General features: G+C 70.3%; 55 protein-coding genes and 1 tRNA gene (1 of these 56 cut by a window edge). 32 read left to right on the top strand and 24 right to left on the bottom strand.

Annotated features, from left to right (window positions below):
* Nucleotides 1-20: the 3' end of a DNA polymerase III subunit alpha gene (gene dnaE / locus FHY02_RS04260; RefSeq protein WP_183920633.1), read on the top strand. 3,475 nt of this gene lie to the left of the window's left edge; 20 of the gene's 3,495 nt are visible here — the last part of the coding sequence; the start codon falls outside the window, past its left edge; the stop codon is at nt 18-20.
* On the opposite strand, the gene FHY02_RS04255 is transcribed toward dnaE, so the two are convergent.
* A complete protein-coding gene (locus FHY02_RS04255; protein WP_183920632.1) occupies nt 4-555 on the bottom strand; it encodes a TetR/AcrR family transcriptional regulator in 552 nt (183 codons plus the stop codon). The two genes, dnaE and FHY02_RS04255, sit on opposite strands and share 17 nt — an antisense overlap.
* A 57-nt stretch (nt 556-612) precedes the next feature.
* Here FHY02_RS04255 and FHY02_RS04250 point away from each other — a divergent pair, with 57 nt between their 5' ends.
* The gene (locus tag FHY02_RS04250) at nt 613-1,068 is read left to right on the top strand and encodes a monooxygenase family protein (RefSeq protein WP_183920631.1); all 456 of its coding nucleotides are present in this window, start codon (nt 613-615) and stop codon (nt 1,066-1,068) included.
* Between the two features lie 128 nt (nt 1,069-1,196).
* On the opposite strand, the gene FHY02_RS04245 is transcribed toward FHY02_RS04250, so the two are convergent.
* On the bottom strand, nt 1,197-2,279 hold the full coding sequence (locus tag FHY02_RS04245; protein ID WP_183920630.1) for a PA0069 family radical SAM protein: 1,083 nt from the start codon (nt 2,277-2,279) through the stop codon (nt 1,197-1,199).
* Between the two features lie 140 nt (nt 2,280-2,419).
* Between FHY02_RS04245 and FHY02_RS04240 the strand changes: the two genes are divergently transcribed.
* On the top strand, nt 2,420-2,833 hold the full coding sequence (locus FHY02_RS04240) for a YbjN domain-containing protein (protein ID WP_183920629.1): 414 nt from the start codon (nt 2,420-2,422) through the stop codon (nt 2,831-2,833).
* Nucleotides 2,834-2,916: 83 nt separating this feature from the next.
* Here FHY02_RS04240 and moaB read toward each other — a convergent pair whose 3' ends face one another.
* The 3 genes from moaB to FHY02_RS04225 are packed head-to-tail and all read right to left on the bottom strand — an operon-like array spanning nt 2,917 to nt 6,007.
* Nucleotides 2,917-3,444, bottom strand: coding sequence for a molybdenum cofactor biosynthesis protein B (moaB, locus tag FHY02_RS04235; protein ID WP_183920628.1), 528 nt, complete (start codon nt 3,442-3,444; stop codon nt 2,917-2,919).
* Nucleotides 3,441-5,270, bottom strand: a complete 1,830-nt coding sequence (locus FHY02_RS04230; protein ID WP_183920627.1) for a lytic transglycosylase domain-containing protein — start codon at nt 5,268-5,270, stop codon at nt 3,441-3,443. Before FHY02_RS04230 ends, moaB begins: the two co-directional genes overlap by 4 nt.
* Nucleotides 5,267-6,007, bottom strand: coding sequence for a uracil-DNA glycosylase family protein (locus tag FHY02_RS04225; protein WP_183920626.1), 741 nt, complete (start codon nt 6,005-6,007; stop codon nt 5,267-5,269). The genes FHY02_RS04230 and FHY02_RS04225 overlap by 4 nt, the downstream gene beginning before the upstream one ends.
* A gap of 129 nt (nt 6,008-6,136) precedes the next feature.
* On the opposite strand from FHY02_RS04225, the gene FHY02_RS04220 reads away from it, so the two are divergent.
* From FHY02_RS04220 to FHY02_RS04190, 7 genes are all read left to right on the top strand, one after another.
* Complete coding sequence (locus tag FHY02_RS04220; protein ID WP_409322212.1) at nt 6,137-7,795, top strand: electron transfer flavoprotein-ubiquinone oxidoreductase; 1,659 nt, start codon at nt 6,137-6,139, stop codon at nt 7,793-7,795.
* A 249-nt stretch (nt 7,796-8,044) separates the two neighbouring features.
* Nucleotides 8,045-9,679 carry a hypothetical protein gene (locus FHY02_RS04215; protein ID WP_260172603.1) on the top strand — a complete coding sequence of 545 codons (1,635 nt, stop codon included), beginning with the start codon at nt 8,045-8,047 and terminating at the stop codon, nt 9,677-9,679.
* Between the two features lie 5 nt (nt 9,680-9,684).
* Complete coding sequence (locus FHY02_RS04210; RefSeq protein WP_183920625.1) at nt 9,685-10,533, top strand: 4-(cytidine 5'-diphospho)-2-C-methyl-D-erythritol kinase; 849 nt, start codon at nt 9,685-9,687, stop codon at nt 10,531-10,533.
* Nucleotides 10,530-11,237: an enoyl-CoA hydratase/isomerase family protein gene (locus FHY02_RS04205; protein ID WP_183920624.1), complete on the top strand. Its 708-nt coding sequence runs from the start codon at nt 10,530-10,532 to the stop codon at nt 11,235-11,237. The genes FHY02_RS04210 and FHY02_RS04205 overlap by 4 nt, the downstream gene beginning before the upstream one ends.
* Before the next feature lie 104 nt (nt 11,238-11,341).
* On the top strand, nt 11,342-12,415 hold the full coding sequence (recA, locus tag FHY02_RS04200) for a recombinase RecA (protein WP_183920623.1): 1,074 nt from the start codon (nt 11,342-11,344) through the stop codon (nt 12,413-12,415).
* Between the two features lie 135 nt (nt 12,416-12,550).
* Nucleotides 12,551-13,420 carry a class I SAM-dependent methyltransferase gene (locus FHY02_RS04195; RefSeq protein ID WP_183920622.1) on the top strand — a complete coding sequence of 290 codons (870 nt, stop codon included), beginning with the start codon at nt 12,551-12,553 and terminating at the stop codon, nt 13,418-13,420.
* A complete protein-coding gene (locus FHY02_RS04190; RefSeq protein WP_183920621.1) occupies nt 13,417-14,070 on the top strand; it encodes a glutathione S-transferase family protein in 654 nt (217 codons plus the stop codon). The genes FHY02_RS04195 and FHY02_RS04190 overlap by 4 nt, the downstream gene beginning before the upstream one ends.
* Nucleotides 14,071-14,133: 63 nt before the next feature.
* Here the strand turns inward: FHY02_RS04190 and FHY02_RS04185 are convergent, their stop codons facing one another.
* Both FHY02_RS04185 and FHY02_RS04180 read right to left on the bottom strand, forming a co-directional pair.
* A complete protein-coding gene (locus FHY02_RS04185) occupies nt 14,134-16,869 on the bottom strand; it encodes a TonB-dependent receptor (protein WP_183920620.1) in 2,736 nt (911 codons plus the stop codon).
* Between the two features lie 45 nt (nt 16,870-16,914).
* Nucleotides 16,915-17,817 (bottom strand): LysR family transcriptional regulator, encoded by a 903-nt coding sequence (locus tag FHY02_RS04180; RefSeq protein ID WP_183920619.1) that lies wholly within the window; start codon nt 17,815-17,817, stop codon nt 16,915-16,917.
* 166 nt (nt 17,818-17,983) lie between these two features.
* Between FHY02_RS04180 and FHY02_RS04175 the strand changes: the two genes are divergently transcribed.
* Both FHY02_RS04175 and FHY02_RS04170 read left to right on the top strand, forming a co-directional pair.
* Nucleotides 17,984-19,153 carry an acyl-CoA dehydrogenase family protein gene (locus FHY02_RS04175; RefSeq protein ID WP_183920618.1) on the top strand — a complete coding sequence of 390 codons (1,170 nt, stop codon included), beginning with the start codon at nt 17,984-17,986 and terminating at the stop codon, nt 19,151-19,153.
* Nucleotides 19,150-20,751, top strand: a complete 1,602-nt coding sequence (locus tag FHY02_RS04170) for a carboxyl transferase domain-containing protein (RefSeq protein ID WP_183920617.1) — start codon at nt 19,150-19,152, stop codon at nt 20,749-20,751. Before FHY02_RS04175 ends, FHY02_RS04170 begins: the two co-directional genes overlap by 4 nt.
* Before the next feature lie 98 nt (nt 20,752-20,849).
* Here FHY02_RS04170 and FHY02_RS04165 read toward each other — a convergent pair whose 3' ends face one another.
* Complete coding sequence (locus tag FHY02_RS04165) at nt 20,850-21,176, bottom strand: GIY-YIG nuclease family protein (protein ID WP_183920616.1); 327 nt, start codon at nt 21,174-21,176, stop codon at nt 20,850-20,852.
* 115 nt (nt 21,177-21,291) lie between these two features.
* Here FHY02_RS04165 and FHY02_RS04160 point away from each other — a divergent pair, with 115 nt between their 5' ends.
* The 6 genes from FHY02_RS04160 (at nt 21,292) to FHY02_RS04135 (ending at nt 26,697) form a co-directional block, all read left to right on the top strand.
* Nucleotides 21,292-23,133, top strand: a complete 1,842-nt coding sequence (locus tag FHY02_RS04160) for a biotin carboxylase N-terminal domain-containing protein (RefSeq protein WP_183920615.1) — start codon at nt 21,292-21,294, stop codon at nt 23,131-23,133.
* Complete coding sequence (locus FHY02_RS04155) at nt 23,133-23,609, top strand: MaoC family dehydratase (protein ID WP_183920614.1); 477 nt, start codon at nt 23,133-23,135, stop codon at nt 23,607-23,609. The genes FHY02_RS04160 and FHY02_RS04155 overlap by 1 nt, the downstream gene beginning before the upstream one ends.
* Nucleotides 23,610-23,825: 216 nt before the next feature.
* On the top strand, nt 23,826-25,349 hold the full coding sequence (locus FHY02_RS04150; protein ID WP_183920613.1) for a murein L,D-transpeptidase: 1,524 nt from the start codon (nt 23,826-23,828) through the stop codon (nt 25,347-25,349).
* Between the two features lie 14 nt (nt 25,350-25,363).
* Nucleotides 25,364-25,651, top strand: coding sequence for a hypothetical protein (locus tag FHY02_RS04145; RefSeq protein ID WP_183921524.1), 288 nt, complete (start codon nt 25,364-25,366; stop codon nt 25,649-25,651).
* Between the two features lie 115 nt (nt 25,652-25,766).
* On the top strand, nt 25,767-26,243 hold the full coding sequence (locus FHY02_RS04140) for a GAF domain-containing protein (RefSeq protein WP_183920612.1): 477 nt from the start codon (nt 25,767-25,769) through the stop codon (nt 26,241-26,243).
* A gap of 88 nt (nt 26,244-26,331) precedes the next feature.
* Nucleotides 26,332-26,697, top strand: coding sequence for a two-component system response regulator (locus FHY02_RS04135; protein WP_183920611.1), 366 nt, complete (start codon nt 26,332-26,334; stop codon nt 26,695-26,697).
* Between the two features lie 87 nt (nt 26,698-26,784).
* On the opposite strand, the gene FHY02_RS04130 is transcribed toward FHY02_RS04135, so the two are convergent.
* The 7 genes from FHY02_RS04130 to FHY02_RS04100 form a co-directional block, all read right to left on the bottom strand.
* Complete coding sequence (locus FHY02_RS04130; RefSeq protein ID WP_311721337.1) at nt 26,785-28,281, bottom strand: DUF4403 family protein; 1,497 nt, start codon at nt 28,279-28,281, stop codon at nt 26,785-26,787.
* Between the two features lie 129 nt (nt 28,282-28,410).
* A complete protein-coding gene (locus tag FHY02_RS04125; protein WP_183920610.1) occupies nt 28,411-29,169 on the bottom strand; it encodes a phosphoadenylyl-sulfate reductase in 759 nt (252 codons plus the stop codon).
* Nucleotides 29,162-29,593 (bottom strand): DUF934 domain-containing protein, encoded by a 432-nt coding sequence (locus FHY02_RS04120; protein WP_183920609.1) that lies wholly within the window; start codon nt 29,591-29,593, stop codon nt 29,162-29,164. Before FHY02_RS04120 ends, FHY02_RS04125 begins: the two co-directional genes overlap by 8 nt.
* Nucleotides 29,594-29,617: 24 nt before the next feature.
* Complete coding sequence (locus tag FHY02_RS04115; protein WP_183920608.1) at nt 29,618-31,249, bottom strand: nitrite/sulfite reductase; 1,632 nt, start codon at nt 31,247-31,249, stop codon at nt 29,618-29,620.
* A 159-nt stretch (nt 31,250-31,408) separates the two neighbouring features.
* Entirely contained in the window at nt 31,409-31,705 is a 297-nt protein-coding gene (locus FHY02_RS04110; RefSeq protein WP_183920607.1) for a DUF2849 domain-containing protein, read from the bottom strand.
* A complete protein-coding gene (gene cobA, locus FHY02_RS04105) occupies nt 31,702-32,502 on the bottom strand; it encodes a uroporphyrinogen-III C-methyltransferase (protein ID WP_183920606.1) in 801 nt (266 codons plus the stop codon). Before cobA ends, FHY02_RS04110 begins: the two co-directional genes overlap by 4 nt.
* A gap of 97 nt (nt 32,503-32,599) precedes the next feature.
* Nucleotides 32,600-33,601, bottom strand: coding sequence for an alpha/beta hydrolase (locus FHY02_RS04100; RefSeq protein ID WP_183920605.1), 1,002 nt, complete (start codon nt 33,599-33,601; stop codon nt 32,600-32,602).
* A gap of 58 nt (nt 33,602-33,659) precedes the next feature.
* Between FHY02_RS04100 and FHY02_RS04095 the strand changes: the two genes are divergently transcribed.
* The 6 genes from FHY02_RS04095 (at nt 33,660) to FHY02_RS04070 (ending at nt 38,710) form a co-directional block, all read left to right on the top strand.
* Entirely contained in the window at nt 33,660-34,694 is a 1,035-nt protein-coding gene (locus tag FHY02_RS04095) for a histone deacetylase (protein ID WP_183920604.1), read from the top strand.
* Nucleotides 34,695-34,866: 172 nt separating this feature from the next.
* Complete coding sequence (purF, locus tag FHY02_RS04090; RefSeq protein ID WP_183920603.1) at nt 34,867-36,324, top strand: amidophosphoribosyltransferase; 1,458 nt, start codon at nt 34,867-34,869, stop codon at nt 36,322-36,324.
* A 5-nt stretch (nt 36,325-36,329) separates the two neighbouring features.
* The gene (locus tag FHY02_RS04085; protein ID WP_183920602.1) at nt 36,330-37,061 is read left to right on the top strand and encodes an SDR family NAD(P)-dependent oxidoreductase; all 732 of its coding nucleotides are present in this window, start codon (nt 36,330-36,332) and stop codon (nt 37,059-37,061) included.
* Nucleotides 37,062-37,234: 173 nt separating this feature from the next.
* A complete protein-coding gene (locus tag FHY02_RS04080; RefSeq protein WP_183920601.1) occupies nt 37,235-37,684 on the top strand; it encodes a PaaI family thioesterase in 450 nt (149 codons plus the stop codon).
* Nucleotides 37,681-38,064, top strand: coding sequence for a PaaI family thioesterase (locus FHY02_RS04075; protein ID WP_183920600.1), 384 nt, complete (start codon nt 37,681-37,683; stop codon nt 38,062-38,064). Before FHY02_RS04080 ends, FHY02_RS04075 begins: the two co-directional genes overlap by 4 nt.
* 7 nt (nt 38,065-38,071) lie before the next feature.
* Nucleotides 38,072-38,710 carry a trimeric intracellular cation channel family protein gene (locus FHY02_RS04070; protein ID WP_183920599.1) on the top strand — a complete coding sequence of 213 codons (639 nt, stop codon included), beginning with the start codon at nt 38,072-38,074 and terminating at the stop codon, nt 38,708-38,710.
* A 124-nt stretch (nt 38,711-38,834) separates the two neighbouring features.
* On the opposite strand, the gene FHY02_RS04065 is transcribed toward FHY02_RS04070, so the two are convergent.
* The 4 genes from FHY02_RS04065 to yajC all read right to left on the bottom strand — a co-directional run bounded on the left by FHY02_RS04065 (nt 38,835) and on the right by yajC (nt 42,207).
* The gene (locus FHY02_RS04065) at nt 38,835-39,221 is read right to left on the bottom strand and encodes an Mth938-like domain-containing protein (RefSeq protein ID WP_183920598.1); all 387 of its coding nucleotides are present in this window, start codon (nt 39,219-39,221) and stop codon (nt 38,835-38,837) included.
* Complete coding sequence (gene secF / locus FHY02_RS04060) at nt 39,221-40,192, bottom strand: protein translocase subunit SecF (RefSeq protein WP_183920597.1); 972 nt, start codon at nt 40,190-40,192, stop codon at nt 39,221-39,223. The genes FHY02_RS04065 and secF overlap by 1 nt, the downstream gene beginning before the upstream one ends.
* 73 nt (nt 40,193-40,265) lie before the next feature.
* On the bottom strand, nt 40,266-41,867 hold the full coding sequence (gene secD / locus FHY02_RS04055) for a protein translocase subunit SecD (protein ID WP_183920596.1): 1,602 nt from the start codon (nt 41,865-41,867) through the stop codon (nt 40,266-40,268).
* 1 nt (nt 41,868) lies between these two features.
* A complete protein-coding gene (yajC, locus tag FHY02_RS04050) occupies nt 41,869-42,207 on the bottom strand; it encodes a preprotein translocase subunit YajC (RefSeq protein WP_183920595.1) in 339 nt (112 codons plus the stop codon).
* A 181-nt stretch (nt 42,208-42,388) separates the two neighbouring features.
* Between yajC and FHY02_RS04045 the strand changes: the two genes are divergently transcribed.
* From FHY02_RS04045 to FHY02_RS04010, 8 genes are all read left to right on the top strand, one after another.
* Nucleotides 42,389-42,465 (top strand) — tRNA-Pro (locus FHY02_RS04045).
* Between the two features lie 106 nt (nt 42,466-42,571).
* Nucleotides 42,572-42,916: an ArsC family reductase gene (locus FHY02_RS04040; protein ID WP_183920594.1), complete on the top strand. Its 345-nt coding sequence runs from the start codon at nt 42,572-42,574 to the stop codon at nt 42,914-42,916.
* Nucleotides 42,917-42,921: 5 nt separating this feature from the next.
* A complete protein-coding gene (locus tag FHY02_RS04035) occupies nt 42,922-43,335 on the top strand; it encodes a hypothetical protein (protein ID WP_183920593.1) in 414 nt (137 codons plus the stop codon).
* Nucleotides 43,336-43,357: 22 nt separating this feature from the next.
* Nucleotides 43,358-44,236: a 3-methyl-2-oxobutanoate hydroxymethyltransferase gene (gene panB, locus FHY02_RS04030; RefSeq protein ID WP_183920592.1), complete on the top strand. Its 879-nt coding sequence runs from the start codon at nt 43,358-43,360 to the stop codon at nt 44,234-44,236.
* Nucleotides 44,237-44,324: 88 nt separating this feature from the next.
* On the top strand, nt 44,325-45,065 hold the full coding sequence (locus tag FHY02_RS04025; protein ID WP_183920591.1) for a tetratricopeptide repeat protein: 741 nt from the start codon (nt 44,325-44,327) through the stop codon (nt 45,063-45,065).
* Nucleotides 45,062-46,384, top strand: coding sequence for a PQQ-like beta-propeller repeat protein (locus FHY02_RS04020; RefSeq protein ID WP_183920590.1), 1,323 nt, complete (start codon nt 45,062-45,064; stop codon nt 46,382-46,384). The genes FHY02_RS04025 and FHY02_RS04020 overlap by 4 nt, the downstream gene beginning before the upstream one ends.
* A gap of 263 nt (nt 46,385-46,647) precedes the next feature.
* Nucleotides 46,648-48,012 (top strand): ribosome biogenesis GTPase Der, encoded by a 1,365-nt coding sequence (gene der / locus FHY02_RS04015; protein ID WP_183920589.1) that lies wholly within the window; start codon nt 46,648-46,650, stop codon nt 48,010-48,012.
* A 68-nt stretch (nt 48,013-48,080) separates the two neighbouring features.
* The gene (locus FHY02_RS04010; RefSeq protein ID WP_183920588.1) at nt 48,081-48,494 is read left to right on the top strand and encodes an Hpt domain-containing protein; all 414 of its coding nucleotides are present in this window, start codon (nt 48,081-48,083) and stop codon (nt 48,492-48,494) included.
* A 34-nt stretch (nt 48,495-48,528) separates the two neighbouring features.
* Here the strand turns inward: FHY02_RS04010 and FHY02_RS22840 are convergent, their stop codons facing one another.
* The 5 genes from FHY02_RS22840 to purL form a co-directional block, all read right to left on the bottom strand.
* Nucleotides 48,529-50,169: a methyl-accepting chemotaxis protein gene (locus FHY02_RS22840; protein WP_183920587.1), complete on the bottom strand. Its 1,641-nt coding sequence runs from the start codon at nt 50,167-50,169 to the stop codon at nt 48,529-48,531.
* A gap of 559 nt (nt 50,170-50,728) precedes the next feature.
* Nucleotides 50,729-51,244 (bottom strand): bacterioferritin, encoded by a 516-nt coding sequence (gene bfr, locus FHY02_RS04000; protein WP_183920586.1) that lies wholly within the window; start codon nt 51,242-51,244, stop codon nt 50,729-50,731.
* A gap of 99 nt (nt 51,245-51,343) precedes the next feature.
* A complete protein-coding gene (locus FHY02_RS22835; protein ID WP_132909171.1) occupies nt 51,344-51,514 on the bottom strand; it encodes a bacterioferritin-associated ferredoxin in 171 nt (56 codons plus the stop codon).
* 76 nt (nt 51,515-51,590) lie between these two features.
* Nucleotides 51,591-52,775, bottom strand: coding sequence for a DUF418 domain-containing protein (locus tag FHY02_RS03995; RefSeq protein ID WP_183920585.1), 1,185 nt, complete (start codon nt 52,773-52,775; stop codon nt 51,591-51,593).
* A gap of 255 nt (nt 52,776-53,030) precedes the next feature.
* Nucleotides 53,031-55,247, bottom strand: a complete 2,217-nt coding sequence (purL, locus tag FHY02_RS03990; RefSeq protein ID WP_183920584.1) for a phosphoribosylformylglycinamidine synthase subunit PurL — start codon at nt 55,245-55,247, stop codon at nt 53,031-53,033.
* Nucleotides 55,248-55,272: the final 25 nt, after the last annotated feature.

Genomic DNA, 55,272 nt, shown 5'->3' with positions numbered 1-55,272 from the left:
GGCTCAAGTCGGTCGGCTGATCCCGGCGACGTAGAGCGCGAGTACCGCGTGCACCTGGGGGGCGGGCGCGTCGACGCGCGAGTCGAGCGCGAGCGTGGCAAGGCCGTGGACGATCGCCCAGCAACCCAAGGTCGCGTCGGCGTCGTCCCTGCCTGTGATAGCGGCGACGCGATCGGCCAAGATGGCGAAGGCGGGAGCGTTCTCGCGTGTCTTCTCGAGGTCGCACGCGCTGTCCACCGGCCGCGCGAACATCAGCCGGAATAGCGCGGGGTGGGCGCGCGCGAACGCGACATAGCTGAGCCCCTGCGCGATCAGCCGCTCGGCATCGCTCCCCGCGGCATCCGCCGCGGCGAGGCGCGCGGCGAGCGTGGCGAAGCCGCGCTCGGCGACCGCGGCGAGCAGCGCGGCCTTGTCGGCGAAATGGCGATAGGGCGCCATCGCCGACACGCCAGCGGCCCGCGCCAGCGCGCGAATGCCGGGCTCGCTCTCGCCGGCTTCCAGCATCGCCTCGGCTTGGTCGAGCAGCTGATCGCGGAGGTGGGCGGGAACATTCATCGGTTTACACCGTACACGTAGCTGGCTATGTTTACGGTGTAAACGACGGAGGCGATGATGCAAGGGGAGGTAGCACGACGTGTGACGGTGAACGTGTCGGCCTGGCCCGACATGGTGATGGTGTTGCTCGGCTTCCGCGTCGGCGCGCTACGGGGGCTGCCATCCTTCCTGTCGATCGGTCGTGGGCTCGCCGCGATCCGGCGCTCGCCACCTGACGGGCTGCTCCACAGCGACGGCGGGCTCTACGCCTGGAACCATGTCGGCATCCGGCAATATTGGCGCGACCTGGAGAGCCTGGAGGCGTTCACCCGCTCCGAGCCGCATGGCGGTTGGTGGCGCGAGTTCCTGGCCGATCGTCACGGCAACGGCTTCTGGCACGAGGCTTACTCGGCGCGTGGCGGAATGGAGGCCATCTACGTCGACATGCCCGAGCCGCCGGGGCTCGGCGCCTTCGCCCCGCCGATGGCGGCGCAGGGGCGGATGCTGTCGAGCCGCGGGCGGTTGGGGCGGTAGGAGCCGCTGGCTGATCATCCGCTCTCCCTACCTGTCATCGCGGGCCTGGGTCCGAGATGACGAAGGATCCGAGGGCGACTGGCTATCGCTCCAACAAAGGCGTCACGGCGCGCTCAAGGAGAACAGCTTCAGAACAGCTCGCCCTGCGCCCCCGCCGGCGCACGGAAGAGGTCGCAGCGCAGGTCGAGCCGGCGCCGCTCGTCGCTGAAGCCGGCGCGCGCCCGCGCGATGCGGAAGCGGGTGCGCAGCAGCTCGGCCCAAGGGCCCTGGCCGCGCATGCGCTCGCCGAAGCGCGGCTCATTGTCCTTGCCGCCGCGCAGGCTCTGGATGATCGCCATCACCTTGGCGGCACGCTCGGGATAATGTTCGTCGAGCCAGGCGCGAAACAGCGGCGCCACCTCCCAGGGCAGCCGCACCGGTATGTACGAGACGCCCAGCGCGCCCGCCGCGGCACTGGCGGCGACGACCGCCTCCACCTCCTCGTCGGTGATCGCTGGGATGACTGGCGCCATGTTGACATAGGTCGGCACCCCCGCATCGCTGAGCCGCCGCACCGCGGCGAGCCGGCGCGCCGCGGCGGGCGCGCGCGGCTCGACCGTCATCGCCACGCGCGGGTCGAGCGAGGTGACCGAGATCGCCACCGCGACGAGCCCCTTGGCCGCCATCGGTGCGAGCAGGTCGAGGTCGCGCACGACCCGATCTGACTTGGTGGTGATCACAAGCGGGTGGTCGCAGGCGGCGAGCACCTCGATCACCTCGCGCGTGACCCGCCACTCGCGCTCGATCGGCTGATAGGGATCGGTGTTGGTGCCCATCGCGATCGGCGCGCAGCGATAGTCGCGCCGCCCGAGCTCGGCGCGGAGCAGTGCCGCGGCGTCGGGCTTGGCGAAGAGCCTGGTCTCGAAGTCGAGCCCGGGCGAAAGATCGTGGAAGGCGTGGCTCGGTCGGGCGAAGCAGTAGATGCAGCCGTGCTCGCAGCCGCGATAAGGGTTGATCGAGCGGTCGAACGGCACGTCGGGCGACTGGTTGCGTGTGATGATCGTGCGCGCGCGCTCGATCGTGACGGTGGTGCGTGCCGGGGCGGCGGCACCGTCGATCGTCCCGCGCGAATCGAGCCAGTCTCCGTCCTCCTCTGCCTGCGGCAGGTTGAAGCGCGTGCTCGCCGCGTTCAGTGTGGCGCCGCGGGCAGGTCTGGGCGGGCGATGAGCCATCGCGCCGGTCTACTCGACCGGATGGAACATAGCAAGAACTAACCCATCTTCAGTTCGGCGAGGAAAGCGTGGCTCGTTGTGGCGAGCCGGCCTTTGCGCGGTCGTTCCGTGGCGACATGATGGCCTATCCGCGAGGCGCTATGACGCTATTTCTCCCCTTCTTGTTCGCTGCCGCAGCGGCGGTCCCCTGTCCGCCCGAGAGCGTGTGCGCCGCGAACCCCGCCAGCGTCGTCACGGCGCTGTGGCGCGAGGGGTTCCAGGCGAAGACGGTCGCGGATGGTGAAGGCGACCCGATGATCGAGAGCGCGGCGTCGGCCTATCACTCCTCAATCGATTTCTACGGCTGCGAGGCGCATGCGAAGTGTAAGTCGCTGCGCTTCCACGCCGGGTTCGCTGGCGACCGCAGCGACGCGCTGGACGCGGTGAACCAGGGGAACGCCACCCATCGCTTCGCCGCTCTGTCGCTCGACAGCGACGACGAGCTGGTGCCGAGCTATGACGTCACGACAATCGGTGGGCTCCCTCCCGCCAATTTCGTCGAGATACTGGACTGATAGTCAACCGGACTGGGGGAACTCAGTGCCTTCTTGGAGGCGCATCCGGCCTCCGCCGAGCCACCGGTGCCGGCCACCGCCGTTCAGCGCTCCGTCAGTCGCGGCATCAGTTCGACGAAGTTGCAGGGGCGGTGGCGGATATCGAGCTGGCTGGCGAGGATGCCGTCCCACGCGTCCTTCACCGCACCGGTCGAGCCCGGCAGCGCGAAGATATAGGTGCCGCGCGCGACGCAGGCACAGGCGCGGCTCTGCACCGTCGAGGTGCCGATCGTCTGATAGCTCAGCCAGCGGAACAGCTCGCCGAAGCCGGGGATCATCTTGTCGGCGACCTGCTCGATCGCCTCGGGAGTGACGTCACGCCCGGTCACACCGGTACCGCCGGTGGTGATGACGCAGTCCACGCCCGCGTCGTCGATCCAGCGGTCGATCTGCGCCACGATCGAGTCGACGTCGTCGCGCAGGATCGCGCGTTCGGCGAGCACATGCCCCGCCTCGCTCAGCCGCGCCACCAGCGTGTCGCCCGAGCGGTCCTCCGCCAGTCCGCGGGTGTCGGAGACGGTGAGCACCGCGATGCGCACCGGCACGAAGGCGCGCGTGAGGTCGAGGCTCATCGCTCGGCGTGGGTCGTCGACTGCGCCGCGACGGTGCCGTTGATCGCGATCGCGGTGACCGGGGTCTGCGACGTCATCCGCACCGCGCTGTCGCCCGGCAGGCCGGGGAAACGCGGCCACATGCCCTGCGCCAGCGCGACGCGGCTGGGGCTCTTCGCCTTGCCGCCGAGCGACTCGTACATCCAGTAGTTGCGCAGCACCGTCACGACATAGCCGCGCGTCTCCCAATAAGGGATGCTCTCGATGTAGAGCAGCGGGTCGCCGCCGTCGCGCACCAGCGCGTTCCACTCGCCGACCGGCTTGGGGCCGGCGTTATAGGCGGCGATTACCTTGGGCAGCAGCCCGCCGGTGAGCCCCATGTCGCGCAGCTTCTCGATGTGTCGCTGGCCGATGTCGATGTTGGTCGAGGGGCGCGCCAGCGCGTCCTGGTCGATCGCGACGCCGCGCTCGCGCATATAGTCGGTCGCCGCGGCAGGCATGATCTGCATCAGCCCGAACGCGCCGGCGGGGCTGCGCACCTTGTTGCGGAAGCCCGATTCCTGGAGCGTGTGCGCGTAGACCAGCGCCTTGTCGATGCGCCAGCCGGTATCCGGCGTCCAGTTGGGCATCGGATAGCGCGTATCAGCCGCGGCGACCGCACCCTGCGGCATGTTGTGCGCTAGCCACACGGTGGTCGCAGGCAGGTCGAGCGTCTCGCTGATATGGACGAGACTGGCGAACTCGGACGGATCACCGATCCGCGCCTGCTGGCGCACCACCGCGTCGGCGCGCTCGCCCTCGCCCAGTTCGGCGAGCGCGGCGGCGACGCGGACGTTGGGACGGCGCTCGAGCCGCGCCCATTCCTCGCTCACCAGCTCGGGGCGGACCCGCTCCACCGGCAGCCCGAGCGCCTGGCGCGCGAGCAGCCCGTAGAAGGTCTCCTTATATTGCGCCGCGGTCTTCAGCCGGGACTCGACGCGATCGGGCCGGCCGCATGCCATGTCCGAGCGGGCCGCCCAGTAAAGCGCGGTCGCTCGCAGGTCGGTGTCGGTCGCGCGCGCGGCGACATTCTCGAAATCCACCTGCGTCGCGGCGCAGTCGTGCTGGCGCCACGCCGACAGCGCCTCGGTCCATCGGCCGTGGAGCGCCCAGTCACCGCTGCCCGCCGCGGCCTTCGCCGCCAGCGCGCGCGCCTGCGGGTCGAGCCCCTGGAGGAAATAGATCCAGGCCACCCGCGCCTGCCACTCGGTCTCCGCCTCGGGCGAGAGGCCGTCGGTCGACTCGAGTAGCGCCTGTGCCTCGGCGCCCATGTCGGCCTTCACATAGGGCTGCATGCGCTGCGCGAGGTCGGCGGCGACCTCGTCGCTGCGCGTGGCACGGGCGCGGACGCGCGCGGGCGCGCCATCCTGCCAGATCAGCCGCTGCGCGCTCGGCAGCATGGGCAGGTCGGTGAAGCCGCGGGCGCTCGCCAGCCGCATCAGCGCCTCGGCCTGCGGCAGCTCAGGCGCCTCGGCGATCAGCCGGGTCAGTGCCTCGTCGCTGACTCGCGGCGAGCCCTTGGCGAGCACCAGCTCGGCGCGCGCGTAAGCGTGGAGCGGCCCGCTCGCCATCGTGTCGAGCGTGATCTGCGCGTCGCTCCAGCGCGCGTCGCGGATCGCGGCGAAGACCGCGCGGTAGCCCGAGCGCTGCTCCGGGGTCAGCTGCGTCGGAATACCGGCGGTGCGAGCGGTCGCGACCGTCACCGGCGGCACGACCGGCGCGGGGGCGGGCGCCGCCGAGGCCATGACGGGCAGAGCGGCGGCGACGAGCGCGGCGGTGGCGGCCAGCGCGGCGCGGCGGGGGCTCATGACGCGATCTCCCCGGTGAGCATCAGCAGGTCCTTCCAAGTCTCGGCTTTGGCCGCGGGGCGATCCAGCAGGAAGCGAGGGTGATGGGTCGCCACGACGTGCGTGATCTTGCCCTGTTTATGGTTAATCGGGTGCGTACGTCCCCGCGCGTCGGCGACGCTCATCGCCAGCAGCGCACGGCTCGCCGCATCGCCCATCGCGAGCAGACGTTTCGGCGCCGCGAGCGCGACATGATGGCGCGCGATCTCGCCGAGCCGATCGGCGATGTCGCGCGGCACGCGGCCGGTCGTCGGGCGGCGCGTGCAGACGGAGGCGAGCGCGGTGTCCGCGCGCGAGCGCCCGATCGCGGCGAGCATCCGATCGAACAGACGCCCGGTCTCGCCCTCCAGCAGCGTCTCGCGGTCGTCGCGCTCGGGGCAGTCGACGAACACCATCAACTCGGCGTCGGCCGGCCCGGTCGCCGCGATCGCGACACCGCCCCAGCGCGCCTCGGGTGCGTCCTCGCCGAGCCGCCACGTCGCGAACGCCTCGCGCGTATCGGGCAGCGCGGCGGGGGTGGGTGAGGGGGCTCTCGCCGGCGCGACGGGCGCGAGCAGGGCGAGCGGCGCGGCGGTCTCGACCGCGGCGAGCCAGTCGAACGGCGCGTCCTCGACGAGCGTATCCACCCCCGCCTCGCGCCACCAATCGAGCGCGCTCGCCGCGAGCTTTGCCCAGTCGTGATTCTGATCCGCCCCCATCCGCGCATCATAGGATCGCGGTTGACGTGAGCGTCAACTTTCTGGCACCGCCGGCCCGATCAGCCGTTGCGACGATACGACGAGTGCCCGCGGTGAGGCGGCGCCGGGCGCTCCCGAGGAGAAGATGACGTGAGCGAACGCGAGTCCATGCCCTATGACGTGGTGATCGTCGGCGCCGGGCCGGCGGGCCTGTCGGCGGCGATCCGGCTCAAACAGGTCGCCGCGGAGAAGGGCGCGGAGATCTCTGTCTGCGTGCTCGAGAAGGGCTCGGAGGTCGGCGCACACATCCTCTCCGGCGCCGTCATCGACCCGCAGTCACTTGATGAGCTGTTGCCCGACTGGCGCGAGCAGGGCTGTCCGCTGGCCGAGGTGCCCGTTACCGAGAACCTCCACTGGGTGCTGACCAAGAAGGGCAGGCTCACCCTGCCGCATCTATGGACCCCACCGTTCCTCCACAACAAGGGCACCTATACCGGCTCGCTCGGCAATCTGTGCCGCTGGCTCGCGGGCAAGGCCGAGGAGCTGGGCGTCGAGATCTTCCCCGGCTTCGCCGCGGCCGAGATCCTGTTCCACGACGACGGCAGCGTGAAGGGTGTGGCCACCGGCGACATGGGCGTCGCGCGCGACGGCACGCACAAGCCCGATTATCAGCCTGGGCTCGAGCTGCACGCAAAATACACCTTTTTCTCAGAAGGTTGCCGCGGACACCTATCAAAGGAGCTGATGCGTCTCTTCGACCTGCTACGCGACTGCGACCCACAGGTCTATGGCCTCGGCGTCAAGGAATTGTGGGACATCGATCCCTCGCTGCACACGCCCGGCAAGGTGATCCACACGCAGGGCTGGCCGCTCAGCGAGAGCGGGTCGAACGGCGGCGGCTGGATCTATCATCAGGCCAACGGGCAGGTCAGCATCGGCTTCGTCACCTGGCTCAACTACAGCAACCCCTATGTCTCGCCGTTCCAGGAGATGCAGCGCTGGAAGACCCATCCAGCGGTGGCCGCGCTGCTCAAGGGCGGCAAGCGCGTCAGCTACGGCGCGCGCGCGATCAACGACGGCGGGCTGCAGTCCATTCCCAAGCTGGTCTTCCCCGGTGGTGCGCTGATCGGTGACAGCGCTGGCTTCCTCAACGTGCCGCGCATCAAGGGCACGCACACCGCGATGAAGAGCGCGATGCTCGCCGCCGAGGCGGCGGTCGACGCGATCGTCTCGCAGCGCACGAGTGACGAGCTGGTCGCCTACCCCGAGGCCTTCGAGCACAGCTGGGTCAAGAAGGAGCTGTCGATCGTCCGCAACGTCGTGCCGCTGGTGAAGCGCTTCGGCGACCTGATCGGCTCGGGGCTGGCGGGCGTGACGATGTGGCTGGAGTATCTCGGGCTGCGAATGCCCTTCACGCTGCACCACCACGCCGATCACGAGACCTTGTGGCGCAAGGACCTGGTCAAGAAGATCGACTATCCCAAGCCCGACGGCGTGCTGACCTTCGACCGGCTCTCCTCGGTGTTCCTGTCGAACACCAATCACGAGGAGGACCAGCCGGTCCACCTCACGCTCAAGGATCCGACCATCCCGGTCGCCTACGACCTGCCGCTCTACGACGAGCCGGCACAGCGCTATTGCCCGGCCGGCGTGTACGAGATCGTCGGCGAGGACGTCGGCGATCCGAAGTTCGTGATCAACGCGCAGAATTGCGTCCACTGCAAAACCTGCGACATCAAGGACCCGACGCAGAACATCAACTGGGTCGTGCCCGAGGGCGGCGGGGGACCGAACTACCCGAATATGTGAGGGTGGCGGGGATTTGGCATGGATGCGGACGCCTGCCTCACGACCGTCATCCCGGACTTGATCCGGGATCCCGCCTCACGCGAGAGCAACGCTTTCCGCATGTCCGGCTCGGTGGATGCCGTACCAAGTCCGGGGTGACGCGGTGGGAGAGGACGCCGCGATCTCGTCACCAAGTCGCCCTCCCCACCGTGCGCAATAAACCCGGCCAGCGGGGTTGACGCGACCGCGCCCGAGCCGCGACAGCGGGCCATGCGGTTCAGCCCTCCCGGTCTCGTCTCCGCCGCGCTGCTGGTGCTGCTCGCGCCGGGCGCCGCCGCGGCCGCGACCGGCGATCTCGGCGCCTACATGAAGGCGCGCGCCGCGGCGGCAGACGGCGAGGTCGCCGCCGCTACCAGCGACTATGCGCGCGCGCTCGCCGCCGCCCCCGACAATGCCGTGATCGCGGTGCGTGCCTATCGCGAGGCGGTGCGCGCGGGCGACCTCGTGCTCGCCGATCGCGCGGCGGCCTCGCTCGCCGATCAGGGCGTCGCGCCCGCCGATGCCGCCTTGCTGGCGCTCGCGCGCGCCGCGCGAACCGGTGACCGGGTCGCTGCCGGCGCCGCGATCGAGCGCCTGCGCGACGATCAGCTTCGCATCCTCGCCGCGCCGCTCGCCGCCTGGGCCGCGCTCGACGCCGGCGGCGACCCGTTCGCGCCGCTCGCGCGCGCGCCGTCCGACGCAGTGTCGCGCCGCTTCGTCGAGGAAACACGCGCGCTGCTGCTGATCGCCACCGGCAAGGTGGCGGACGGCGAGGCGGCGCTGCGCCCGCTGCTCGGCAACGATCTCGCCAGCCAGGACCATCGCGTCGCCGCCGCGCGGTTGCTGCTCGGTCGCGGCGAGCGGCAGGTGGCGGCGCGGTTGCTGGCTGCGGGCGGCGAGTCCGCCATCACGACGCTGCGCGTGGCCGCGAACGACCCGGCGCTGGCCGAGCGCTATGCCGCCAAGCCCTCGCTAGCGTTCGGCGCCTCCTATCTGTTCACGCGCGTCGCCTCGGATTTGGCGGTCGGCGCGCCCGGTCCGCTCACCTACACGTTGCTCCAGGCCGCGCTGCGCGCCGATCCGGGCAACGATCGGGCGCGCGTGCTGCTCGCCGGCGTGCTCGCACGCGACGACGCGGTCGTCCGCGCTCTGGCGGTGCTCGACGCGGTGCCGCCGACCAGCCTCTACGCGCCGATCGCGGCGACCGGGCGGGTCCAGCTGCTCGTCGATGACGGTCGCGACGCCGAGGCGCTCGCCGCGGCGCGCGTGCTGGGCGCCGTCCCTGCCGCCGCCACCGACGACGTGCAGCGGCTCGCCGACCTGAAGGTCCGGCTCGGCCGCCCCGCCGAGGCGGTGCCGCTGTACCGGCGGCTGATCGACCGCGCCGGCGCTGCCGCCGACTGGGCCGACTGGCTGCAATATGGCGCCGCGCTCGACGAGGCGAAGCTGTGGGACCAGGCGCGCCCGGCGCTGGAGCAGGCGGTCAAGCTGGGGCCGAGCCAGCCGCTCGCGCTCAACTATCTCGGCTACGCGCTGGTGCAGCGGCGCGAGCGGCTGGATGACGCGCAGAAGCTGCTCGAGCGGGCCGCCGCGCTCAAGCCCGACGACGCCGCGATCGCGGACTCGCTCGGCTGGGCGCTGCTGGTGCGCGGCCAGCGCGCGCGCGCCTTGCCGCTGCTCGAACGCGCCGCGCTCGGCGACCCCGCCAACGCCGAGATCGGCGAGCATCTCGGCGACGCTTATTGGACGGCGGGGCGGCGCTACGAGGCGCGCTACGCCTGGACGGCGGCGCGCCAGGTCGCCGAGGCCGACGACGCCGCGCGGCTCGACGCCAAGATCGCGCGCGGCATCGGGACGCTGCGGTGAGCGCGATGACGGCGGACGCAACGGTGCTGGTCGAGCCGGCACCGGCCAAGCTCAACCTCGCGCTCCACGTTCGCGCGCGCCGCGCTGACGGCTACCACGCGCTCGAGACGCTGTTCGCCTTCGCGCGCGACGGGGACGTGGTGACGCTGGCGTCGGCGGAACGCGATAGCTTCACCGTCACCGGCCCCTTCGCCGCGGTGATCGGTGACGACGCGGACAATCTCGTCGTCCGCGCGCTCACGGCCTTCCGGGCGGCCTTCGGCGTGGACGAGCGCTACGCGATCACACTCGACAAAAGGCTGCCGGTCGCTTCGGGGATCGGCGGCGGCTCGGCCGACGCCGCGGCGACGCTGCGCGCGCTCGCGCGGCACCATGGTGTCACCCGAGAGGATCGACGGCTCGACGCGGTCGCCCGCGCGCTCGGTGCCGACGTGCCCGCCTGCCTGCTCGGCCGCGCCGCGCTGGGCACGGGGCGGGGCGATGACCTGGTGCCGATCGCGGGGCTGGGCGACTGCCCGGCGCTGCTGGTCAACCCGCTCGAGAAGGTTTCCACCGCGGCGGTGTTCGCGCGCTGGGATGGCGTCGACCGCGGCGCGATCGGCGAGGGCGGCACGCTGGCGCTGGCGCGGGCGGGGCGCAACGATCTCCAGCCCGCCGCCGAGGCGATCGCCCCCGCCGTGCGCGATCTGCTCCAAGCACTGCGGCAACAGGGGGGCGTGATCCTGGCGCGCATGTCCGGCTCCGGCGCCACCTGCTTCGCGCTGTTCGACGACAGCGGGGCGCGCGACAGCGCCGCGGCCGCGATCACCGCGCGGCATCCGGCGTGGTGGCAGCTGGCGACCACGGTGGCATGATCGCGCTCAAGATCCTCGACCATGTCGCGATCATCTCGCTCGAGCGGCCCGACGCGCGCAACGCGCTACCAACCGGCGCGTGGCAGGCGCTCGCGGGCAGCATCCGGACGATCCCGACCAGCGTGCGCGCCCTGCTGCTGCGCTCGGCGGTGCCGGGCGTGTTCTGCGCGGGCGCCGACCTCGCCGACCTCGCGCGACTGGTCGACGATGTCGACGCGCGGACCGCGTTCCGGGTCGCGCTGGAGGACGCCTTGGGTGAACTGGCCGGACTGTCGATCCCGACCGTGGCGGCGGTAGAGGGTGGCTGCTTCGGTGCGGGCGTGGCGCTGGCGCTCGGTTGCGACCTGATCGTCGCCTCGCCCGCCGCGCGCTTTGGCCTCCCGCCGGCACGGCTCGGGATAGGCTATCCGGTCGGCGACGTCGCACGCTTGGCGCAGCGAGTCGGTCGCGCGCAGGCGGCGCGGCTGCTGTTCACCGCCACCTCGATCGACTCGGCCGAGGCGCTGCGGATCGGCCTGGTCGACATGATCGGCGACGCCGCCAAGGTGATCGACGATATCGTGCGCAACGACGAGACCGCGCTGTGGCTGCTCAAGCGGACGCTCGACGACCCGCTCGACGAGTCGCTCGACGCCGCCTTCGAGGATTGCTTCGCCAGCGCGCGCTTCGCTGCCGGGGTCGCGCACTATCGCGACAAGGCTTGATATCGCGGCAAAGTTCCCTACTTGTTCTTATGGAACAAAGAGAATACACCATCGCGGTGCGTTGAACGCGACGCGCGGTTGCTCTAGCGAAAGGGTCCACGGCAATGGCCGCCAAACTTCAGGTGATCGATACCGGCATGGCAACCGCGAACGCAGACCGTCAGAAGGCGCTCGACGCCGCGCTGGCACAGATCGACCGCGCCTTCGGCAAGGGCTCGGCGATGAAGCTCGGGCAGAAGGAGACGATGCAGGTCGAGGCGATCTCGACCGGCTCGCTCGGGCTCGACATCGCGCTGGGCGTCGGCGGGCTGCCGCGCGGCCGTGTGATCGAAGTGTACGGGCCGGAGAGCTCGGGCAAGACGACGCTGGCGCTCCACGTCATCGCCGAGGCGCAGAAGAACGGCGGCACCGCCGCCTTCGTCGACGCCGAGCACGCGCTGGACCCGGTCTATGCCAAGAAGCTGGGCGTCAACATCGACGAGCTGATCGTGTCGCAGCCCGACACCGGCGAGCAGGCGCTCGAGATCGTCGACACGCTGGTGCGCTCCAATGCGATCGACGTGCTGGTAGTCGACTCGGTCGCCGCGCTGGTACCGCGCGCCGAGATCGAGGGCGAGATGGGCGACAGCCACGTCGGCCTGCAGGCGCGGCTGATGTCGCAGTCGCTGCGCAAGCTCACCGGCTCGATCAGCCGCTCGCGCTGCATGGTGATCTTCATCAACCAGCTGCGCATGAAGATCGGTGTGATGTACGGCAACCCGGAGACGACGACGGGCGGCAACGCGCTGAAATTCTACGCCTCGGTCCGGCTCGACATCCGCCGCACCGGTGCGATCAAGGACCGCGACGAGGTGATCGGCAACGCCACCCGCGTCAAGGTGGTCAAGAACAAGGTCGCGCCGCCGTTCAAGCAGGTCGAGTTCGACATCATGTACGGCGAGGGCATCTCCAAGATCGGCGAGATCCTCGACATCGGGGTGAAGGCCGGACTGGTCGAGAAGTCGGGCGCTTGGTTCTCCTATGACTCGGTGCGGATCGGGCAGGGGCGCGAGAACGCCAAGACCTTCCTGCGCGAGAATCCCGAGATGATGCAGCGGCTGGAGAAGGCGATCCGCGCGCGCACCGAGCAGGTCGCCGACGGCATGATGGCCGGGCCGAGCGAGGACGACGACGTCTGAGCCGCTCGCCTTCCGAGCGGGGCGGCGGCGATCGCGCGGCCTGCGGGTCCGGCGAGCTGCTCGCGGCCGTCGACTGATGATCGAGCGTCCGTCTCCGCGGCCGGGCCTCGATCTCGGGGCGCGGAAGGCTGGCCGATGACGTCGGGCGCGGACTGGAGCGCACGCGTCGGGGCGACCTGGGCGGCGGAGTGGCGGCGCACCGAGCGCGCCTTCGCCGACGTGGCCAGGGTCCTGGACGAGGCGATCGTCGCGGTCGCGCCGGATTTCGGCCGCGCGGCAGACGTCGGCTGCGGCGTCGGGAGTACCACGCTGGCGCTGGCCGCGGCGCGTCCTGGGCTGGATGTGACGGGGATCGACCTCGCCGCGCCGCTCGCCGCGATCGCGCGGGAGCGTGCCGCCGCCCTCGCTCGTGACACTAAAACGGGCCACGATGGCGACCGCCGGGTCGACTTCCTCGTCGGTGACGCCACCGCGGTGCTGCCGCCGCTCGCGCCGCTCGACCTTATCGTCTCGCGCCACGGCGTGATGTTCTTCGACGATCCCGTCACCTCCTTCGCGGCGATGGCGCGCGCGGCACGACCGGGCGCGTCGCTGGTCTTCTCGTGCTTTCGGGCGCGCGAGGAAAACGACTGGGCCACCGCGCTCGACGCCGCGGTCGGCGTCTCACCCCGATCCACCGATGCCTACGCGCCGGGGCCGTCCGGACTGGCCGATCATGCGCTCACGCAGAACGTCCTCGCCGCCGCGGGCTGGCTCGACGCGACGGCTACCCGCCACGACGTCCGCTACGTGGTCGGCGCGGGAGACGATCCGATCGCCGACGCGCTCGCCTTCTTCCGCTGCATCGGCCCCGCGGCCTCGGCGCTCGCCGCCGCGACGCCGGACGAGCGGGCGGCGATCGAACGTCGGATCGTGGCCGCGCTCGCCGCGCGGATATGCGACGGCACGGTCGCGTTCACCGCAGCGATCTGGATCTGGGTCGCGCGCGCAGGGGAGCCGTCATGACGATCGTCGTCCACCATCTCGAGAACTCGCGCTCGCAGCGGGTGCTGTGGCTGTTGGAGGAACTCGGGCTCGCCTATGAGGTGGAGCGCTACGCGCGCGATCCCAAGACGATGCTCGCGCCACCCGAGCTGCGTCGCGTCCATCCGCTCGGCAAGTCGCCGGTGATCGAGGACCGCGACGGCGCGGCCGTGGGCGAGCGTGGTCGCGTGGTGGCGGAGACCGGCGCGATCGTCGAGTATCTCGTCGATCGGGCCGACGGTAAGCTCGGCGCGCCCGCGAAACGCGACGACGCGCTGCGCTATCGCTTCTGGCTGCACTACGCCGAGGGATCGATGATGCCGCCGCTCCTGCTCAAGCTGGTGCTCTCGCGGCTGCCGCTGATCGGCAAGCGGGCGGTCGCGCGGGTGCAGCCGATGATCGACCGCCACCTGGATTATGTCGAGGCGGAGCTGGCCCAGCGGCCGTGGTTCGCCGGCGAGGCCTTCACGGCGGCGGACATCATGATGAGCTTTCCGCTCGAGGCGGCGCGTCACCGTGCCGGATTGGGCGAGTCGCGGCCGGCCACCGTCGCGTGGCTCGCCAAGATCCACGCGCGGGCGGCGTATCAGCGCGCACTCGAACGCGGCGGACCCTATGCTTACGCGCGGTGAGCGAACGGGCGGCGGCGCGGGGCGGGCAGTCTACACCCTAACCGCGCCGCCGCGCAGCATCGCTCAGAAGCGCGAGCGCAGCGTCACGCCATAGGTGCGTGGCTCGGCCAGGAAGGCACCGAACAAAGCGTTGCCCGTCGCGTAGGACGGTGCACCGAAGGCCTGCACCTGCGAGCGACTGCCCGCACCCTGAAACGGCAGGTTGAACGCGACCTGCTGATAGTCCGCGTCGAGCAGGTTCTGCGCCCACAACTCGACCGCCCAGCGCTGCTCGGGGCCGCGCACGCCGAGGCGCGCGTTCATCACGAAGAATCCGTCCTGCGCCTTCTCCACGAACAGGTCCGAGCCCGTGTTATAGTCGCTGGTCAGGCGACCATCGACATAGAACAGGCCGGTCAACCCGCCGCCGCCCAGCGCCGGGCTCCACGTTACGGCGCTGGTGACGGTGTGCTTGGGGGCGTTCGACATCTGGCTGCCGGGCAGCAGGAACAGTGCCGCGTTGAGCGGCTCGCCCGACTTGCTGCCGGCGAGATCGCGCTGATACTTGGCATCGGCGAGCGTGTAGCCGAGGTTCACCGTGACATCCGGCGCCGGGTAGAGGCCTAGCTCCAGCTCGACGCCTTGCGTGATGACACCCTTGCCGACCTTGCCGGTGCAGGCGCCCGTGGCCGAGTCGTTGTCGTGATCGGCGCCGTTCAGCGACTGGTCGCAGCCGCCGATGTTCTGCACGATATAGTTGGTGCCGTTGAAAGTGTTGAGCTGGAAGTTGGCGAACTCCGAGCGATACAGCGCGACGTTGGCGGTAATCTGGTGCGCGCTGTACTTGAGACCGAGCTCATAGGCATTCACCGTCTCGGGATCGAAGCGAAGGTTGTTCGCGCTCGCCGCGGTCGGCGTCGCGAACACCGTCGCGCTCAGGTCCGAGCGGTCGAGATTGTACCCGCCCGCCTTGTAGCCGCGCGCGTAGGAGGCATAGACGAGCGTGCTGTCAACCGGCTTCCACGATACCACGCCGGTGCCGGTGAGTTGGCCCTCCTTGAAGCGGTCGTTCAGCCCGACGCCGGTCAGCGCCGAGGTCGAGTTGCCGGTGCAGCTCAGCGTGATGATTCCGGCGGCGAGCGACTGGAGCGTCGCGTTGGTGCTGCGCAGCAGCGGTGCCAGCGCGGCCTGCTGCGCCGGGCAGATCGTGTTGTTGTTGTTGAACGCAGCGGCCAGCCTCTTGCTCTCGTGCGTGTAGCGCAGCCCGAGCGTGACGTTGAGCCGGTCGGTCAGCTTGTAGATGTTGTGGGTGAAAAAGGCCCAATTTTCGCTGGTCTGGTCGTAGACATCGCGCAGGCTGCCGAGGTCGTTGAGGCGGCTCAGCCGATCGATCCCGCCCACGATCTGCGGGCCCACCGCGCCGGTCAGTGCGCCGCGCCCGACCGCGCTGAGGCAGCCCGGGTTGGCGGTGTTACGCAGCGCCGCGAGCGGGTTGATCGTCGCGACGACGCGACACGCGGCGAAGGCGCCGTACTGCGTGCCGAAGCGGAGATTGTCGACGACCTCGAGGTCCTCGTGCGCGTAATAGCCGCCGACCAGCCAGTCGAGCTTGTTGCCGAGGATAGAGCCCGAGAACCGGCTCTCGTGCGTGAAGGTCTTGAAGCGCCGATAGTTGTTACCGTCGTCGGGGCGGTATCCGATGTCGACATTGCCATAGTCGATGTCGGCCGCGCCGGCGGACTTATACTCGCGATAGGCGGTCAGCGAGGTGAGCTGGGTCGCGCCGATGTTCCAGCGCACCCGCGCCGAGACGCCGCCGTCCGTGGTGAGGTTGGAATAGTCGCGACCGGGCGTGAAGGCGATCTTGCGGTTGTACGGGTCGCCCTCGCTCGGCAGCACGCCGCCGAGGCTGCGCAGGATCGCGGTGATGCGGTTGCCGTTGGGATTGAAGGCGAAGTCGCCGACAACGCCCGGCGTCGGGTCGGTCGTCTCGGCGGTGCCGACATAGACCGCCCCGCAGCATTTCTCGTCGCGATGGGTGTAGTCGCCGATCAGCCGGATCGCGAGATCGGGTGTGACGGTGAAGAGCAGCTGGCCGCGCACGAAATAGCGGTCGCGGTTGTTGTAATCGGTGTCGTTGACGACGTCGCGAAGGAAGCCGTCCCGCTTCGAGTAGACACCGTCGACGCGGAAGGCGAGCAGGTCCTTGATCACCGGCCCAGTCAGCGCGCCCGACAGGCGCACCGCGTCGTAATTGCCGTAGGTCGCCTCGGCGAAGCCGCCGAACTTGAACTCGGGCAGCTTGGTGTAGATGCTGATCGCACCCGCCGAGGAGTTGCGCCCCGACAGCGTGCCCTGCGGGCCGCGCAGCACCTCGATGCGCTCGATCTCCCCCAGGTCGTTGAGCCCGGCGCCGGTGCGGCTGCGATAGATGCCGTCGATGAACACCGCGACCGAGCTCTCGAGGCCCGGGTTGTCGCCGACGGTCCCGATGCCGCGGATGCGCGCCGCGGCGTTGGCCTCCGAGCCGGTCGAGGAGACCAGCAGCGACGGCGCGATCTGTGTCATCTGGCGGATATCGGTCGCGCCCGAATTCTGCAGCGCGGCCTGGCCGAAAGCGGAGACCGCGATCGGCACGTTCGACAGCCGCTCGGAGCGGCGCGTCGCGGTGACGACGATGTCGGCGGTGTTGGGCGAGTCGCCCGACTTGGCGTCGCTCGGCTTGGCATCGGCGGCGGACCCGCGCAGGTTCTGCGCCGCGGCGGGGGCGGCGAGACCGGCGAGCACCGCCGCCGAGAGCAGGAACGCGGACTTCGACATAGATAGACACCCCCCACGCGGCGCGTGCGCCGTAGCGACAGGCGATTAGGCCGAAGTGGGATAATTAAGGGTAAATGTCGCGGGCGCCGCGCCGCCGAGTTCCGCCAGGCGATCGCCGATGCGGGCGAGTGCGACGCTTCCCTCGGCACGCGCGCGGCTGTCCGGCGCGAAGCAGAGCGCGACGGTGCGGCGCTGGTCGAAGCCGGCGAGCGGTACCAGCGCGAGCGCCGGATCGGCGTAGCAGGCGGGGAGCAGCGTCGTGGCGAGGCCGGCACGGACATAGGCGAGCGCGCGCGAGTCGCTGTGGGTCCGCGCCGCCATGAACGGGCGGATCCCGCGCGCGGTGAAGAAACGGCTGGTCTCGGCCAACATCTCGCAGTGGCGTCGCACCACCATCGGCTCGGCGGCGAGTTCCTCCGCCTCGACGCTGACTCGTGCCGCGAGCGGATGGTCGCGCGCGAACGCCATCGCATAAGTCTCGTCGAACAAGGCGCGGTGCGGCAACGCGGCGTCGAGCGGCGCGACGATCGCGTCGACCCGGCCGCGGTCGAGCGCGGCGCGAAGCTCGCCGGCGCGTCCCTCGACCAGCTCGAGCCGTTCGCCGGCGACCGCGGCGGCGCGCAGGGCTTCCTCGACCCAGGCGTCGGGCAAGGTGGTGCACAGGCCGAGCCGGATCAGCTTGGCGGCGGGCGAGTCGCTCACCGCCTGCTCGGCGGCGACGAAGCCGGCCTCGATCCGGCGGGCGTGCTCGGCCAGCCGCGCGCCGGCGGCGGTGAGCGCGACGCGGCGGCTGCTGCGCTCGAACAGCGGCTGGCCGAGCAACGTCTCCAGCTTGGCGATGCCGACCGAGAGCGTCGGCTGCGTCACCCGGCAGTGCGACGCGGCGCGCGAGAACGTGCCCTGGTCGACCACCGCCAGGAAGTAGCGCAAGAGGTAGCGATCGATCATAGACGCCATCTATGAAAAGTGTTCGCGTGCTTCAACTTGGGAAGGCGGGAGGTCGGGGATATGCTGCTGTGCAAATGAGGCGGGCTGTTGCCTTTCTCTTCCTCCCCGGCCCTCGCCGGGGAGGCGGGAGAGAGCCGAGCGCCCGAAGAACGGTAGAGGATGCGGCATGACGCCCGATTTCGACTTTGCGCTGGGCGAGAACGCCGAGGTGATCCGCGACACGACACGACGCTTCGCCGCGGACAAGATCGCCCCACTCGCGGCGCGGATCGATGCCGAAGACTGGTTCCCACGCGACGAGCTCTGGCCCGCGATGGGTGAACTCGGCCTCCACGGCATTACGGTCGACGAGGCCGACGGTGGGCTCGGGCTCGGCTACCTGGAGCATGTCGTCGCGCAGGAGGAAGTGGCGCGCGCCTCGGCCTCGATCGGCCTCTCCTACGGTGCGCACTCCAATCTCTGCGTCAACCAGATCCGACGCTGGGCCAATCCCGAGCAGAAGGCGCGCTTCCTTCCCGGGCTGATCTCGGGGGAGCATGTCGGCAGCCTCGCCATGTCCGAGGCGGGGGCGGGGTCGGACGTCGTCTCGATGAAGCTCGCCGCGCGACGCAGCGATCGCGGCTGGGTGCTCAACGGGACCAAATTCTGGATCACCAATGCCCCCTACGCCGACACGCTGGTGGTCTATGCCAAGACCGGGGAGGGCAGCCGCGGCATCACCACGTTCCTGATCGAGAAGGACATGCCCGGCTTCGCGATCGGGCAGAAGATCGACAAGATGGGGATGCGCGGCTCCCCCACCGCCGAGCTGGTGTTCACCGACTGCGAGGTGCCCGAGGCGAACGTGATGGGGCCGCTCAACGGCGGCGTCGGCATCCTGATGAGCGGGCTTGACTATGAGCGTACGGTACTCGCGGGCATCCAGCTCGGTATCATGCAGGCTTGCCTCGACACGGTGCTGCCGTACCTGCGCGATCGGCGCCAGTTCGGTCGCGCGATCGGCAGCTTCCAGCTGATGCAGGCCAAGGTGGCGGACATGTATGTCGCGCTCAATTCGGCGCGCGCCTACGTCTATGCGGTCGCGCGGAGCTGCGACGCGGGCCGGACCACGCGCTTCGATGCCGCGGGCGCGATCCTGCTCGCCTCGGAGAGCGCCTTCCGTGTCGCGGGCGAGGCGGTGCAGGCGCTCGGCGGTGCCGGCTACACGAAAGACTGGCCGGTCGAGCGCTTCCTGCGCGACGCGAAGTTGCTCGACATCGGCGCGGGCACCAACGAGATCCGGCGCATGCTGATCGGGCGCGAGCTGGTCGGCGCGACCGAGCCGGTGGCGCAGTGAGCGCGCCTGCCCTCGCCTCGATGATCGCGCGCGACGACGACCGCTTCCGCGCCAATGAGGTGCACCATCGCGCGCTCGCCACCGAGCTGCGCGCGCGCGTCGCCGCGGCGGCGCAGGGCGGCAGCGCGGCATCGCGCGAGCGCCACGCCGCGCGCGGCAAGCTGCTGCCGCGCGAGCGCGTCGAGCGGCTGCTTGACCCCGGCGCGGCGTTTCTCGAGATCGGCCAGCTCGCCGCGGGCGGGCTCTACGGCGACGAGGTGCCGGGAGCCGGGCTGATCTGCGGCGTCGGCACCGTCTCCGGGCGGCAGGTGATGATCGTCGCCAACGACGCCACGGTGAAGGGCGGCACCTACTTCCCGCTCACCGTGAAGAAGCACCTGCGCGCGCAGGAGATCGCGCTCGAGAACCGGCTGCCCTGCATCTACCTCGTCGACTCGGGCGGCGCCAACCTGCCGCACCAGGCCGAGGTCTTCCCCGACCGCGATCATTTCGGCCGCATCTTCTTCAACCAGGCGCAGATGTCGGCGCGCGGCATCGCGCAGGTGGCGTGCGTGATGGGCAGCTGCACGGCCGGCGGGGCCTATGTCCCCGCCATGTCGGACGAGACGGTGATCGTGCGCGGGCAGGGGACGATCTTCCTCGCCGGGCCGCCGCTGGTGAAGGCGGCGACGGGCGAGGAGATCAGCGCCGAGCAGCTCGGCGGCGCCGACACGCACGGCCGCCGCTCGGGCGTGGTCGACCATGTCGCCGAGGATGATCTTCACGCGCTGACGATCGTGCGCGACATCATTGCCACGTTGCCGCCCGCGCCAATGCCGATGGTCAATCTCGCGCCGACGGCCGCGCCGCTCTACCCTGCGGAGGAGCTGTACGGGATCGTGCCGGAGGACGTGCGCGCCCCATATGAGGTGCGCGAGGTGATCGCGCGGCTGGTCGACGGCTCCCGCTTCCACGAGTTCAAGCCGCTGTTCGGCAGCAGCCTGGTCTGCGGCTTCGCGCATCTCCACGGCATGCCGGTGGCGATCCTGGCCAACAACGGCGTGCTCTTCTCCGAGAGCGCGCAGAAGGGCGCCCATTTCATCGAGCTGGCGTGCCAGCGCCGCGTGCCGCTGCTGTTCCTGCAGAACATCTCGGGGTTCATGGTCGGCGGCAAGTATGAGGCGGAGGGGATCGCCAAGCATGGCGCCAAGCTCGTCACCGCGGTGGCGACCGCCAGCGTGCCCAAGCTGACGCTGCTGATCGGCGGCAGCTTCGGTGCGGGCAATTACGGCATGTGCGGCCGCGCCTATGGCCCCCGCTTCCTGTTCAGCTGGCCCAACAGCCGGATCAGCGTGATGGGCGGCGAGCAGGCCGCCGCGGTGCTCGCCACCGTCCACCGCGATGCGACGACCTGGTCGGCGGAGGAAGCCGAGGCGTTCAAGGCGCCGGTGCGGCAGAAATACGAGGACGAGGGCAATCCCTATTACGCCACCGCCCGGCTGTGGGACGATGGCGTGATCGACCCGGCGCAGACGCGTGACGTGCTCGGGCTGGCGCTGGCGGCGTGCCTCAATGCGCCGGTCGAGGAGGCGCCGCGGTTCGGGGTGTTCCGGATGTGAGCGTGGCGGGTGATCATCGCGGCGAGCGCTCAGGCGGCGGCCGCTCGCGCCGCGACGTGCGCGCTACTCCCTCTGCCTGGCGTCACCCTGAACTTGTTTCAGGGTCCACCAGGCCGCGTTGGCAGAGGGAGCGGCGCAAGACCGAGCGTCACCGCGAGATCAGCCCAGTCAGGATTGTCGCGCTCCATGAGGTTCATTTTCCATTCGCGGTGCCAGCGTTTCAGCTGCTTCTCGCGCGCGATCGCGTCGAGCATGTCGGCGAAGAACTCGTAGTGAACCAGCCGGGCGACCTTGTAGCGGCCCGTGCAGCCGTCCGTACCGTCGCGATGCTGACCCAACCGCGCGAGCAGATCGCCGGTGACGCCGATGTGCAACGTCCCGTTGCGCCAACTCGCGAGGATGTAGGTGCACGGCTGCTTGGCCATCCTTCCCATCGTAGGACGGTTCGCGCGGCTCAGTGGATGCTGAAACGAGTTCAGCATGACGCCGGAGTGGGGCCATCGCTCCCGCCACTCACCCCCGTGTCCCGGAGGTAACCCCATGCTCCCCTCCCTCCTCATCGCCAACCGCGGCGAGATCGCCTGCCGCGTGATTCGCACCGCGCGCGCGCTCGGTGTCCGCACCGTGGCGGTCTATTCCGACGCCGACGCCGACGCGCTCCACGTCCGCCTCGCCGACACCGCGGCGCGGCTCGGGCCGGCCGCCGCGCGGGACAGCTACCTGCGCGGCGACCTGATCCTCGCCGCCGCACGCGAGACCGGCGCCGCGGCGATCCACCCCGGCTATGGCTTCCTCTCCGAGAACGCCGACTTCGCCGAAGCCGTGCTTGACGCCGGGCTCATCTGGGTCGGCCCCGACCCCGCCAGCATCCGCGCGATGGGGCTCAAGGACGCCGCCAAGCAGCGCATGATCGCCGCGGGCGTGCCCGTCACCCCGGGCTATCTCGGGGAAGACCAGTCGCCCGAGCGGCTCGCCGCCGAGGCCGATCGCGTCGGCTATCCCGTCCTCATCAAGGCGGTCGCGGGCGGCGGCGGCAAGGGGATGCGTCGCGTCGACGATGCCGCCGACTTCGCCGCCGCGCTCGCCGCATGCCGGCGCGAGGCGGCGGCGGCGTTCGGCGACGAGCGCGTGCTGATCGAGCGCTATATCCTCGCGCCTCGCCACATCGAGGTGCAGGTGTTCGGCGACCGACACGGCAACGTCGTCCACCTCTTCGAGCGCGACTGCTCGCTCCAGCGCCGCCACCAGAAGGTGATCGAGGAGGCGCCCGCGCCCGGTATGGACGCGGCCACCCGCGCCGCGGTGTGCGACGCCGCGGTGCGCGCCGCACGCGCGGTCGACTATGTCGACGCGGGCACCATCGAGTTCATCGCCGATGCAAGCGAGGGCCTGCGCGCTGACCGCGTGTGGTTCATGGAGATGAACACGCGTCTTCAGGTCGAGCATCCGGTCACCGAGGCGATCACCGGCATCGACCTGGTCGAGTGGCAGCTCCGCGTCGCGAGCGGCGAACCGCTGCCCCTGCGCCAGGAGCAGCTCACCATAAGCGGGCACGCGATCGAGGCACGGCTCTACGCCGAGGATCCCGCGCGCGGCTTCCTGCCCTCCACCGGCACGTTGATCGCCTTCCGCCCGGGAGCGGGCGTGCGCGTCGATACCGGGGTGGAGCAGGGCTCGACGATCTCGCCATATTATGACCCGATGATCGCCAAGCTGATCGCGCATGCCGACACGCGAGAGGCGGCGCGCGCGCGGCTCGGCGCTGCGCTCGCGGCGACTCAGGTCTGGCCGGTGCGCACCAACGCCGCCTTCCTGGTGCGCGCGCTCGACCATCCCGACTTCGCGACGGGCACGGTCGACACCGGACTGATCGAGCGCGCCGGCGAGGCGCTGATGCCGTCGGAGCGGCCGAGCGAGGCCGCGCTCACCGCCGCCGCGCGCACGCTGTCGGGCGCCGCGCTCGTGCCCGGGTTCAGGCTCAACGCCCCGCCGCGACGCGAGGCGGCGTTCCTGCTCGACGGCCATCCCGCCCAGGTGGCGCTCGCCCCCGCCGCGGGTCCTTCCGACCAGCGCGAGCGCGCGCTGATCACCGAGGCCGGCCAGACCTACGCGCTGACCCCGTTCCGCGCCGCGGCGGCGGGTGGCGGCGCGGCGGGCGACGGCGCGATCCTCGCGCCCATGCCCGGGCGAGTCATCGCGGTCGAGGTCAGCGCGGGCGAGCGCGTCCGCGCGGGGCAGCGGCTCGTCACGCTGGAGGCGATGAAGATGGAGCACAGCCTGTCCGCACCGTTCGACGGTGTCATCGCCGCACTCGACGTCGCGGTCGGGGCGCAGGTGACCGACGGGGCCGCGCTGGTGCGGGTCGAGCGGAAGGATTCGTGATGGCCGGGCGTCACTTTGACGAGTGGGCGGTGGGCGATCGCATCGAGCACCCGATCCGCCGCACCGTCACCGAGACTGACAACCTGCTGTTCTCGACGATGACGCACAATCCGCAACCGCTTCATCTCGATGCCGAGGCGGCGCGCGCGTCCGAGTTCGGGCAGATCCTGGTCAACGGCACCTTCACCTTCGCGCTTATGGTCGGATTGTCGGTCAGCGAGACGACGCTGGGCACGCTGGTCGCCAACTTGGGCTATGACAAGGTCGTGATGCCGGCACCGGTGTTCATCGGCGATACCCTCCGCGCCTCGAGCGTCGTGACCGCGCTGCGCGTCAGCCGCTCGCGGCCGGAGGCCGGGCTCGTGACCTTCGAGCACCGGCTGCACAACCAGCGCGACGAGCTGGTGTGCCAGTGCGAGCGCACCGCGCTACTGAGGCGTAGCGGCACGTGCGCGGCTTCTTCGGTCGAGGGTTAGCGCGAGGGCGCCGGGATCGCTGTTCACTGGCGAAAGCCGGGGCCAGGTGGGAAGGCTATCGTGAGTCTCGCCGCCGTCCCGCACCTGGACTCCGGCCTCCGCCGCGGCTCAGGCGGAGAAGGGCTCCAACGTCGGACGATCGTGGCGGCGCCTCGCGCACCGTCACCCCGCAAGGAGGTGTTCCCAGCGACCGCGCGGCGCACTAGAGGAAGCGCGATGAACCAGCGTCCCGCTCCCCCGCGCCGCCGCCCACACTGGCGTGCCGGCACGTTCGCCGCCACCGTCGCGCTGGTCGCGCCGGCGGCGGCGCAGGTCGCCGCGCCGCCTCCCCCGGCGACCGCGCAGGTCCCGCCGTCGCCGGTGCCGCCAGCGCCGGTGCCGGTCATCCCCGTCCCGCCGGTGGCGCCGAGCGTCCCGCTGCCGACGCTCAGCGCGGCGCAGCGCCAGCAGCTCGCCACGCTGATCGCCGACGACGAACTGGCGCAGGGGCTGCGGCTGACGCGGCGTACCGACCTCGACACGCTCGACTCCGCCGCGATGGTGCGCGCGGCGCTCGATCATGCGCGCGCGGTCCATGCCGGGCGGTTGATGCCCGAGGACTTTCAGAAGGACTGGGGCGTCCGCCCGACCGCCTATGATCCGCTGCCCGCCTTTGCCGAGGCGGTGTCGCGCGATCGGCTGTCGAGCTGGCTCCGCTCGCTGCCGCCGCCTTACCAGGGCTATGATACGCTCGTCGCGGGGCTCGCGCGCTATCGCGCCATCGCCGACAAGGGCGGCTGGGGCACGCTGACCGCCACGCCCGCGTTCGGTAGCCGCGGCGCCGACGTGGCCAGACTGCGCGAGCGGCTCGTGCTGGAGGATCCGCAGGCACCGTCATCGGGCGACACGTTCGACGCCGCGCTGCTGGAGGCAGTGCGGCGCGCGCAGCGGCGTTATGGACTCAACCCGGCGGGGCAGGTCGGCGCACAGACGCTCGCCGCGCTCAACGTGCCGGTCGAGCGGCGGATGCGCCAGATCATGGCCAATCTCGAGCGCTGGCGCTGGCTGCCACCCGAGCTCGACAAGAAGCGGGTCCAGGTCAACATCGCCGCGGCGGTGCTCACCGTGTTCGACGGCGACGAGCCGGTGATGTCGATGCGCGCGGTCACCGGGCGGCCGGGCAACGAGACGCCGATGCTGATCTCCAAGATCAACAGCATCGTCCTCAACCCGCCGTGGAACGTGCCCACCTCGATCGCCACCAAGGAGCTGTGGCCCAAGGAAAAGGCGAGCCCGGGCTATCTCAAGCGCAACGGTTTCCGCGTGATCGACACCGGGAACGGCGGCAAGCGCCTGCAACAATCGTCCGAGAAAAGCGCGCTCGGCCGCTACAAGTTCGATTTCCCCAACGACTTCGCGGTCTATCTGCACGATACGCCGGCGCGGTCGGGCTTCTCGCGCTTCGACCGGCTGTCGAGCCACGGCTGCGTGCGATTGGAGAAGCCCGCCGATCTCGCCCGGCTGATGCTGCGCGACACGCCCGAGTGGCCGCCCGAGACGATCGACTCGACCGTGGCGGCGGGCAAGACGGTGCGCGCGGCGATGGCGTCACCGGTCAGCGTCTATCTGCTCTATTGGACGGCTTTCGCCAGCCCGAGCGGCCAGGTAGGCTTCCGCGAGGATCCATACAGCTGGGACGCGCGGCTCGCCGCCAGCGTCGAGCGACGCTCGGCGGTGCAGGTGCAGGTGGCGGCGCGATGAGGACGACTATGATGATGAAGCGACTGATTTTCCCGCTGCTCGCCAGCGCGGCGCTGGCGATCGCCGGCTGCTCGCGCGAGCCCGCGCCGGCGCCCGAGCCGACGCCCAGCGAGGAGGCGCTGCCCACGCCCGAGCCGACCCCGACTCCCGAGCCCTCGCCGGTGGCGTCGCCGAGCGAGCTCACCAACGCCACCGCGGCGCTGCCGCCCGAGGAGAAGCCCGCGCCGGACGAGCAGATGCTCGACGATGCGTCGGCGACCGGGATGACCGCGCGCGCCAGCCGCGACGCCGAGCACGACTGATCCCGCGACGATGGTAAGGTCGATGCCGGAATGGATCGGTTCGGCCTTGACCGACGCCAGGCTACGCAGAACTATCCGACCTACTACGTGAGTAGTAGTTATTGGGGATAGGAAGGTGGCCTTCGTGCCCTTCGACGAGGAGCGCCGGCTCGACGCGGTCGAGCGCGTGTGGCAGCCCGCACGTGATCAGCAGGCCGCGCTGCAGGACATGGTGGAGGAGGCGGCGCGCGTCGCGCACACGCCGATCGCGGCGATCTCGATCATCGACCGGCGCCGCCAGTGCTTCGTCTCCAAGACCGGTGAGGTCGAAGACGAGATGCCGCGTGCCATCTCCTTCTGCGCGCACGCGATCCATCGCCCGGGCGAGCCGATGATCGTGCCCGACGCGCGTCACGACAAGCGCTTCTTCGACAACCCGCTCGTCACTGCGGCACCCTTCATCCGCTTCTATGCCGGCCTGCCGTTGGTCGATCGCGCCGGCTATCCGCTCGGCGCACTGTGCGTGATCGACGACAAACTCCACCATGAGCTGCCCGACCTCTACCGGCTCGGCGAACTCGCGCGCGGGGTGGAGCGACTGATCGCGCATTGACGCGCGACCGCGCATCGCCGACGACGGCGATCGACACCAACGACGAAGCCGTCGGCTGCCGCGGAGCGCAGCCCAGCGAGGGAGACGGATGAAGAAGCGCATCATGCTGGTCGAAGACGAGCCGAGCCACCGTAAACTCTACTCCTCCTGGCTGAAGATCGGCGGTTACGATCCGCGCGTGATCGACGACGAGCGCGGCGCGCTGGACGCCGCCGCCACGATCGCGCCCGACGCGATCATCGTCGACATCCGCCTGCCCAACGTCAGCGGACTCGACGTCATCGAGACGCTCAAGGGGGCGCCCGCGACGCGCGCGATCCCGGTGATGGCGCTCACGGTGCTCCAGAGCCAGCATGACATGGACGCCTGCTATGCCGCCGGCGCCGATGCCTTCGTGTCCAAGCCCGACCATATCGCCAGCTTCCTCGACAAGGTCTCCGACCTGCTGCGGTGAGGTGCGGGGCTCGCATCGGGCGGGTAGCGGACCGCGTCGAGACGATACGCGTCAAGCATCCGCCTTACCCGCCGTCTCGTCGCGGCCTCACCGCGGCCGGTAGGCGATCTCCGCGGTGCCCTGCGCGCGCACCGGCAGGAACAGGCCCGCGCCGGTCACTTGCAGCTGACCGTTCTCCACCGACGTGACGTCGGTCGAGAGGAAGAAATCACCCTGTTGCCGCGCCCCGATCGCCCGCTGCGCCTTGCCGAGCACCTCGGCATAGTCGCCGCGGAAATCGTGCTGGAGCGCGAGTGCGACCGCGCTCTGCACCTGTGCCTCGCCGAGCAGCCGGATGAGCAGGTCGAGCGCCGCCGAGTCCGTGCGCGCGACGAGCTGGACGTCGCGCGCGCGCACCAGCTGTGAGCCGGGATCGTTGTACGGCACCGCCGTGAGCCAGGCCTCGCCGCTGGTCGAGGCGCTGCCGACCGCGCGCGGCGTCACCTTGGCCTGCACCCCGACGGCCAGACGGCCCCCGTCGGTGGCATAGACGGTCACCTTGCCGAAGGCGACGTCGACCGGCCCGACCCCCGCGACGCTGATCCCGCGCGCGGCCAGCTTGCGCAGCGTGCGCTCCACCACCGGCTCGAGCGTGCGATAGTCGGCCAGCACCGGCACCGAGAAGCGCAGCCCGACGCGATCACCGACCCGAGTCGGAGTGGGCAGCGGCGTCACCGGCGGGTCGGGCGGGCGCTGGCCGACGAAGGTCTCGGTCAGCGCCTCGGCGGCGAGCGTCAGCCGCAGCGTACGGCCCTCGACGCGATAGCCGCCGAAGCCGAGCGCGCGCGGGGTCACGCGGAGCCAGGCGGGCGGGTTGCGCTTGCTCAGCTCGATGGAGGTGAACCCCTGCGGCCAGAGCTGCGCGATCTGGTCGCGCAGGTGCAGCTTGGCCAATTGGCGCGGCAGGTCGCGCTCCAGCTTGCGAACGATATCCTTCAGCTTGGCGTCGGCGCGCGAGGTGAAGGTGACGCGCTGGCCGGCGACGTCGACGCCGGGTTCCTCGCGCCAGTCATAGGCGATGTCGAGCTTGGCGGTGGGCTGCCAGTCGCCGACGATGCCGAGCCGCCCGGTCGCGCGCACCAACGCGCTGCCCGTCGCGGTCTTGCTCAGCACGCCGCCGACGTTCTGCGCGGTGATCGCCGCGCTCACCGGCATGATGAGGTCGAGCCGCTCGCCCTTGCCTGACAGCCGGATCGCGCCGCGGGTCACCTGGCCGACGAGGCGGCAGCCGAGATCGGGCAGCACCTTCACCTTGCCGATGCCGAGATCCACCTTCTTGGCGGCGACGCAGCGGTCACGGTGCTGGTCGATCGTCCACAGCACGCGCGGCGTCTCCCGGTTGAGCCCGCGCTCCAGCTCGGCGAGATCGGCGGTGACGGGCACGACGATGGTCGAGCTCTCCGCCGGCAGCTGCCCCGCCTGGGCCCCGACGCGCGGCGGCGCCGGATTGTCGCGCTGCTTGCCGCAGCCGCTCAGCAGCGCGGCGGTGGCGAGCAGCGCGGCGGTGGCGGGGTAGGGGCTGGCGTAGAGGGCGGTACGAGGCACGATCGACTCCGCGACGGGCGGCCGGGCACCACGCCGGTTGCGAGTCGATTGATCCGTGGGGTTAGCCTGGGTGTCAATAGCTGGGGAGCGCGGCACGCGGCCGGTGTCATCTCCGGGATGATCCGCCGCCTAGAACGCCGGCTCCTCGCCCGGCTTGCCCGCGACATGGATGCCGCACTCCACCTTGTCCCAGCCGCGCCAGCGCCCCGCGCGCGGGTCCTCGCCGGGGCGCACCTTAGAGGTGCAGGGCGCGCAGCCGATCGACAGATAGCCGTGCGCCTCCAGCGGGTGGTGCGGCAGGTCGTGCTGGCTGAAATAGGCGTCGAGCCGCTCCTTCGACCAGTCGGCGAGCGGGTTGATCTTGAGCCGGCCGTCGTCGACCTCCACGCGCGGGATCGCGCGCCGGGTCGACGCCTGGAAGCCCTTGCGTCCCGAGATCCATGCCGCGAACGGCAGCAGCGCGCGGCGCAGCGGCTCCACCTTGCGCAGCTCGCAGCAGCCGTCGGGATCGTACGACCAGCGCAGCCCCTTCTCGTCCTTGAGCCGGAGCAGCCGCGGGTCGGGGCGGAACACGCGCAGGTCGGTGAAGCCGAGTCGCTCGGCGAGCTCGTCGCGATAGGCCAGCGTCTCGCCGAACATCTTCTGCGTGTTGGTGAAGATCACTGGCACGTCGCGGTCCACGGCGGCGACCATGTGGAGCAGCACGGCCGATTCCGCGCCGAACGACGAGACCGCCGCGATCCGCCCCTTGAGCGGTCCGCCGATCAACTCGGCGAGCAGTTCGGGCGCGGTGGCGTCGGCGTAGCGCTCGTCGAGCGCCGCGGCCTCCTCCGCGGAGAAGGACGGCGCCACGTCGATCGTGTCGAGCTGGCGCGCGGGCTCAGCCATGCCGCAGCTTCCACACCGGCACCTTGGCGTCGGCGGCGCGCTGATAGGGTGTCGGATAGCGGGCCAGCGAGCGCTCCAGCACCGCCGCGTCGATCGCCGTCTCCGGCGCGAAACTGTCGAAGCCGCAGCGGCGCATGTGCGGAATCTGGTCGACCAGCACGTCGCCGGCGGCGCGCAGCTCGCCGGCATATCCCGCCTCGCGCAGGATCCGCGCGCTCGAATAGCCGCGCCCGTCGCGAAAGCTGGGGAAGGACACCTCCACCAGCGCGAGCCGGTCGATATGCGGTAGCAGCGCGCGCGCGTCGTCGCCCGCCTCGAGCCGCACCGCGCCCGCGTTGGTCTGCCCGGCGACGAAGGCGTCGAGCGTCACCGCTGGCTCGTCGTGCGCCTCGTCGTCGCGGTAGCGCAAAACGTTGTCGCTCATGCGGTGGTCCTCCCGGCGCGCGGCTCAACCATAGATCGCCTCCTTGAACGGCTGCATGCCGACGCGGCGATAGGTATCGACGAAGCGCTCGCCCTGTTCGCGGACCTGGAGGTAGGTGTCGGTCACTCGCTCGATCGCGTCGACCACGCCGTCCTCGTCGAAGCCGGGACCGGTGATGCGGCCGAGGCTGACGTCCTCCGCGCCTGAGCCACCGAGCAGCAGCTGGTAATTCTCGGTGCCTTTCTTGTCGACGCCGAGGATGCCGATATGGCCGGCGTGATGGTGGCCGCACGCGTTGATGCAGCCCGAGATCTTTAGCTTGAGCTCGCCCAGGTCGCGCTGCCGCCCGGCGTCGGCGAAGCGCTGTCCGATCTTCTGCGCCAGCGGGATCGAGCGCGCGTTGGCGAGCGCGCAATAGTCGAGGCCCGGGCAGGCGATGATGTCGCTGATCAGGTCGAGATTGGCTTCCGCCAACCCCGCCTCGCCGAGCTGCTGCCACACCGCGTAGAGGTCGGCCTTGCGGACGTGCGGTAGGACGATGTTCTGCGCGTGGGTGACGCGCAGCTCGTCGGCGCTGTAGCGCTCGGCGAGATCGGCCATCACGTCGATCTGCTCGGCCGAGGCGTCGCCGGGGATGCCGCCGATCGGCTTGAGCGAGACGTTGACGATCGCATAGCCCGGCTGCTTGTGCGGCTTGACGTTCTGGTCGAGCCACAGCGCGAAATCGGGATCGGCGCGGTCGATGCTCTCCGGCGCGGCGGGGTCGAAGGGCGGGGGCGCGAACATCGCGCTAATCCGCGCCAGCTCGGCCGCGGGCGGATCGATCCCGAGCTGCTTGACCGCGAGGAACTCCTCCTCGACCTGGCGGCGATATTCGTCCGCACCGATCTCGTGGAGCAGGATCTTGATCCGCGCCTTGTAGATGTTGTCGCGGCGACCGTAGCGATTGTAGACGCGCAGACACGCCTCGAGATAGCTCATCAGCTCGTCCGCGCCGACGAAGTCGCGGATCAGCGGCGCGATCATCGGCGTCCGTCCCATGCCGCCGCCGACATAGACGCGCGCGCCGAGCACACCGTCCTGCTCGACCAGCTGGAGCCCGATGTCGTGGAGCCGCATCGCCGCGCGGTCCTCGTCGGCGGCGATCACCGCGATCTTGAACTTGCGCGGCAGATAGGTGAACTCGGGGTGGAAGGTGCTCCACTGGCGCAGCAGCTCGGCCCAGGGACGCGGGTCGGTGACCTCGTCCGCGGCGGCGCCGGCGAACTGGTCCGAGCTGATGTTGCGGATGCAATTGCCGCTGGTCTGGATCGCGTGCATCTCCACCGTCGCCAGCTCGGCGAGGATGTCGGCCGCGTCCTCCAGCTTGATCCAATTGTACTGGATGTTCTGGCGCGTGGTGAAATGGCCGTAGCCGCGATCGTACTTGCGCGCGACATGCGCCAGCATCCGCATCTGGCGCGCGTTGAGCGTGCCATAGGGCACCGCCACGCGCAGCATATAGGCGTGGAGCTGGAGGTACAGGCCGTTCATCAGCCGCAGCGGCTTGAACTGGTCCTCGCTCAGCTCGCCCGCCAGCCGGCGCCGGCACTGGTCGCGGAACTCGTCGACCCGTGCGTCCACGATCGCCTGATCATATTCGTCGTAGCGGTACATTCGTTGTTCCTAATTCCTCCCCGGCACGGGGAGGGGGACCGCCGCCCGCAGGGCGGTGGTGGAGGTGGGCTTCGGCAAGCGCATCGTCCGCGGAGAGCCCCCTCCACCACTCGCCTGCGGCGAGCGGTCCCCCTTCCCCGTGCCGGGGAGGATCGTTTCTCATATCACCCAGCTGCCCGCGTTCGGGTCGGCCGGCTTGAGCGTTAGGTCGGTGCGCACGGTCGGGCCGAGCGCGCGGATACGGTCCTTGATATGCGCCGGCCGCGGGCCCTCGGGCGTGGCGGTCGCCTCGATCACATAGGGCACGTTGACGCGCCGCGCCGCTTCCTCCTCGCGCGCGATCGCCTCGGCGCGGTCGCCCGCGTCGACCGCTTCCGCGATGTGGCGCGACCAGCCGCCGCCCGCCCACCAGACCACGTCGCCGGTCGGCAGGTCGTTGCCTGTCACCAACTTCATGCCGAAAGGCTCCCGACGCTCTCGGCGACGCGCGCGTAGCCGGCGAGCCGGTCCTCGGCGTCGGACAGCTCGACCACCTCGCCGACGACGATGATCGCGGGGCTCGCCACGCCCTCGCGCGCCACCATCGCGCCGAGATCGGCGAGCAGCGTCCGCAGCGCGCGGCGACCTGGCAGCGTGCCTTTCTCGAGCACCGCGACCGGCATGTCGGGCGCCACGCCGTCGGCCATCAACTTGTCCGCGATCGCCTCGGCGGTAGCGACGCCCATGTAGATCACCAGCGTGCGACCCTGGCCGGCGAGGCCCGACCAGTCCTGATCGGTCAGCCCCTTGCACTGGCCGGCAACGAAGGTGACCGCCGAGCTGTGATCGCGGTGGGTGAGCGGCAGCATCGCCTCGGCGGCGCAGCCGAGCGCGGCCGAGACGCCGGGGATCACCTCCACCGCGAGCCCCGCGGCACGCACCGCCTCGACCTCCTCGCCGCCGCGACCGAAGATGAAGGGATCGCCGCCCTTGAGCCGCACCACCACGCTGCCGGCGCGGACGTGCGCGACGATCAGCGCGTTGATTGCCTCCTGCGGCAGCGTGTGGCGCGCGCGGCGCTTGGCGACCGAGATGCGCTGCGCCGTCGCGGGGGCCAGCGCGAGCACGCGGTCGTCGATCAGCCCGTCGTGAACCACGACGTCGGCCAGGCGCAGTGCCTCCACCGCACGGACGGTGAGCAGGCCGGGATCGCCCGGCCCGGCACCGACGAGGATGACGCGACCGCGCGCGTCGGGATCGAGGAGGCTTGCCATGCCCGCTACATGGGCGGCGGGTAGGGGGACGCGCAACCGTTGTTCGCTTGTCCCGTGCCTAGCCTGGCTTTTTCCGCAATCAGCGGCGGGATCGGCCTCACCCCGCCGCCTGCCGCAGCACGCGCTCACCCTCGGCCTCGCTGACGGCCGCGCGCACCGCGGTGAGGAAGCCGGCGACATCGCCCTGCGACGAGGGAATGGCGCGACGCAGCGTGATGAAGCCGTGGATGTTGCCCTGCGCCTCGCGGAAGGTCACCGGGATGCCCGCCTGCGCCAGCGCGGCGGCATAGGCGCGTCCCTGGTCGCGGATCGGGTCGAGTCCGGCGGTGACGATCACCGCGCGCGGCAGCCCCGCGACGTCGCCGAGCAGCGGCGAGAAGCGCGGGTGGTGCGGGTCTCCGGCGTAATGCTCATTGAACCAGATCATCCCCTCGCGGGTGAGCAGATAGCCGTCGGCGAAGGCGTCGAACGAGGCGTAGGGTCGGCTGGCGTCGGTGGCGGGATAAATCGGTGCCTGCACGATCACGGGCACCGCCGCGAGCCGGTCGCGAAGCGCCGCGGCGACGATGATCGCGAGGTTGCCCCCCGCGCTGTCGCCCGAGAGCACCAGCGAGGTGACGCCGCGGCCGAGCGCCTCCGGGGCGGACGCGACCCAACGTGCCGCCGCCTCGGCATCGTCGGGGGCGGCGGGCCAGCGTGCTTCGGGCGCGAGGCGGTAGTCGACGGAGATCACCGGCAGATCCAGCTGGCGCGCCATCTCGGCGGTGAAGCTGGCGTGCGTGTCGAGGTCGCCGATCACCCAGCCGCCGCCATGGTAGAACACCACCGCCGGGCCCGGCGCGCGTGTCTCGCGCGCGTCGAACAGCCGGGCGCGCAGCTCGCCGCCGGGGCCGGGAAGGGTGAGGTCGCGCACCACCGCCAGTTCGGCGCGCGGCAGGTCGGCGACGTCCTTCATCGCGACCATCACCGCGCGTGCCCCGGCGGGCGGCAGTTCGTGCATCCTCGGACCAGGCACGCTGTTGAGGTAGGTGAGGAACGCCGCGACGTCGGGGCGGACGAACGGAGCCCGCTCGATCTCGGGGACGGTTCGGTCGGTCATGCGCGCTCCTGTGCGGGGGCGCGATGGCGCGCCGCGATCCTCGCCTTATCTTAGGCGGATGATCCGGGTCGTCCACCATCCCGCCTATGTCACCGAGGCACCCGCGCGCAGCACCTATCGCTGGGGCAAGAACGGCGCCATCCGCGACCTGCTGCTGGAGCGCGGCGCCGCGGTAACGTGGCACGAGCCAGCGGCGATGCCGCGCGACTGGCTCGAAGCGACGCACGATCCCGACTATGTCGCGGAGGTGCTCGCCGCCGCGGTGCCGCGCGAGAAGGAACGCCGCATCGGCTTTCCGGTAACCGAGCTGGTGGCGCGTCGCGCCGCTCTGGTGCCGGGTGGCACTTATCTGGCGGCACGGCTGGCGCTGGCGCACGGCTTCGCCGCCAACACCGCCGGCGGCAGCCATCACGCGCTGTCGACCACGGGCGCAGGCTATTGCGTGTTCAACGACCTCGCGGTGGCGGCGGTACGGCTCGCCGCCGAGCGCGCGGCGGAGCGAATCCTGATCGTCGACGTCGACGTCCACCAAGGCGACGGCACCGCCGCGCTCACCGCCGGCCATGCCGGGATCGCGACCTATTCGATCCATGCCGAGAAGAACTTCCCGGTACGCAAGGCGTGCTCGACGGTGGACGTGGCGTTGCCCGACGCCATCGGCGACGACGATTATCTGGCGCGGCTGGAGGAGACGCTGGTGCCGTTGCTCGACGAGGTGCGGCCCGACCTGATCCTCTACCAGGGCGGGGTGGACCCTTATGTCGATGACCGTCTCGGGCGACTCGCGCTCAGCGACGTTGGACTGGCGCGGCGCGACCGGCTGGTGGCGGGTCTGGCGCTCGCGCGTGGCGTGCCGCTGGCGAGCACGGTGGGCGGCGGCTACGGCGACGACGTGATGGCGATCGCGGCGCGCCACGTCGCGGTGATCGAGCGGCTGGCGGCGATGTACGGAGGAGCTGGGTCACTGGCGTACGGGCGCCCCGCTGCTGGTCGCCCACAGGCCCCACCATCCTCCGTCATCCCGGACTTGGTCCGGGATCCACCCTCCCGCGAGAGCGGCGGCTTCGGTGTACGCGGCGCCGTGGATCCCTGAACAAGTCCGGGATGACGGAGAGGTGAGGAGGGCAGGAATGCTGACGCGATCGAGGGGCCCGGTGCCCCCGCACGCGCGAAATCCCGCCTGGTTCCGCCGCAAGCGCCCGCAGCCGGATGACAATCGCGCGACAGTCGCTATATGCGACCGCGCACCAGGCGAGCCTCCGCACATGCTGACCACGAACCCGTTCGACGACGACCATCTGCACGAGGAGTGCGGTATCTTCGGCGCCTCCGGCTCCGAGGGCGCCGCCGCGCTGGTGGCGCTGGGGCTGCACGCGCTGCAGCACCGCGGCCAGGAGGCCGCCGGCATCACCAGCTTCGACGGCCACGACTTCCACACGCACCGCGCGATGGGCCATGTCGCGGGCAATTTCGATCGCGACGACATCATCCGCGCGCTCGCGGGCGACGTCGCCTGCGGTCACGTGCGCTACTCGACCACGGGCGAGACCGCGCTGCGCAACGTCCAGCCGCTTTACGCCGAGCTCCAGTCCGGCGGCTTCGCGATCGCGCACAACGGCAACATTTCCAACGCGATGCGGCTGCGGCGTGAGCTGGTGCGGCGCGGCTCGATCTTCCAGTCGACCTCGGACACCGAGACGATCATCCACCTCGTCGCGACCAGCCAGTATCGCACCTTGCTCGACAAGTTCATCGACGCGCTCAAGCAGATCGAGGGCGCTTACTCGCTGATCGTGATGACGCCTGAGGGCATGATCGCGTGCCGCGATCCGCTCGGCATCCGCCCGCTGGTGATGGGTCGCCTCGGCGACGCGGTGATCTTCGCCTCGGAGACGGTCGCGCTCGACGTGGTCGGCGCCGAGTTCGAGCGCTCGGTCGAGCCGGGCGAGCTGGTGATCGTGCAGAACGGGCAGGTGCGCTCGATCCGCCCCTTCGCCAAGCTGGCGGCGCGGCCCTGCATCTTCGAGTGGGTGTATTTCTCGCGCCCCGACTCGATCGTCGACGATCACTCGATCTACTCGGTGCGCAAGGAGATCGGCGCGCAGCTCGCGATCGAATCACCGGTCGAGGCGGACCTCGTCATCCCGGTGCCCGACTCGGGCGTGCCCGCCGCGATCGGGTATGCGCAGCAGTCGGGCATCCCGTTCGAGCTCGGCATCATCCGCTCGCACTATGTCGGGCGCACCTTCATCCAGCCGGGTGACAAGGTCCGTCACCTCGGCGTGAAGCTGAAGCACAACGCCAATCGCGCGCTGATCCAGGGCAAAAAGGTGGTGCTGATCGACGATTCGATCGTGCGCGGCACCACTAGCCTCAAGATCGTCCAGATGATGCGAGAGGCCGGCGCGGCCGAGGTGCATATGCGCATCGCCTCGCCGCCGACGCGGCACAGCTGCTTCTACGGCGTTGACACGCCCGAGCGCGCCAAGCTGCTCGCGGCCAAGCACGACCTCGGCGGGATGACCGACTTCATCCACGCCGACAGCCTGGCGTTTGTCTCGATTGACGGGCTCTACAAGGCGCTGGGCGAGAGCCACCGCGCCGATATTCGCCCGAAATATTGTGACGCCTGCTTCACCGGCGACTATCCCACCACGCTGACCGACCATGACGAGAGCAGTTCGGTCGACCAGTTCGCGATTCTGGCCGAGCGGGTGAACTGATCGTCGTGACGAAGCCACTGACGGACAAGCTCGCGCTGGTCACCGGCGCGAGCCGCGGCATCGGCGCTGCCACCGCGATCGCGCTCGCCGCGGAGGGGGCGCATGTCGTCCTCACCGCGCGCACCGCCGCTGGGCTGGAGGAGGTCGAGCAGGCGATCTTCGACGCCGGGGGCTCGGCGACGATCGCGCCGCTCGACCTCGCGCAGAGCGACTCCATCGCGCGGCTCGCCAGCGCGGTCGGCGAGCGATGGGAGGCGCTCGACGTGCTGGTGCTCAACGCCGCGATGCTGGGCTCGCTCGCCGCGGTGCCTGCGATCGACGCGAAGGAGTTGGCGCAGGTGCTGACGCTCAACGTCTCCGCGCAGGTGGCGATGATCCAGGCGTTCGACCCGATGCTGCGCCGCTCGGCGGGCGCGCGGGTGATCGGGGTGACCTCGTCGGTGGCGCGCACGCCGCGCGCCTATTGGGGCGCGTATGGCGCGTCCAAGGCCGCGTTCGAGACGCTGCTCGAGGCCTATGGCGACGAGATGGCCGAGGTGAGCAGGGTACGCGTCGCCGTGCTGGACCCGGGCGCGACGCGGACCAAGATGCGCGCGCGCGCCTATCCGGGCGAGGACCCGGCGTCGGTCAAGCCGCCCGAGGCGGTCGCGGCGCGGATCGCGGCGCTGGCGATCGACGGGTTCGAGCCGAACCACCGCGAGGGAAGCCTGTCCACTCGTCTTCCGCGGACGGACTGACCGGCCGCAGGCGCCGCCGTCACCCGGTAGGCGCCACGATTGATCCTGGAACGGCTCCAAATTTGCGCGGGGAAAGAGGGTGAGTTTCGACCTTGCGCTCGCCCCAGCGCGGATCGGCCGGCCAGGCCCACGCCCCGGTTGCACCGCGCCGCCGCGCGTGTAGACGCTGGGCCATGGACCTCGACCCGGCCGCCGCGCTCAAGGCGCTCCAGAGCCGCAACTTCGGCGGGCACAGCGCGAGGCTGGGCATCCGCTACCACGATCGCGGACCCGACTGGGTCGAGCTCGCGCTGCCCTTCTCGCCCGACCTGATCGGCGACGAGGACAGCGGCGTGCTCGCCTCGGGGCCGATCATCGCGTTGATGGACGTGGCGACCAGCATCGCGGTTTGGCAGCGCATCGCCGCCTTCGCGCCGCACGCCACGCTCGACCTGCGCATCGACTATCTCCGCCCGGCGCGCCCCGGCCAGACCGTGATCGGGCGCGCCGAGTGCCTGCGCGTGGCGCGCTCGATCGCCTTCACCCGCGGCATCGCGCACGACGGCGATCTCGCCGACCCAGTGGCGCATGTCGCGGCCACCTTCATGGTGCCGAGCGGCACCTACCCCAAGGTGGCGCCGTGACTCTCCCGCCCTATGCCGAGCTGCTCGGCGCGACGCTCGAGTTCGGCGCCGACGGCGCGCCGCTGATCGTCATGCCGTTCGGCGAGGATGTCGTCGGGCGACCGGGCTTCCTTCAGGGCGGCGCGATCTCGGGGCTGCTCGAGGTCGCCGCGATCGCCGCGCTGCGCCACGCGCTGGCGGAGGAGGGCGGCGCGCGCGTCAAGCCGATCAACGTCACCGTCGACTTCATGCGCGGCGGGCGCGATCACGTCACCCGCGCGGCGGGTACGATCACGCGCCTGGGCACGCGCGTCGCCAACGTCGAGGCAGTGGCGTGGCAGGACGATCGCGCCCGCCCGATCGCGGCGGCGCGGATGAACTATCTCATCGAGCGCGACTAGGCCCGCGATGACCCCGCCGCTCGAGCCCGCGGTGCTGCTGCCGGCCTTCGCGCCCTATCTCGACGTCGCCGGCATCGCGGTGTTCGCCGCCTCGGGCGCGCTGGCGGCGGCGCGGCGCGCGCAGACGCCGGTGACGCTCGCCTTCTTCGCGCTGGTCACCGGCGTGGGCGGGGGCACGGTGCGCGACCTTCTGATCGGCGCGCCGGTGTTCTGGGTGCATGACGCGCGCGTCGCCGCGGTGTGCCTGGTGATGGCGGCGGTGATCTGGGCAACGCCCGAGCGCTGGTGGCGCGGCGCCGCGCTCGACTGGTTCGACGCGGTCGGGCTCGCCGCCTATGCGGTGTACGGCGCTGCCAAGGCGCTGGGCTATGGCGTGCCGCCGGTGCCCGCCGCACTGATGGGGGTGGTGACCGGCTGCGTCGGCGGCATCATCCGCGACGTGCTCGCGGGCGAGCCTTCGATCCTGATGCGTCCCGAGCTGTACGTCACCGCCGCGGCGCTGGCGGCGGGGCTGCACGTCGCACTGCGTCAGCTCGGCGTGCCGCCGCTGGTCGCGGCGAGCGTGTCGGCGAGTGCGGGCTTCGCGCTGCGCGCCGCCGCGATCCGCTGGAAGCTGGCGCTGCCCGCCTATGGGGAGCGGGACTGACCTGATCGCCGATGGATCAGCCGCGTATTCAGGTGCTCCAATTGACGCGACGGACAATCAATCGCCAGCCGTCCCGCGCTCACCTGCCCCGCGCGATACGAAACAGGCTTGAGGGCGGCGACGCTCAATAGTCCAGCGGGTAGAGTGCCGCGGCGATCTGGCGCTCCTCGGCGCGCAGCACGCCCCAGGCGCGCGCGGCGGCGCGGCTGTCCATCGCCTCGATCCCGATCCCGCGGGCGTCCAGCGCCACGGCCAGCGCCTTGGGGGCGCGGCGGAGCGCATCGCCCGTGCCGAGCAGTAGGAACTCGATCGGGCCGTCCAGCAGCGGCGCCAGCGCGATCTCGTCGAGCGCTTCCAAGGCCGGTGGCGACCAATTGTCGGCGCGCGTCGCGGTGAGCAGCAGCGCGGGGTAGACTCCCATCGTCCCATCGGGTGCGTCGACCCGGTAGCCGCCCGCACCGAAGCCGCGAACCAGCGGCCCCGGCGCCGGCCGCTCCCGGTCCATCCGCATCAGCTGCGCGGTCCGACGCGCTCGGCATTCTCCATGCCGCCGCGCTTCGGCGTGGCGCCGCCCTCGGGTTCTGCGCGCAGGCCGAGCGAGATCAGCAGCGACGACGAGACGTAGATCGACGAATAGGTGCCGACCACGATGCCCAGGATCATCGCCGCGGTGAAGCCGCGCAGCACGTGGCCGCCGAGGAAGAGCAGCGCCAGCAGCGCCAGCAGGATCGTCACCGAGGTCATCACCGTGCGGGGCAGCGTCTCGTTCACCGACAAGTTGATGATCTCGCGCATGTCCATCTTGCGATAGCGGCGCATGTTCTCGCGGATGCGATCGTCGATCACGATCTTGTCGTTGATCGAATAGCCGATGATCGTCAGCACCGCGGCAACGATGTTGAGATCGAACTCGAACCGCGTGATCGCGAAGAAGCCGAGCGTCATCAGCAGGTCGTGGACGATCGCGACGATCGTCGAGACGCCGAACTGCCACTCGAAGCGGAAGATCGCGAACAAACCGATGCCGAGGATTGCCAGCACCACCGCGAGCACGCCGTTGCGGATCAGCTCGTCCGACACCTTGCCCGACACGGTCGAGTAGCGGAGGAAGGTGCTGCCCGGGAACTTGGCGGCGAGCGCGCCCTCCACCTTGCGCACCGCGGCGTTGGTGGCGCCCTCGTCGCCGCCCTTCTGCACGGGCAGGCGGATCGTCAGCGTCTTGCCGTCGCCGATCGGCTGGATGTTGGCCTCGCCGAGCCCCTGCGAATCGACCGTGGCGCGCACCGCCTCGATCGCGGGCGGCTGCGCGAACTTCTCCTCGATCATCAGGCCGCCCTCGAAGTCGACGCCGAAGTTGAGGCCCTTGTAGACGGTGAGGCCGACCGCGAGCACGCTGAGCAGCAGCGTCAGCGCGAAGGCGACGCCGCGCAGCCGGACGAAGTCGATGTTGGTGTCGTCGGGGACGAGCTTGAGCAGTTTCATAGTACCTCGTCACCGCGGAGAGCGGGTGCCGTGCGAAGGATCATCGTGAGCCCGCGGGCGAGCGTCGCCGCCCTCATATGTTGATCGTCTTGGGCTTGTTGCGACGCAGCCAGCCGGCGACGAGCATGCGCGTGAAGGTCACCGCGGTGAACACGCTGGTGGCGATGCCGATCAGCAGCACCACCGCGAAGCCCTTCACCGGGCCGGAGCCCAGCAGGAACATGATGATGCCGGAGATGGCGTGGGTCACGTTTGCCTCGAAGATCGTGCGGCTCGCCTCCTTGTAGCCTAGCTCGACCGCCTGGACGACCCCGCGCCCGCGGTGGCGCTCCTCGCGGATGCGCTCGTTGATCAGCACGTTGGCGTCCACCGCGGTACCGATCGTCAGCACGAAGCCGGCGATGCCGGGCAGTGTCAGCGTGCCGCCGATCAGCGCGAGCACGCCGAGGATGACGAACACGTTGATGACGACGGCGAGGTTCGCGTAGAACCCGAAGCGGCCGTAGGTGACGAGCATGAACGCCACCACCAGTGCCACCGCCACCGCGGAGGCGAGAATGCCGGCGCGGATCGAATCGGCGCCGAGATCGGGGCCGACGGTCGATTCCTCCACCACCTTGAGGTCGACCGCGAGCTTGCCCGAGCGCAGCGCGATCGCGAGCTGGTTGGCGCTGTCGACCGTGAAGCCGCCGCTGATCGAGGCGCGGCCGCCGAGGATCGGCTCGTTGATGTTGGGTGCCGAGATCACCTGATTGTCGATCACGATCGCGAACGGCCGGCCGACATTCTCCTTGGTCGCCTGCGCGAAGCGGCGACCGCCCTGGCTGTCGAAGGTGATCGCCACCTGTGGCGCGTTGGTCTCCGGCGCGAACTCCTGGCGCGCGTCGCTCAGCATGTCGCCGGTGATGATCGCCTGGCGCTTGACCGCGATCAGCGGGATACCGCCAGGGTTGCCGGGGTAGGGCAGGATCTGGTCGCCCGCGGGTGCCTCCCCCTTGGCGAGCGCCTGCGGGTCGGCGTTGATGTCGACCAGCTTGAACTCGAGCTTGGCGGTCTTGCCGACCAGCGCCTTGAGCTGCTGCGGATCCTGCAGGCCGGGGACCTGGACGACGATGCGATTGGTGCCCTGGCCGATGATCGTCGGCTCGCGCGTGCCGAGCGCGTCGATGCGCTTGCGCACCACCTCGACCGTGTCGCTCATCGCGGTCTTGATCGCCTGGTCGAGCCCCGCCTTCGTCGGCGTCAGGACGAAGCGGCTGGTGTCGACGACCTGGATGTCCCACTGGCGCTGGCCCGTCATGCCGGCGCCGGTGCCGGTGATCTGGAGCAGCCGCTCGCGCGCGGCATCTACCTGGCTGGGATCGCGCAGCAGGAAGGAGAGCTGGCCGTTGCGGCTCGATATCTCGCCGATGTCGATGCGCGGGGTCTGTCGCCGCATCTCGGTCTGCACCTGCTCGCGCATCGCCTCGACCCGCGCCGCGGCCAAGCCGTTGGTGTCGGCCTCCAGCAGCAGGTAGCTGCCGCCGGCGAGGTCGAGCCCGAGGTTGATCTGCGGCGGCGTGAAGCCGAGCCCCTGGGTGACGCGATCGGGCAGGAAGCTGGGGATCGAGAGCGACGCCAGCACCGCCAGCACGAGCCAGATGGCGGTCACTTTCCAGCGGGGAAAGTCCAGCATCTCAGTCGTTCGCCGGCTTGCCGCCGAGCGGCGTCACCTCCGCCAGCGTCGCCTTGACGACGCGGACGCGGGTGTTGGGCGCGATCTCGACCTCGACGAAGCCTTCCTCCACCTTGGTGACGCGACCGACCAGGCCGCCCGCGGTGACGACCGAATCGCCCTTCTTGACCGCGGCGATCGCGTTCTGGAGCGACTTCATGCGGCTCTGCTGCGGCCGGATCATCAGAAAATAGAAGACGACGAACACCAGCAGGAGCGGCGCCAGGCTGATGAAGCCGGCGAGGCCGCCGCCCTGGGCGGCGCCACCGGCCGTCTGCGCGTAAGCGGGAGGAATGAGCATCGGATTCCGTGCATGACATTGGGGCGGCCGAAACCCGGCCGCACGAAGCCGCTGCCGCTATCATCGCCGGGGCGTGCGCGCAACAGACGCTCGCCCCGCCACGGTGCATGCGCCGTCCGCCGCGGACCGCGCCTAGCCGCTTGCAATGGCCGGCGACCGCGCGTAGAGGCGCCCCCTCGGTCGGGGCGTAGCGCAGCCTGGTAGCGCATCACACTGGGGGTGTGGGGGTCGCAGGTTCGAATCCTGTCGCCCCGACCAATTTCGGACAGAGCGGATCGGCGGCAGCGGACGAGACGGCGTTCGCGGCGCCGCCGAGCGTCAGACCGCACTTTCCATCGATGCACGGCGGTGTCACGGCGGGCGCATGATCACGCTCTACGGCATTCCTAATTGCGACACGGTGAAGAAGGCGCGGCAATGGCTCGCCGACCACCAGGTCGCTCATACCTTCCACGACTTCCGCAAGGACGGGCTCGATCCCGCGCTGCTCGATTCCTGGATCGACCGGCTCGGCTGGGAGCCGCTGCTCAATCGCGCCGGCACCACCTTCCGCAAGCTGCCCGAGCCGGAACGCGCCGGGCTCGACCGGGCGCGCGCGAGCGCGCTGATGCTGGCGCAGCCCGCGATGATCAAGCGGCCGGTGCTGGTCCATGGCGGCGGCGTGGAGCTCGGCTTCAAGCCCGAGCGCTACGCCGCGCTGTTCGGCTGAGCCGCGTGCGCGCGCCGCGCTGGTACCGGCTGCTCGTCGGCGTGCTGCTGCTCTGGTCGGCCCTCTCCGCCTATGCCTGCGTCACCCAGCTCATGGCGGGCGCGGGCGGGGCGGCCGATCCGATGGACCGCGCGCTGCTCGCCGCACTGCCGGGCTGGTACTGGCTCGACTATGCGGTGGCGAGCTTCGGGCTGCTCGTCGGCGCGCTCGCGCTGGTGGTGCGCCGACGCATCGCGGTGCCCGCGCTCACGGTGTCGCTGGTGGCGGCGCTGATCCAGTTCGGCTGGCTGTTCGCGATGACCGACCTGCTCGCGCGGCGCGGGGCGGGGACGCTCTTCTTTCCGCTGCTGATCCTGCTGGTCGGGGCGGTCGCGCTCCAGCTCGCGCATCTCGCCGCGCGGCGCGGCTGGATCGGGTGAACGCGCCGGAGTAGCAGGGCGCATGTCCACCACCTTCACGATCGACTCCGCCACCAGCCGCGCCACCCCGGTCGCCGCGCCGATGAAGCGCGTCACCGTCCCCGCAATTCGGCAGCGCAAGGCCGCGATCGCCGAAGCGAGGGGCGAGCCGCTGGTGATGCTCACCGCTTATACCGTACGCATGGCGCAGCTGATGGACCCGCAGTGCGACATGCTGCTGGTCGGCGACAGCCTGGGGCAGGTGATCTACGGTCTTCCCTCCACCGTTCCCGTCACGCTCGAGATGATGGCGGCGCATGCTGCCGCGGTGGTGCGCGGCAGCTACCATGCGCTGGTCGTCGTCGACATGCCGTTCGGCAGCTACGAGGCGTCGCCGCAGCAGGCGTTCGAGAGCGCGGCGCGGCTGCTCAAGGAGAGCGGCGCGGCGGCGGTGAAGCTGGAGGGCGGCAGCGCGATGGCGCCCACGGTCGCCTTCCTCGCCGAGCGCGGTATCCCCGTGATGGGCCATGTCGGACTCACCCCGCAGGCGGTCAACGCGCTCGGCGGCTATGGCGCGCGCGGGCGCAGCCCCGCCGAGGCCGCCAAGATCGTCGGCGACGCGCGCGCGGTCGCCGAGGCCGGCGCGTTCGCCGTGGTGATCGAGGGCGTGGTCGAGCCGATCGCAGTCGAGATCACGAACAGCGTCGCGGTGCCGACGATCGGTATCGGCGCCTCCGCCGCGTGCGACGGCCAGGTGCTCGTCGCCGAGGACATGCTCGGGCTGTTCGAGCGGACACCGCGCTTCGTCAAGCGCTACGGCGACATGGCGGGCTATGTCGCCGAGCGAGTCACCGCCTTCGCCGACGAGGTGCGCGCGCGCGCCTTCCCCGGCGCGGACCAAGTCTACGCGCCCAAGGAGTGAACCGGGACGCGGCGGGGCGTTGCCGCTCTTTCCTCGCGCCGACCGAGTCGCTACAGCGCGGCGGTTCCCCTTCAGCCCGGAGTGATCGGTGGCTCTGACGCCGCAAAACAATGAAGCGTTCCTGCGCGAGGTCGACGACGAGCTCCGCCGCGACCAGGCGATCCACGTGTGGAAGCGCTACGGCCGGGCGATCATCGCCGCCGTGGTGCTGGCGCTCGCCGCGCTCGCGGCCTTCCTGTTCTGGCAGCACCGCCAGACGGTCGCGGCCGAGCGCGAGGGCGAGCAGCTACAGCAGGCGTTCGATTCGCTCGCCGCGCAGGATACCAAGGCGGCCGCCGCGCCGCTCGCCACGCTGAGCGAGTCGTCGCGCGACGGCTATCGCGCCGCCGCGCGCTTCACGCAGGCTGACGTGCTGCTGCAGAAGGACGATCTGCGCGGCGCCGCGGCGGCCTTCGCCAAGATTGCCGCCGACGCCTCGCTGGCGCAACCGTTCCGCGATCTGGCGGTGATCCGCCAGACCAGCGCCGAGTTCGACCAGCTCCAGCCGCAGGTGATCGTCGAGCGGATGCGTCCGCTCGCGGTGACGGGCGGGGCGTGGCTCGGCAGCGCGGGCGAGCTGATGGCGGCGGCCTATCTGCGCGAGGGGCGGCGCGATCTCGCCGGCCAGACCTTCGCGCGCATCGCCGCTGACTCGGGCGTGCCCAGCTCGCTGCGTCAACGTGCGGTTCAGATGGCGGGCGTACTGGAGACGAAGGCGCCGACCGCGCCGGCCAAGAACGCCCAGGCGCCTGCCGCGCGGGCCAAGGATGAAGGTGTGAGCAAGCGATGAGGACGAGGTTCGCGACCGGCGTGGCGATCGCCGCGCTGGTGGGGCTGAGCGGCTGCGGCATCTTCAAGAGCGCGCCCAAGAAGACGCCCACGGTCGGCCAGCGCGTGCCGATCCTGGTGTCGGAGAACCCGGCCGAGATCGACAAGGGGCTCGCCGACGTCCAGGTCACGCTGCCGACCCCGGCCCCCAACGACGGCTGGACCCAGCCGGGCGGCAGCGCGGCCAAGTCGATGGGGCACCTGCTGCTCGCCGCGTCGCCGGCGAAGAGCTGGAGCGCCGAGATCAACGGTGGCAGCAACCGCGCGCGGCTCGCCGCCATGCCGGTGATTGCCGAGAACAAGCTGTTCGTGGTCGACGTCGACGGTGTGATCAACGCCTTCGCCGCCGACACCGGCGCCAAGCTGTGGACTCGCGCGATCACGGAGGGCGACGAGAATCGCGCCGCTCGCTTCGGCGGCGGGGTGAGCTATGACGACGCCAAGGTCTATGCCACCGACGGGCTGGGCGATGTGATCGCCGCCAATGCCGCCGACGGCGCGGTGCTGTGGCGCGCCAAGCCGGGCGGTCCGCTGCGCGGCGCGCCGACGATCGCCAACGGCCAGGTCTATGTGCTGAGCCAGGACAATCAGATCGTCGCGCTCAACCAGGCCGACGGCAAGGTGGTGTGGACGCAGACCGCGAGCCTCGAGACGCAGGGCGTGTTCGGCGTTGCCGCGCCGGCGGCGAGCTCGGGCACCGTGGTGGCGGGCTTCTCCAGCGGCGAGCTGAACGCCTATCGCTATGAGAACGGCCGCTCCTTGTGGCAGGACGCGCTGTCGCGCACCTCGATCACCACTTCGGTGTCGAGCCTCGCCGACATCGACGCCGACCCGGTGATCGAGGACGGCCGCGTCTACTCGATCGGGCAGGGCGGCCGCATGATCGCGCTCGAGCTCGCCACCGGCCAGCGGCTGTGGGAGCAGAACCTCGCCGGCATCTCCACGCCGTGGATCGCGGGCGAGTGGATCTTCGTCGTCACCGATGACGCGCGGCTGGTGTGCCTGTCGCGCGCCAACGGCAAGATCCGCTGGATCAGCCAGTTGCGCGCCTACAAGAACGAGGAGAAGCGCTCGGACCCGTACAATTGGTTCGGGCCGGTGCTCGCCGGCGAGAAATTGTGGCTGACCAACTCGCGCGGCGAGCTGGTCGCGCTGTCGGTCGCCGATGGCAAGGTGCAGACCACCATCCGCGCCGGCGACAGCTTCTCGCTCGCCCCGATCGTCGCCAACCAGACGCTGTACACGCTCGACGAGAAGGGCGTGATCACCGCCTGGCGGTGATCCTCGTCCTCCCGCGTCAGCGGGAACTCACGGCCACGAACCACGGATGCTACCTGACGCTGTGTTCCCGCATGCGCAGGAACACGGCTCGCTATCCATCTAACCCAATAATGAGTAGAGCGGCCTGAACTCCCTTCCCCTCCAGGGGAGGGGCAGGGGTGGGGCGTCGCCGCGAGCGCGTTGCTGGGGGAAGCGCCCCACCCCAACCCCTCTCCCTGAAGGGGAGGGGCTCACTCGTTCGAAGCGCGCTAGGTCCCCGTCCCATGTCCCGTCTCCCCACCGTCGCGATCGTCGGTCGCCCCAATGTCGGCAAGTCGACGCTGTTCAACCGCCTCGTCGGCAAGAGGCTGGCGCTGGTGGACGATCGCCCCGGCGTGACGCGCGACCGCCGCGAGGGCGACGCGCATCTGCTCGGGCTCGATTTCCGCGTGATCGACACCGCCGGCTATGAGGACGAGGATCCTGACACACTGCCGGGTCGCATGCGCCGCCAGACCCAGGCCGCGGTCGATAGTGCGGACGTCGCGCTCTTCATGATCGACGCGCGCGCCGGGATCGTGCCGCTCGACGAGGAGATTGCACGCTGGCTGCGCGGCGCCTCCACCCCGATCGTACTGGTCGGCAACAAGGCCGAGGGGCGCGCCGCCGAGGCCGGGCTGATCGAGGCTTTGTCGCTCGGCTTCGGTGACGCGGTGCAGCTCTCCGCCGAGCACGGCGAGGGCGTCGCCGACCTGTTCGAGGCGCTGCTGCCGCACCTCGAGACGCTCGACGCGGAGGAGGCGGCGGAGGACGACGAGAGCCCCGACGCGCCGCTCAAGCTCGCCATCGTCGGGCGCCCCAACGCGGGCAAGTCGACGCTGGTCAACCGCATCCTCGGCGAAGATCGGATGATCACCGGCCCCGAGGCGGGGATCACGCGCGACTCGATCGCGATCGACTGGGTGTGGCACGGCCCCGAGGGCCCGCGCGACGTCCGCCTGATCGACACCGCGGGCATGCGCAAGCGCGCCAAGGTGCAGGATAAGCTGGAGAAGCTTTCGGTCGCCGACGCGCTCCACGCGGTCGATTTCGCCGAGGTGGTGGTGCTGCTGCTCGACGCCACGCTGGGGCTGGAATCGCAGGACCTGCGCATCGCCGACCGCGTGCTGGAAGAGGGGCGCGCGCTGGTGATCGCGCTCAACAAATGGGACGTCGCCGAGGACCCCTCGAAGCTGTTCAACGGCGTGCGCACCGCGCTCGACGAAGGGCTGGCGCAGGTGCGCGGCGTGCCGCTGCTCGCGGTCTCTGGGGCGACGGGCAAGGGGATCGACCAGCTGATCGGCGCCGCCTTCGCGACGCGCGAGGCGTGGTCGCGCCGCGTCGGCACCGGCGAGCTCAACCGCTGGTTCGAGCGCGCGATCGAGGCGAACCCGCCACCCGCGCCTGGCGGCAAACGCATCAAGCTGCGCTATCTCACCCAGGCCAAGACGCGCCCGCCGGGTTTCGTGCTGTTCGGCACGCGCGTCGACGAGCTGCCGATGAGCTACCAGCGTTACCTCATCAATGGGATACGGCGCGAGCTCGGCTTCGGCGCGGTGCCGGTGCGGCTGATGCTGCGCGCACCCAAGAATCCGTTCGGCGGCAGCTGAGCCGGAGCGCTTACCTCCTCTTTACCTCTCGGGCGCTAAGTGCTTGCGCGCAAAAGAGGAGGCGGCGCATGGCGGCAGAGGCGGAGCAACTGGTGGATCGCGCGGCACTCGCGCGCGCGCGCGCCGAGCTGGGCACCGGCTTCGCGCGTATTCTCGGCTATTTCCGCGAGGATGGCATCAAGTCGCTGAGCGCGCTTGAGGACGCGATGCGCAAGGGCCATGCCGCGGCGCTGGTCATCCCGGCCCACACGCTCAAGGGCGAGGCGCGCCAGTTCGGTGCCAACGTGCTCGCCACGCTCGCCGAGAAGATCGAGGATCACGCGCGCGCCTGCGTTGAACACCATGAATCGCCGCAGGACGCGATCGAGGACGTGGTGGCGCTGCGCCCGCTGTTCCTGCGCACACTCGCCGTGCTGGAGAGCGAGGGCGCCGCGCCCGTCGCGGTGCGGCGGCCAGGTGGGTTCGGGCGCCGGGTGGCGTAGCGCGCGAGGGGGCGTCATCTGCGGCAGGATGTGATCAGCCGGTACTCACCGTGCGACGGTCTGGATCGATCGGCCCGGCCCGGAAGAAGGCGATCGAGGCCTGCAACTGCTCGGCCTGGCGGAGCAGCGCGCGCGACGTCGCGGCGATCTGTTCCGATCCGGCGGCGGTCTGTTGCGCGGCGCTGTCCAACTGCCCGATCGCCTGGTTGATCTGGCCGGTCCCGAGATCCTGCTCACGGCACGCGGCGGTGATCTGGCCGACCAGCTCGGCGGTGCGGCCGATGTCGGGCACCAGCGTCGACAGCATGGTGCCCGCGTCCTTCGCGGTCGTGACCGTTTCTTGCGAGAGCAGACCGATCTCGACGGCGGCGGTGCGCGATCGCTCGGCCAGGTTGCGCACCTCAGCCGCCACGACCGCGAAGCCGCGACCGTGCTCGCCGGCCCGTGCCGCCTCCACCGCCGCATTCAGTGCCAGCAGGTCGGTCTGGCGGGCGATCTCCTGGACGACGGACGTCTCGCGCGCGATCCTCGTCATCGCGTCCACCGCCGTCTTCACCGCGGCGCCGCTCGCCTCAGCCTTCTCCGCCGCTCGCCGTGCGATCTCTCGCGTCTGGCCGGCGTTGTGCGCGGTCTGCTTCACGTTGGCGGCGATCTGCTCCATCGATGCCGAGGCTTGCTCGCTGGCCACCGCCTGTTCGTTCGAGCTCTCTGCCAGACGTTGTGCCGCTTGCGACAATTGTCGGCTCCCCGTGGCGACGTGGGCCGCTGCCGTCATTGTCTCGGCGACGATGGTGCGCAGCCTGGCGACCATCGTCTGCAAGGCAAGCCCCAGCGTGTCGCGATCCGATAGCGGGACCGCCGAGATGGCCAGGTCGCCCGCCGCGACCGCTCGCGCGATCTCGGCCGTGGCGGTGAGGTTGACGATGACGCCGTTCAGCGCCCTGGCGAGCTCGCCGATCTCGTCGCGGCGTCGGATGCCGTCTACGTGGATCGCCAGATCTCCCAGCGCCAGCCGCTGCATCGCCGCGACCTCGGCGTCGATCGGGACGGTGATGCTGCGCAGCGTCCACAGCCCTGCCGCGATCATCGTCACGGTCGCGGCCAACGCCACCGCCAGCGTGACGCTCCATGCCGCATCGTACGCGGCGGCCGCCCGGCTTGCATCCTCGGCCGCGGCCTCATCCTTGATATGAATGACGGTTCTCAGCCTGTCGAACGCCACCACCAGCGCGTCTCGCGCGGGCGCCACCGCCGCCACCGTCGCTCGTCGGTCGCCCCGCGACAAGGCATCAACGATCCCTTTGCGCGCCGCGAGATAGCGGTTCCAACTGTCCATCAGCGCGGAAAATGCCACGGCCTCGGTCTCGGACTGGATCGTCGCGCGGTATGATCGCAGTAACCTCGGCAAGGCGGCGTCCATCTCGACGAACTCGTCGTCGAGGCTCGCCTGCTCGAGCGGATCGGTGGCGACGATCTTTCGGATGGTGGTCGTATGATAACGTAACAGCGTGAAGCGGATGTCGTACAGCATCGCCGTTTTCGGCAAGATCACGTTCTTGGCGTTCGACGCGGACAGATAGACCTTGTCGATCCGGCTCAAGGTAAAAAGGCTCAGGCCTGATAGCGTCGTGACCGCCAGTCCGATCAACAGGGAAAGCTTGGTCGAGATCCTCATTCAAAAGTCCTGTTAGGACGACATTGGTCTCGCGGACAGAGGCGCGGTTTAGAGCAGGGCGCCGCTGGAAGCAGGTCATGCACGCGCGACCGCGACGTTGGTCTGCTCCATTATAGACGCATGTCTCTCCGCGCCGTCGATCCAGCCGGAAAAGATTGCTCCGGATTAAGACCGCTGCGTGACGGACGGCGGAGCAGCACATGCGTCGATCGAGAAGCACCTGCCCACACCGTTCGGCTCAAACGGTTCTTCGAGGTAAGTGGGAGGACGAGCGGAGAAGGGACACGTGTCGGCCGGAGCACTCCCGGAACAGCGATCACGTCGCGCATGATCGCCTGACCAGCGCCACGCTGATCGGCTGGCGCGATCGTGATCGAGGTCGATGGGGGAGCGCAAGGGGACGAGCGTCGCGATCGGCCGGCGCGGCTCGCGACCAAGGCGGGCGGCGCGCCGCCCTCGTCGATGCGAGCCACCCGCCATGGTGTTGCTGGTGGGAACGTTTTCCCTCTCGGCAGTCGTGGTGATCGACCTCAGAACCGGAGCCAGCGCGAGATGAGCCTCATCCCTTCAGGTAAGGTGCCGCGCCGCTCTCGGGCTTGTCATGCTCGCTCACCGAGTTGAGCTGGATGTAATTGTGGATACCCATCCGCTCGATCATCTCGAACTGGCGCTCGAGCGTGTCGACATGCTCTTCCTCGCTGGCGAGGATGTTGGCGAACAACTCGCGGCTGACGAAGTCCTTGACCTCCTCGCAGTAAGCGACCGCCGCCTTGAGCTGCGTGACCGCCTCGATCTCCATCGCGAGATCGGCTTTGAGCGCTTCTTCCACCGTCTCGCCGATGCGCAGACGACCGAGCAACTGGAAGTTGGGCAACCCGTCGAGAAACAGGATGCGCTCGGCCAGCCAGTCGGCGTGCTTCATCTCGTCGATCGATTCGTGGCGCTCGAATGCGGCGAGCTTGTAGACGCCCCAGTGATCGAAGAGGCGATAGTGCAGCCAATATTGATTGATCGCGGTCAGTTCGTTCTTCAACGACTCGTTGAGGAACTCGATGACCTTGGGATCGCCCTTCATGCCAGTCTCCACTATCCGGAACGGCACGGCGATAGCCCCGAATGGGGGAGGAAGGAAGCTGAAAGTCCGTCGCGCGACGGCGACTATTTGCTGCGACCGCTACGCAGCCGCACGTTCTTCATCGATGATTGCGCGAGCAAATTGAACACATTGGCCGCATTTCGGCGAGCGCCCGAGGCAGCGATAGGCTTGGCAGGGGGTGGCAGCACCGGATCGCGCAGCCTCGCGCACCTGGCACTCCTTGATGGCATTGCAGACGCAGACGACCATGCGGTCTCCTTCCCGGCTGCGACTCGATCTACCCGAGTTGAGAACGGCTCGCAAGGGAAATGAGACGCGTTCGCATCTAGCGGCGGCGAAGCGGCTGGACCTTGCCGCGCGCGATCGACCGCCAGAGCCACTCCGCCGGTCCATAATGGAAGCGCGCGAGCCAGAGTGGCGACCATAGCAGAAGCAGCGCCCAGAGCGGCGGCAGCAGCGCATAGGCCTCGGCGCGGCCCCAACGCGCGAACTGCCCCAGTCCCCAGCCGTAGAAGACCGCGGCGAGCATGAGACTCGACAGCAGATAGTTGCTCAGCGCGCTGCGCCCCAGCGCGGCGAGCCGCTCGCCCGCGCGCGTTCCCGGCAGCCAGCGGAGCAGCAGCGCGGCATAGCCCGCGACCATCGGGGCATGGATCAGCGGCCCGAGCGCGAAGGAGGCGGTGAGCACCGCCTCGAGCGCGAAGCCGCGTGCGATGCCGTGGCGCGCGAGCGCCAGCTGGGCCGCCAGCCCGAGTGGCAAGGTCAGTGCGGCTACCGCGACGTAGCGGCGGCGCGACCAGGCGCCGGTGGCGAAGCCGCTGCGATAGGCCGCCATGCCGAGCAGCATGTAGCCGAGCGTCTCCGGCCCGTTGGCGAGCAACCCGCCGAGCGCGCCGGCGTCATGTCGCCAGCGCCATGCGATGCCGTCCGCCAGCGACCCACGCAGCGCCGCGATCTCGCTCGCCAGCAGCGGAGCGGGTGGACGGCCGAAGCTCTGCTCCAGCGCGGCGCGCGAGGCGGGCAGCGCGGCGGCCTGTACCAGGCCAATCCCGCCGATCGTCGCCACCAACAGCGCGGCCATGGCGGCGAGCAGCAGGACACGGGCCGGCGCGTGGACGAACAGGAGCGCGGCGACGCCGACCAGGGCATAATGGTGGAGGATGTCGCCGTACCACAGTAGGTACAGATGCGCGGCACCGATCAGGTAAAGCACGCCCATGCGGCGGAGGTGGACCGCGGCGCCGTTCTGCCCCGCCGCGTCGGCGCGCTCCACCACGAGAAGCAGCGAGGCGCCGAACAGTGCGGCGAACAGCCCGCGCATCTTGCCCTCGACGAGCACGAAGGTGAGGGCCCAGGCGGTGAGGTCGGCGGGTCCGGTGCCGCCCGCGGCGAGCGGGGTGAAATAGGCCGCCTGCGGCAGCGCGAAGCCGGGCAGGTTGGCGACGGTGATCCCCAGCACCGCGACGCCGCGCAGGATATCGAGCGCGGCGAGGCGGTTGGCGTAGGACATGGCGATGGCGTGCTAGGCGCGCGGCGCGGGGCTGGCAACGTTGGTGAGGACGGACTTATTCCTCCCCGGCACGGGGAGGGGACCGCCGGCCGCAGGCCGGTGGTGGAGGGGGCTCTCCGCGCAGCGCAGCGCTCGTGGAGCCCTCCTCCACCAGCCCTCGGCTGCCCTGCAGATGGAATTGCCCCCGGCAATACCAGCCATGTCCGGGGGACATGGCGACCTGCACGACCATCTCCGCGAGCGCGGAGGATCTCCTCAGATCGCCTCTTCGCCCGCCATCAGCTTGGGGAAGAAGCCCTCGTGCGCGGCGCGCAGCTGGTCGAGCGGCACGCAATAATCGCCCTCGCGCAGCTCGAAGATCACGCGCGTGCCGATCGTGCGGCCGAGCGGCTCGGCCTCCACGCCGGCGTCGAGCGCGGCCTGGAGGAAGTCGAGCAAAGCATGGTCGTGCACTGTCACGACATAGACGCCCTGCTCCTCGGCGAAGAGCGCGGCGGCGGTGTCGTACGGCAAGGCGCGATCGATCATCGCGCCGACGTTGCCCGCCAGCGCCATTTCCGCGATCGCCACCGCGATCCCGCCGTCGGCAACGTCGTGCACCGCGCCGAGATGCCCCGCGTCGATCTGCGCGCGGATGAAGTCGCCGGTGCGGCGCTCCGCCTCCAGGTCGACGCGCGGCGGCGGCCCTTCCTCGCGCCCGTGCAGCTCGCGCAGCCACAGCGACTGGCCGAGATCGCCGCGGCGCGTCCCGACCACGACGATGACGTCGCCGGTCTGCTTGAACGCGATCGTCGCGCTCTTCTGCCAGTCCTTGAGCAGCCCGACGCCGCCGATCGCGGGTGTCGGCAGGATCGCCGAGCCGCCGCCCGTCGCCTTGCTCTCGTTGTAGAGGCTGACGTTGCCGCTCACGATCGGGAAGTCGAGCGCGCGGCACGCCTGCGCCATGCCGTCGAGGCAGCCGGTGATCTGGCCCATGATCTCGGGGCGCTGCGGGTTGGCGAAGTTGAGGCAGTTGGTGATCGCCAGCGGGGTCGCGCCCACCGCGGTGAGGTTGCGCCACGCCTCGGCCACCGCCTGCTTGCCGCCCTCGACCGGGTCGGCGAAGCAGTAGCGCGGGGTGCAGTCGGTCGTCATCGCCAGCGCCTTGTCGGTGCCGTGGACGCGCACCACCGCGGCGTCACCGCCCGGGCGCTGCACCGTGTCGGCGCCGACCATGTGGTCGTATTGCTCCCAGATCCAGCGCCGGCTGGCGATGTCGGGCGAGCCCATCAGCGCGAGCAGGTCGGCCGCGGGATCCTTGCAGTCAGGAATATTGACCAGCGCCTTGGCGGGCGGGGTGGGGACGTGCGGGCGATCGTACAGCGGGGCATCGTCAGCGAGCGGCGCGAGCGGGATGTCGCACACGGTCTCGCCCTGCCACTTGAGCACCATGCGCCCGGTGTCGGTGACATGACCGATTACCGCGAAATCGAGTTCCCACTTCTCGAAGATCGCGCGCGCGAAATCCTCGCGGCCGGGCTTGAGCACCATCAGCATGCGCTCCTGCGATTCGGAGAGCATCATCTCGTACGGTGTCATGCCGGTCTCGCGCTGGGGCACGTCGTCCATCACCAGCTCGATGCCGACGCCGCCCTTGCTCGCCATCTCGACCGAGGAGGAGGTGAGCCCCGCCGCGCCCATGTCCTGGATCGCGACGATCGCGTCCGACGCCATCAGCTCGAGGCACGCCTCGATCAGCAATTTCTCGGTGAACGGGTCGCCGACCTGGACGGTGGGTCGCTTCTCGTCCGAGTTCTCGCCGAAATCGGCCGAGGCCATGGTCGCGCCGTGGATGCCGTCGCGTCCCGTCTTGCTGCCGACGTAGACGATCGGATTGCCGACGCCCGAGGCGGCCGAGTAGAAGATCTTGTCGGTGTCGGCGACGCCCACGGTCATCGCGTTGACGAGGATGTTGCCGTCATAGGCGGGGTGGAAGTTCACCTCGCCGCCCACCGTCGGCACGCCGACGCAATTGCCGTAGCCGCCGATGCCGTGGACCACGCCCGAGATCAGGTGACGCATCTTGGGATGGTCGGGCCGGCCGAAGCGCAAAGCATTGAGGTTCGCCACCGGGCGCGCGCCCATGGTGAAGACGTCGCGCAGGATGCCGCCGACGCCCGTCGCCGCGCCCTGATACGGCTCGATGTACGACGGGTGGTTGTGGCTCTCCATCTTGAAGATGACGGCCTGGCCGTCGCCGATGTCGACCACGCCCGCGTTCTCGCCCGGACCGCAGATCACCTGCGCGCCCTCGGTCGGCAGCTTCTTGAGGTGGATGCGGCTCGATTTGTAGCTGCAATGCTCCGACCACATCACCGAGAAGATGCCGAGCTCGACAAGGTTGGGCTCGCGGCCCAGCGCGTTGAGCACGCGCTCATATTCATCGGGGGACAGGCCGTGCTCGGCGACGATCTCGGGCGTGATGGCGGTCATGGCCGCGGCGCATAGCGGCTGCGCG

It is taken from the genome of Sphingomonas sp. BK069, assembly GCF_014193405.1.
Lineage (GTDB): Bacteria > Pseudomonadota > Alphaproteobacteria > Sphingomonadales > Sphingomonadaceae > Sphingomonas.
Note: the sequence above shows the minus strand (reverse complement) of the source record. Positions and strands in the feature narration are given on the sequence as shown.

What these genes read in the sequence shown, in the direction of transcription:
- FHY02_RS04255 (WP_183920632.1), bottom strand. Translation starts at nt 555, where the DNA reads ATGAATGTTCCCGCCCACCTCCGCGATCAGCTGCTCGACCAAGCCGAG.
- FHY02_RS04250 (WP_183920631.1), top strand. Translation starts at nt 613, where the DNA reads ATGCAAGGGGAGGTAGCACGACGTGTGACGGTGAACGTGTCGGCCTGG.
- FHY02_RS04245 (WP_183920630.1), bottom strand. Translation starts at nt 2,279, where the DNA reads ATGGCTCATCGCCCGCCCAGACCTGCCCGCGGCGCCACACTGAACGCG.
- FHY02_RS04240 (WP_183920629.1), top strand. Translation starts at nt 2,420, where the DNA reads ATGACGCTATTTCTCCCCTTCTTGTTCGCTGCCGCAGCGGCGGTCCCC.
- moaB (WP_183920628.1), bottom strand. Translation starts at nt 3,444, where the DNA reads ATGAGCCTCGACCTCACGCGCGCCTTCGTGCCGGTGCGCATCGCGGTG.
- FHY02_RS04230 (WP_183920627.1), bottom strand. Translation starts at nt 5,270, where the DNA reads ATGAGCCCCCGCCGCGCCGCGCTGGCCGCCACCGCCGCGCTCGTCGCC.
- FHY02_RS04225 (WP_183920626.1), bottom strand. Translation starts at nt 6,007, where the DNA reads ATGGGGGCGGATCAGAATCACGACTGGGCAAAGCTCGCGGCGAGCGCG.
- FHY02_RS04215 (WP_260172603.1), top strand. Translation starts at nt 8,045, where the DNA reads ATGCGGTTCAGCCCTCCCGGTCTCGTCTCCGCCGCGCTGCTGGTGCTG.
- FHY02_RS04210 (WP_183920625.1), top strand. Translation starts at nt 9,685, where the DNA reads ATGACGGCGGACGCAACGGTGCTGGTCGAGCCGGCACCGGCCAAGCTC.
- FHY02_RS04205 (WP_183920624.1), top strand. Translation starts at nt 10,530, where the DNA reads ATGATCGCGCTCAAGATCCTCGACCATGTCGCGATCATCTCGCTCGAG.
- recA (WP_183920623.1), top strand. Translation starts at nt 11,342, where the DNA reads ATGGCCGCCAAACTTCAGGTGATCGATACCGGCATGGCAACCGCGAAC.
- FHY02_RS04195 (WP_183920622.1), top strand. Translation starts at nt 12,551, where the DNA reads ATGACGTCGGGCGCGGACTGGAGCGCACGCGTCGGGGCGACCTGGGCG.
- FHY02_RS04190 (WP_183920621.1), top strand. Translation starts at nt 13,417, where the DNA reads ATGACGATCGTCGTCCACCATCTCGAGAACTCGCGCTCGCAGCGGGTG.
- FHY02_RS04185 (WP_183920620.1), bottom strand. Translation starts at nt 16,869, where the DNA reads ATGTCGAAGTCCGCGTTCCTGCTCTCGGCGGCGGTGCTCGCCGGTCTC.
- FHY02_RS04180 (WP_183920619.1), bottom strand. Translation starts at nt 17,817, where the DNA reads ATGATCGATCGCTACCTCTTGCGCTACTTCCTGGCGGTGGTCGACCAG.
- FHY02_RS04175 (WP_183920618.1), top strand. Translation starts at nt 17,984, where the DNA reads ATGACGCCCGATTTCGACTTTGCGCTGGGCGAGAACGCCGAGGTGATC.
- FHY02_RS04165 (WP_183920616.1), bottom strand. Translation starts at nt 21,176, where the DNA reads ATGGCCAAGCAGCCGTGCACCTACATCCTCGCGAGTTGGCGCAACGGG.
- FHY02_RS04160 (WP_183920615.1), top strand. Translation starts at nt 21,292, where the DNA reads ATGCTCCCCTCCCTCCTCATCGCCAACCGCGGCGAGATCGCCTGCCGC.
- FHY02_RS04155 (WP_183920614.1), top strand. Translation starts at nt 23,133, where the DNA reads ATGGCCGGGCGTCACTTTGACGAGTGGGCGGTGGGCGATCGCATCGAG.
- FHY02_RS04150 (WP_183920613.1), top strand. Translation starts at nt 23,826, where the DNA reads ATGAACCAGCGTCCCGCTCCCCCGCGCCGCCGCCCACACTGGCGTGCC.
- FHY02_RS04145 (WP_183921524.1), top strand. Translation starts at nt 25,364, where the DNA reads ATGAAGCGACTGATTTTCCCGCTGCTCGCCAGCGCGGCGCTGGCGATC.
- FHY02_RS04135 (WP_183920611.1), top strand. Translation starts at nt 26,332, where the DNA reads ATGAAGAAGCGCATCATGCTGGTCGAAGACGAGCCGAGCCACCGTAAA.
- FHY02_RS04125 (WP_183920610.1), bottom strand. Translation starts at nt 29,169, where the DNA reads ATGGCTGAGCCCGCGCGCCAGCTCGACACGATCGACGTGGCGCCGTCC.
- FHY02_RS04120 (WP_183920609.1), bottom strand. Translation starts at nt 29,593, where the DNA reads ATGAGCGACAACGTTTTGCGCTACCGCGACGACGAGGCGCACGACGAG.
- FHY02_RS04115 (WP_183920608.1), bottom strand. Translation starts at nt 31,249, where the DNA reads ATGTACCGCTACGACGAATATGATCAGGCGATCGTGGACGCACGGGTC.
- FHY02_RS04110 (WP_183920607.1), bottom strand. Translation starts at nt 31,705, where the DNA reads ATGAAGTTGGTGACAGGCAACGACCTGCCGACCGGCGACGTGGTCTGG.
- cobA (WP_183920606.1), bottom strand. Translation starts at nt 32,502, where the DNA reads ATGGCAAGCCTCCTCGATCCCGACGCGCGCGGTCGCGTCATCCTCGTC.
- FHY02_RS04100 (WP_183920605.1), bottom strand. Translation starts at nt 33,601, where the DNA reads ATGACCGACCGAACCGTCCCCGAGATCGAGCGGGCTCCGTTCGTCCGC.
- FHY02_RS04095 (WP_183920604.1), top strand. Translation starts at nt 33,660, where the DNA reads ATGATCCGGGTCGTCCACCATCCCGCCTATGTCACCGAGGCACCCGCG.
- purF (WP_183920603.1), top strand. Translation starts at nt 34,867, where the DNA reads ATGCTGACCACGAACCCGTTCGACGACGACCATCTGCACGAGGAGTGC.
- FHY02_RS04080 (WP_183920601.1), top strand. Translation starts at nt 37,235, where the DNA reads ATGGACCTCGACCCGGCCGCCGCGCTCAAGGCGCTCCAGAGCCGCAAC.
- FHY02_RS04070 (WP_183920599.1), top strand. Translation starts at nt 38,072, where the DNA reads ATGACCCCGCCGCTCGAGCCCGCGGTGCTGCTGCCGGCCTTCGCGCCC.
- FHY02_RS04065 (WP_183920598.1), bottom strand. Translation starts at nt 39,221, where the DNA reads ATGCGGATGGACCGGGAGCGGCCGGCGCCGGGGCCGCTGGTTCGCGGC.
- secF (WP_183920597.1), bottom strand. Translation starts at nt 40,192, where the DNA reads ATGAAACTGCTCAAGCTCGTCCCCGACGACACCAACATCGACTTCGTC.
- secD (WP_183920596.1), bottom strand. Translation starts at nt 41,867, where the DNA reads ATGCTGGACTTTCCCCGCTGGAAAGTGACCGCCATCTGGCTCGTGCTG.
- yajC (WP_183920595.1), bottom strand. Translation starts at nt 42,207, where the DNA reads ATGCTCATTCCTCCCGCTTACGCGCAGACGGCCGGTGGCGCCGCCCAG.
- FHY02_RS04040 (WP_183920594.1), top strand. Translation starts at nt 42,572, where the DNA reads ATGATCACGCTCTACGGCATTCCTAATTGCGACACGGTGAAGAAGGCG.
- panB (WP_183920592.1), top strand. Translation starts at nt 43,358, where the DNA reads ATGTCCACCACCTTCACGATCGACTCCGCCACCAGCCGCGCCACCCCG.
- FHY02_RS04020 (WP_183920590.1), top strand. Translation starts at nt 45,062, where the DNA reads ATGAGGACGAGGTTCGCGACCGGCGTGGCGATCGCCGCGCTGGTGGGG.
- der (WP_183920589.1), top strand. Translation starts at nt 46,648, where the DNA reads ATGTCCCGTCTCCCCACCGTCGCGATCGTCGGTCGCCCCAATGTCGGC.
- FHY02_RS04010 (WP_183920588.1), top strand. Translation starts at nt 48,081, where the DNA reads ATGGCGGCAGAGGCGGAGCAACTGGTGGATCGCGCGGCACTCGCGCGC.
- FHY02_RS22840 (WP_183920587.1), bottom strand. Translation starts at nt 50,169, where the DNA reads ATGAGGATCTCGACCAAGCTTTCCCTGTTGATCGGACTGGCGGTCACG.
- bfr (WP_183920586.1), bottom strand. Translation starts at nt 51,244, where the DNA reads ATGAAGGGCGATCCCAAGGTCATCGAGTTCCTCAACGAGTCGTTGAAG.
- FHY02_RS22835 (WP_132909171.1), bottom strand. Translation starts at nt 51,514, where the DNA reads ATGGTCGTCTGCGTCTGCAATGCCATCAAGGAGTGCCAGGTGCGCGAG.
- FHY02_RS03995 (WP_183920585.1), bottom strand. Translation starts at nt 52,775, where the DNA reads ATGTCCTACGCCAACCGCCTCGCCGCGCTCGATATCCTGCGCGGCGTC.
- purL (WP_183920584.1), bottom strand. Translation starts at nt 55,247, where the DNA reads ATGACCGCCATCACGCCCGAGATCGTCGCCGAGCACGGCCTGTCCCCC.